Here is a 51116-nt window from a genome sequence, read left to right on the forward strand (position 1 = left end):
TCCGACGACGTCCCGTCCCGCGCTCACGTCCCGTCCAGGGCCTTCGCGTGTCCCGCCCCGCCCCGCCCTGTCCCGCGCCCGAGAGGACCCACGTTCCGTGACCGCCACTGTCATGGCCCCGGCCGCCACGCAGGCCCACCGTGACCCCAACGTGCTGCGCTGGCTCGGGGCGTACGCCTGTTCCATGCTCGGGGACAACGTCTACTACCTCGCGCTGTCGTGGGCCGCCGTGCAGGCCGGCACCCCCTCGCAGGCCGGTGCCGTGATGGCGGTCAGCGCCGTGCCGAGGGCCCTGCTGATGCTGGGGGGAGGGGTGATCGCCGACCGGCTGGGACCGCGCCGGGTCGTCATCGGCAGCGACGCCGCGCGCTGCGCGGCCGTCCTCGCGGTGGCCGCCCTGCTGGCCCTCACCCGCCCCGGACTGTGGCCGCTCGCCCTGCTGGCGCTGGTCTTCGGCACGGTCGACGCCGTGTTCATGCCCGCCGTGGGCGCGCTTCCGGCGCGCATCACCAGCCCGGACCAGCTGGCCCGGGTCCAGGGCATGCGCGGCCTCGCCATCCGCTTCGCGAGCGTCGTCGGCGCCCCGCTCGGCGGCCTCGTCGTCGCGGTCGGTGGCGCGGCCACCGCGTTCGGCGTCGCCGGACTGCTCATCGCCGCGTTCCTGCCGCTGCTCGTCGCGGTGCGCGTCCGCCCCCTGCCCGCCGACGACACCTCTGACGAAACCTCCGACGACACCTCGGGCGCCGAGGACGGCGAGGACGGTGCCGGCGCGGCCGGATCGCGTCGCGCCACCGCCTGGGGCGACCTCGCGGCCGGCCTGCGCTACCTCCGCGGCCACCGCGTCCTCGGCCCGCTGATGCTCGTCATCGCCCTCGGCGACTTCGGCTTCGTCGGCCCGCTCAACGTCGGCCTCACCCTGCTCGCCGACCACCGCGGCTGGGGCGCGTCCGGCATGGGCTGGGTGCTCGCCGGCTTCGGGACCGGCGCGGGCGCCGCCTCGCTGCTGCTGGCCGTCCGGGGGCGGCTCCCGTACGCGGCACTGGTCGCCGCCGGGGCGATCCTCGCCGGCTCCGTCGCGATCGGCGCCCTCGCCTACGTCCCGACCCTCGCCGGCGCCGTCGGCGTCGCCCTGGCGGTCGGGCTGCTCGCCGGGCTCAGCGGCGCGATGTGCGGGGCTCTGCTGCAGACCCAGGCCGACCCCGCCTACCACGGCCGCGTCACCGCCGTCTCCGGCCTGGTCAGTCTCGGTCTCGCGCCACTGAGCATGCCGTTCGCCGCCGCCGCGATCGGCGCCTGGGGCCTGCGCCCGGTGTTCGTGGTCAGCGCCGCCGTCTGCGGGCTCGGTGGCGTCGTCACCCTGTGCTTCCGGGACCTGCGCCGGGCCGAACTCCCCGCCTGAGCCGAACTTCCCGCCTCACCCAACCGGCCGGGCGGCACGCTCACCCCAGCGAGCACCCCAGCACTCACCCCAGCGGCTGCGTCAGCTGCACCAGATTGCCGACCGAGTCGTCGAACACCGCCGCCAGCACCGGCCCCTGCTCCTGCGGCGGATGCGTGAACCGCACACCGAGGCCGCGCAGGCGCTCGTACTCCGCCGGAAGGTCGTCCACCGAGAAGACGATGCACGGGATCCCGGCCGCGTACAGCGCCGTCCGGTACGGCTCCGCGACCGGCCCCTCACCGGGCTCAAGGAGCAGCTGGAGATCCCGCTGGGCCCCGTGCGGCGCGCCGACCGTGACGAACAGCGTGCCGTCGCCGAGATCCATGTCCGTCCGGGTCTCGAAGCCCAGGACCCGCGTGTAGAAGGCGCGCGCCTTCGCCACGTCGTCCACGTACACGCTGGTCATGGCGACCTTGATCATGCCGGGACCTCAGAGTCCCAGTTCCTTGGAGTCGTGCAGCTTTGTGATCGCGTCCGCGTCGCCCTCGAGTGCCACGTCGGCCGTGTCCTGTCGGCCGAACGCGAACATCAGCAGCTCCGCCGGCTCCCCGGTCGCCGTGACCACCGGAGTGCCCCGGTGCGCCACCGTCGTCTGGCCGTCGGGGCGGCGCAGCACCAGCCCGGTCGGCGCGCCCCGGCCCATCACCCGGGCCATCCGGTCCAGACGCGACCACAGGGCGTCCTGGAACACGGGGTCCAGCTCGCGCGGGCTCCAGTCCGGCTGGGCGCGGCGCACGTCCTCGGTGTGGACGTAGAACTCGACCGTGTTCGACGCCTCGTCCACCTGCTTCAGCGAGAACGGCGAGAACCGCGGCGGTCCCGTGCGGATCAGCTGGATCAGCTCCTCGTACGACTTCGCCGCGAACTCGGCCATCACCCGGTCGAGGCGCGGCGCGAGCTGTTTGACGAGGATGCCCCCGGCGGCGTCGGGGCGCCGCTCGCGCACCACGACATGGGCGGCCAGGTCCCGGGTCGTCCAGCCCTCGCACAGCGTCGGGGCTTCGGGACCCATGGTCTCCAAGAGGTCGGCGAGCAACAGCCGTTCACGCTTGGCGAAGGTCGACATGAGATCAGCCTACGACCATACAGGCCGTCCGCACCCCGGACACCCACCGTCACGCCCCCCGCCACGCGGCACAATGGCGTCCATGACCAGTACGCCCGGCAGCCCCCGCCCCACCAGCCTCGACCCCGGCATCGCCGCCCGCCTCAAGCGCAGCGCCGACGGGCTCGTTCCCGCCATCGCCCAGCAGTACGACACCGGCGAGGTACTGATGCTCGGCTGGATGGACGACGAGGCGCTGCACCGCACCCTGACCACCGGCCGCTGCACGTACTGGTCCCGCAGCCGGCAGGAGTACTGGGTCAAGGGGGACACCTCGGGCCACTACCAGTGGGTCAGGTCGGTCGCGCTGGACTGCGACGCCGACACCCTGCTGGTCAGGGTGGACCAGGTGGGTGCCGCCTGCCACACCGGCGCCCGCACCTGCTTCGAGGCCGACGTCCTGCTGAAGGACGAAGCCGTCGGCGCGCCGGCCCAGGGTCAGTAAGGTCTGCCGCCATGGACCTCGAGACATTCCGCAAGCTCGCCACCGACCGGCGCGTCATCCCGGTCACCCGAAAGCTCCTCGCCGACGGCGACACGCCGGTCGCGCTCTACCGCAAGCTCGCCGCCGAACGATCCGGCACCTTCCTGCTGGAATCCGCCGAGAACGGCCGCTCCTGGTCCCGCTACTCCTTCGTGGGTGTCCGGTCCGCCGGGACACTGACGGAGCGCGACGGACAGGCCCACTGGCTCGGCGTCCCGCCGGTCGGCGTGCCCACGGACGGTGACCCGCTCGCGGCCCTGCGCGCCACCCTGCAGACCCTGCACACCCCGCACCAGGAGGGGATGCCGCCCTTCACCGGCGGGATGGTCGGCTACCTGGGCTACGACATCGTGCGCCGGCTGGAGAAGATCGGCCCCGGTGAGCGCGACGACCTGAAGCTGCCCGAGCTGACCATGCTCCTGACCAGCGACCTCGCGGTCATGGACCACTGGGAGGGCTCGGTCCTGCTGATCGCCAACGCGATCAACCACAACGACCTGGAGACCGGCGTCGACGAGGCGTACACCGACGCCGTGGCCCGTCTGGACGCCATGGAGGCCGACCTGGCCCGGCCGGTCGCCCAGCCCCCGGCCGTCCTGCCGCCCTCCGAACTGCCCGAGTACACCGCGCTGTGGGGCGGCCCCGACTTCCGGGCGGCCGTCGAGGACGTCAAGGAGCGCATCCGCGCGGGCGAGGCCTTCCAGGTCGTGCCCTCCCAGCGCTTCGAGACCGAGTGCACCGCGAGCGCCCTCGACGTCTACCGGGTCCTGAGGGCCACCAACCCGTCCCCGTACATGTACCTGTTCCGCTTCGACGGGTTCGACGTCGTCGGCTCCTCGCCCGAGGCGCTCGTGAAGGTCGAGGACGGGCGCGCGATGGTCCACCCCATCGCCGGCACCCGGCACCGCGGCGCCACCCCGCAGGAGGACCAGGCCCTCGCCGAGGAGCTGCTCGCCGACCCCAAGGAGCGCGCCGAGCACCTCATGCTCGTCGACCTCGGCCGCAACGACCTCGGCCGGGTCTGCGAGCCCGGCACGGTGGAGGTCGTCGACTTCATGTCGGTCGAGCGCTACTCGCACGTCATGCACATCGTCTCCACGGTCACCGGCCGGGTGACCGACGGCCGTACGGCCTTCGACGTGCTCACCGCGTGCTTCCCGGCGGGCACCCTCTCCGGTGCCCCCAAGCCCCGGGCGATGCAGATCATCGACGAACTCGAACCGTCCCGGCGCGGCCTGTACGGCGGCTGTGTCGGCTATCTCGACTTCGCCGGCGACTCCGACACCGCCATCGCCATCCGTACGGCCCTGCTGCGCGACGGCACCGCCTACGTGCAGGCCGGCGCGGGCATCGTCGCCGACTCCGACCCGGTCGCCGAGGACCAGGAGTGCCGCAACAAGGCGGCGGCCGTGCTGCGTGCCGTGCACACCGCCAACCGGCTGGGGCGGCAGAGCCGGTAGGGCCGGTCGGTGAAGCGGTCCGTGGGGCGGTCGGCGGCGCGGTCGGAAAGTCGGTCGGCAGGGGCGCTTCTCACGCCTTTAATGGGAACCCCGGGTGACCGTTCGCCCGGGGTTCAGGCGATAGTGGACTACGTGACTGCCGTACCTCACCCCCGTTCCGAAGCCACCGCACCCGTCCGGTCCGGCCGGCGGAGCCTCGCCGTCGCCCTGCTGTTCGGTGCCCTCGGCGCGGCCGTGGCGCTGCTCTCGACCCGGCAGCGCTGGTCCGCGGGCACCGCGACGGTGGCCGGGGGCGCGTTCCCGCTGACCGCCAAGGGCAGCGACGTCACCGGTGTGCCCGCCGCCCTCGCCATAGTCGGCCTCGCCGCGCTGGTCGCCGTGTTCGCCGTCCGCCGGGCCGGCCGGCTGGCCGTGGCCGGGCTCCTCGCGCTCTCCGGCGCCGGCATCGCCGTCGCCGCCCTCACCGGCGCCTCGGACAGCTCCGCGCTGGACGACAAGGCCGCCCAGGTCACCGGCGACAGCTCCGCGACGGTCGCCGCCCTCACCCACACCGGCTGGCCGTACGTCGCGGCCGTCGGCGGCGCCCTGATCCTGCTCGCCGGACTCCTCGCCCTGCGCTACGGCCGTCTGTGGCCGGCCATGTCGGGCCGCTACGAGCGCGGTACCGCCCGCCCGCGCGGCAAGGCCCGCCCGGTCGACCCCGAGCGCCCCGAGGAGATCTGGAAGGCCCTGGACCGTGGCGAGGACCCCACCGGAGCCTGAGCCGCGGCCCCACCGCCCGCCCGTCGCCGGATGTGGCGAACCAGACGCCACCCCAGCGTCCGGCACGCGCGCGCGTACGGGACAATGGAGGACGAGCGTCCGGCTCGCGGAGTGACGGACGGGCCTCGAAACGTACGACGCGTACGACGACACGACCACAGCAACGAGGAGCAAGTCATGGCGGGCAACAACCACGGTCACACCCCGGCCGCCTGGACCGGCGTCACCATCGCCTTCATCGGTTTCTGCGTCGCGGGTGCCTTCATGGTGATGGCCCAGCCGCTCGGCTTCTGGGCCGGCATGGTGATCGTGGTCCTCGGCGGCGTCGTCGGTGTCGCCATGCGCGCCATGGGCCTCGGCCAGCCGAAGCAGGCGCACTCCGTCACGACCCAGGCCCCCGCGGCGACCCGCGAGCCGGTCGGCGCCGAGAGCTGACACCCCGCACGTCCCCGAGGGGCGGCCCCGCGCACCATAAAGTCGCGGGCCGCCCCTCGCGCGTTTCCCGCGAACGGGGCTTCCTCACGGAGCGCTCCGCGTGTGTAGTCCGGTCGACGGGTGCTGTTGTGTGTTGGTCGGGGGTGGGAGTTTCCGCGTGTGCGGCGGCCCGGGGGGACTCCTCGCGTGTGCGGTCTGGCCGGCGGACGTCGTGGCGTGTTCGTCGGAGGTGGCGGCTTCCACGTGTACGGCGCTCCCCGCGGGGCGCTTCGCGCGTGCGGGCCGGTCGGCGGGGTTCTTCGTGTGTGCGGCGGTGCTCGCGGGGTTCTTCGTGTGTGCGGTCTGGCCGGCGGGCGTCGGCATGTGTTGGTCGGGGGTGGGAGTTTCCACGTGTACGGCGGTCCTCGGGGGACCCCTCGTGTGTGCGGGCCGGTCGGCGGGAGTCGTCGCGGGGGTCCTCGCGCGTGTGGGCGTGGTGGCGGGCAGAATACGAGGGTGACTGCCGACAGCGGGATCACCCCGCGCGCCTTTCCGTCCGCCGGGCCGGTGGCGGCCCCGCCGCAGCCTCCTCCGGACTCCCTCTGGCGCCGGCTCGCCGTGCCGGGCGGCATCCTCGTGGCCGTGGCCGGGGCCTTCGCGTACGTCGGCGCCGTCGACCCGAACCAGCCCGGCCACTACCCGGTGTGCCCGCTGTACCGGTTCACCGGGCTGTACTGCCCCGGCTGCGGCGGGCTGCGCAGTGCCCACGCCTTCATCCACGGCGACCTGCTCGGCGCCCTGCGGGACAACGCCGCGGGCGTGGCCGCCTACCTGGCCTTCGCGGTCGTATGGACCGTCTGGGTGGTCCGCGCGGTCCGCGGCCGGCCGATGCGGATCGGGCTCGGACCGGTCCCGATGGCGGTCGTCGGCGCGTTGCTGCTGGTCTTCAGCGTTGTCCGGAACCTGCCGTTCGGTGGCTGGCTGCATCCTTGATCGAATGGGGAACGTCCAGGTAATGGGACCGGCGGCCACTGGATGCGAACCCTTGGCCCTCCTGCGGATACCATCGCAGTGACCATGGGTTTTCGAACCCGGCACGAACCACCGCCTGGAAGGGGGCCGCTCGCGTGAGTGTGCTCGACGAGATCATCGACGGAGTCCGGGCCGACCTCGCGGAGCGGCAGACACGCGTCAGCCTCGACGAGCTCAAGGAGCGCGCCGCCAAGGCTCCCGCCGCCAAGGACGGCGTCGCGGCCCTCAAGGGCGACGGCGTCAAGGTGATCTGCGAGGTCAAGCGCTCCAGCCCCTCCAAGGGCGCGCTGGCCGCGATCGCCGACCCGGCGGGACTCGCCGCGGACTACGAGGCGGGCGGTGCCGCCGTCATCTCCGTCCTCACCGAACAGCGCCGCTTCGGCGGCTCGCTCGCCGACCTCGAGGCCGTCCGCGCCCGCGTGGACATCCCGGTGCTGCGCAAGGACTTCATCGTCACGTCGTACCAGCTGTGGGAGGCCCGCGCGTACGGCGCCGACCTCGCGCTGCTGATCGTGGCCGCCCTGGAGCAGCCGGCCCTGGAGTCGCTGATCGAGCGTGCCGTCTCCATCGGTCTCACCCCGCTCGTCGAGGTCCACGACGAGGACGAGGTCGAGCGGGCCGTGGACGCCGGCGCCAGGATCATCGGTGTCAACGCGCGCAACCTGAAGACCCTGGAGGTCGACCGCGGCACCTTCGAGCGGGTCGCCCCGGAGATCCCCGACAACCTCGTGAAGGTCGCCGAGTCCGGTGTGCGCGGGCCGCACGACCTGATCGCCTACGCCAACGCGGGTGCCGACGCGGTCCTGGTCGGCGAGTCCCTCGTCACCGGACGCGACCCCAAGGCGGCCGTCGCCGACCTGGTCGCGGCGGGCGAGCACCCCGCACTGCGGCACGGCCGCGGCTGATCATTCGCTAAGCTGGACGGCGATGAACGCTCCGATCACCCTGGCGACGCGGGACCCCCATGCCCGCCTCGCCCGCGGCTGCCGTCCCCGTGGCTGCCGTGCCCCCGCGCGGCGGGTGCACGGGCGGCGGGTCCGCTATGTGATCGGTGACGAACCCGGCCAGGTGAACGGCATGCGATGGCACCATGGTGCGCGCGTGTCCCCCGCGGTGAGCTGAACCGCCTCTCCCTGCGAACTCCGGTTGCCCTGGTGGGCTTTTGGTGCACGATGGGGGCGCGGCCGGTCCGCCACCGCCGGACCTCGACGGCGCCGGTGTCCTGAGGTCTTCGCCCGTCCCCGCCGACCGTGCGGGCGGGCAGGTGGGACAGCACGCCCGAGCACACACGCCCGAGCACACACGCCCGAGCCCAGTACGCCCGAGCACAGCGCGCGCACGCTCAGCACGTACCCCAAGTCCAGCAACCCTGGGGCGCAGCCCCTGCGAGGTGTCCGCATGCCCAGCCAGTTCTTCATCCCCGACCCCGAGGGTCAAGTCCCCAGCGCCGAGGGCTACTTCGGCGCCTTCGGCGGCAAGTTCATCCCGGAGGCGCTCGTCGCCGCCGTGGACGAGGTCGCCGTCGAGTACGACAAGGCGAAGCACGACCCCGAGTTCGCCCGCGAACTCGACGACCTGCTCGTCAACTACACCGGCCGGCCCAGCGCCCTCACCGAGGTGCCGCGGTTCGCCGAACACGCCGGTGGCGCGCGGGTGTTCCTCAAGCGCGAGGACCTCAACCACACCGGATCCCACAAGATCAACAACGTGCTCGGGCAGGCCCTGCTCACCCGGCGCATGGGCAAGACCCGCGTCATCGCGGAGACCGGCGCCGGCCAGCACGGCGTCGCCACCGCCACCGCCTGTGCCCTGTTCGGCCTCGAATGCACCATCTACATGGGCGAGATCGACACCCAGCGCCAGGCCCTGAACGTGGCCCGCATGCGCATGCTCGGCGCCGAGGTCGTCGCGGTGAAGTCCGGCAGCCGCACGCTGAAGGACGCCATCAACGAGGCCTTCCGCGACTGGGTCGCCAACGTCGACCGCACCCACTACCTGTTCGGCACGGTCGCGGGACCCCACCCCTTCCCCGCGATGGTCCGCGACTTCCACCGCGTCATCGGCGTGGAGGCCCGGCGCCAGCTCCTGGAGCGCGCCGGCCGGCTCCCCGACGCCGCCGTCGCCTGCGTCGGCGGCGGCTCCAACGCCATCGGCCTCTTCCACGCCTTCATCCCGGACGCGGACGTCCGCCTGATCGGCTGCGAGCCGGCCGGGCACGGCGTGGAGACCGGCGAGCACGCGGCCACCCTGACCGCCGGCGAGCCCGGCATCCTGCACGGCTCCCGCTCCTACGTCCTGCAGGACGAGGAGGGCCAGATCACCGAGCCGTACTCGATCTCGGCCGGTCTGGACTACCCGGGCATCGGCCCGGAGCACTCCTACCTCAAGGACAGCGGCCGCGCCGAGTACCGCGCGGTCACCGACGACGCCGCCATGCGGGCCCTGCGCCTGCTGTCGCGCACCGAGGGCATCATCCCGGCCATCGAGAGCGCCCACGCCCTCGCCGGCGCCCTGGAGGTCGGCAAGGAGCTGGGCAAGGACGGCCTGATCGTCGTCAACCTCTCAGGCCGTGGCGACAAGGACATGGACACCGCCGCCCGCTACTTCGGCCTCTACGACACGTCCGCCGACGCCGAGGTGGCCGCCAACGAAGCAGACACCGCCGAGATCGAGGGGGACGCCAAGTGAGCGGGAACCTTCAGCTGCTGTCCGACACCCTCGCCGCCGCCAAGGCCGAGGGCCGGGCCGCGCTCATCGCCTACCTCCCGGCCGGGTTCCCGACCGTGGACGGCGGCATCGAGGCGATCAAGGCCGCCTTCGACGGCGGCGCCGACATCGTCGAGGTCGGCCTGCCGCACAGCGACCCCGTCCTCGACGGCCCGGTCATCCAGACCGCCGACGACATCGCCCTGCGCGGCGGCGTCAAGATCGCGGACGTCATGCGCACCGTGCGCGAGGCGCACGAGGCCACCGGCAAGCCGGTCCTCGTCATGACGTACTGGAACCCCATCGACCGCTACGGCGTGGAGCGCTTCACCGCCGAGCTGGCCGAGGCGGGCGGCGCGGGCTGCATCCTGCCCGACCTGCCGGTCCAGGAGTCGGCCCTGTGGCGTGAGCACGCCGAGAAGCACGGGCTCGGCACGGTCTTCGTCGTCGCCCCCAGCAGCAAGGACGAACGGCTCGCCCAGATCACCGCGGCCGGCAGCGGCTTCGTCTACGCCGCCTCGCTGATGGGTGTCACCGGCACCCGCGAGTCCGTCGGCGCGCAGGCCGAGGACCTGGTGGAGCGCACCCGCGCCACCGGCACCGACCTGCCCGTCTGCGTCGGCCTCGGCGTCTCCGACGCGACCCAGGCCGCCGAGGTCGCCGGCTTCGCCGACGGCGTCATCGTCGGCTCGGCGTTCGTGAAGCGGATGCTGGACGCCGCCGACCACGCGAGCGGGATCGAGGATGTCCGGGCCCTCGCCGGGGACCTGGCGAAGGGCGTCCGCCGGCAGGCGTGAACACTGCCGAGGTGACGTGACGTGACCGTCCGTTCACCGGCCGTCACTTTTCCCTGGCGGGACGGGGAGTCACTCGAACGGGTGGACCTACGGCCGGGGAGGCGCTCAGTGCCTCCCCGGTTCGTTCAGGGGGTGTGAGCGAGAAGAACCGTGACGGAAAGCGCACCGCCCGGGAGCGGCTGGCGGTGGAGCGCGAGAAGCAGAAGTCCGCGGACAGGCGACGACGCGCGCTGATCGTGGGGGCCGGCGTCGTCTGCGTCCTCGGGCTCGCGGCGGTGATCGGCGTGATCGCCGCGAACGCGGGCAAGGACAAGGGGAAGAACAACGCGGGCCCGGTCGTGGCGCCCTCGGGCGCGCAGGGCAAGGACGGCCTCGCGATCCCGGTCGGCAAGGACGACGCCAAGGCGACGCTCACGGTCTGGGAGGACTTCCGCTGCCCGGCCTGCCAGGCCTTCGAGACGCGGTACCGCCCCGTCCTCCATGAACTGGTCGACTCCGGCAAGCTCAGAATCGACTACCACCTGGTCCGCCTCATCGACGGCAATCTCGGCGGCACCGGCTCGCTGCGCGCGGCCAACGCGGCGGCCTGCGCCCAGAGCGCCGGAAAGTTCCGCGACTACCACGACGTGCTGTACGAGAACCAGCCCCCGGAGACCGACGACGCCTTCGGCAACGACACGAAGCTGATCGACCTGGCCAGCAAGGTGAACGGCCTGGACACCCCGGCGTTCCAGAAGTGCGTCAAGGACGGCATCCACAACAGCTGGGTGAACAAGTCGCACCAGGCCTTCGAGGCCGGTCACTTCGGCGGAACACCCACGGTCCTGTTCGGCGGCAAGAACATCTACCAGGACCAGACGCTGACGCCGGACAAGCTCAAGCAGATGGTGGAGGCCGCCCAGAGGTGAGCGGGGTTTCTCACCCGCCTGTTATGCACCCGTAGCCGGGCCGCGTGCCGTCCCCGGTGCCCGGCACGGTAGCGTCGACCTTGCCATGGAACTTGCCTACATTCCCAGCCCGTCGCACGGGGTCTGGCACCTCGGTCCCATTCCGCTGCGCGCCTACGCCTTCTGCATCATCGCCGGCGTCTTCATCGCCGTCTGGCTCGGCAACAAGCGCTGGATCGCCCGGGGCGGGCGGTCCGGCACGGTTGCCGACATCGCGGTGTGGGCGGTGCCCTTCGGCCTCGTCGGTGGCCGTCTCTACCACGTGATCACGGACTACGAGCTGTATTTCAGCGAGGGCCGTGACTGGGTGAACGCCTTCAAGGTCTGGGAAGGCGGCCTGGGCATCTGGGGCGCCATCGCCCTGGGTGCCGTGGGCGCGTGGATCGGCTGCCGGCGCCGGGGCATCCCGCTGCCCGCCTACGCCGACGCCATCGCCCCGGGCATCGCCATCGCGCAGGCCGTCGGCCGGTGGGGCAACTATTTCAACCAGGAGCTGTACGGGCGCGAGACGCATCTTCCGTGGGCGCTGCACATCACCTCCTCCGAGGGCGGCCGGGTGCCGGGCTACTACCACCCGACCTTCCTGTACGAGTCCCTGTGGTGCATCGGCGTCGCCCTCCTGGTCATCTGGGCCGACCGCCGCTTCACCCTCGGCCACGGGCGGGCCTTCGCCCTGTACGTCGCCGCGTACTGCGTGGGCCGCGGCTGGATCGAGTACATGCGCGTCGACGACGCCCACCACATCCTCGGCCTGCGGCTCAACGACTGGACCGCGCTGATCGTCTTCCTGCTGGCGGTCGCCTACATCGTGATCTCCGCGAAGAAGCGTCCGGGCCGTGAAGCGGTGGTGGAACCGGCGGCGCTCTCCGAGGGTGCCTCCGGCGGTGAGGCGGTGGAGACCGAGGCCGAGGGCGAGGGCAACGGCGAGACCAAGGCCGAGGTCAAGGGCAAGGACACGGCCGACGGCAAGGGCGTGGACATGGACAAGCCCAAGGCCGAGCCGGATCCCGAGCCCGAGTCCGGTCCCGACCCCGCATCGGACTCCGAAGCGGACTCTGTGGCGGAATCGAAGGACGAGACCGAGTCGGCGGCCAAGAAGAGCTGACGCTTGTTCGTACGACACAGAGGGCGCCCGGAATTCCTCCGGGCGCCCTCTGCTTGTACGCGCCGACGGCTGAGCCGAGTCCGGCACCGCCGATCACCACCACCGTGGTTGCGCGCCGTCGCGGCGGAGAAGGGCCGGCCTGACGAAACAGCGCCGACCCGCCTCTGCCCACCGCAGTGGTGTGCGGTCGTGGCCGCGGGCTCATCCCCTCCTGGTCAAGGAGAGGGTCGTTGAGCCATGGCCACCATGGCCGGGTCGATAGTGGTGTGGCGGTCGTGGCTGCGGGCTCACCGTCTCCTGGTCAGGGAGAGGGTTCGCTGGGCCATGGCCACCACGGCCGCGTCGATGAAGCGGCCGTCGGGAAGGGCCTGGGCGCCCTCGTTGGTGGCGGCGGCTTTGATGATGGTCTCCGCGTGCTCGATCTCGGACGGGGTGGGGAGGTAGGCCCGCTCGATCACCGGGAGCTGGCGGGGGTGGATGGCCGCGCGGCCGAGGAAGCCGAGGGTGCGACCGCGGGCGCAGGAGGCGGCCAGGCCGTCCAGGTCGCGGATGTCGGGGTGGACGGACTGGGTCGGTGGGGCGAGACCGGCCGCGCGGGCGGCGACGACCACGCGGGAGCGGGACCAGTCGAGCCCGGCGTCGGCCCGTACGCCCAGGTCGGCGCGGAGGTCGGCCTCGCCGAGGGAGACGCCCCGCAGGGAGGGGTGGGCGCAGGCGATGGCGTGGGCGCGTTCGATGCCGAGGGCCGACTCCAGCAGGGCGTAGAGGGGGAGAGGGGTGGCCGTGGCCACGTGCCGTACCTGGTCGGGGGAGGTCACTTTGGGCAGCCGCAGGCCGGACAGGCCGGGCAGCCGGGCGAGCCGGGCCAGGTCCGCGGCAGCCCATTCCGTGTCGAGGGAGTTCACCCGGACGTGGACCGGGACCGGCTGGGGGTCCTGGAGGAACTCGGCGGTGGCCTCGCGGGCGTACGCCTTGCGGTCGGGGGCGACCGCGTCCTCCAGGTCGACCACCACCACGTCCGCGCCCGCGACCAGCGCCTTGGCCACCACGTGCGGGCGGTCGCCGGGGACGTAGAGCCAGGTCAGCGGCAACGGCGTCACAGGGCGCCCTCCTGGCGCAGGGCGTCCAGCTCGGCCGGCGTGAGACCCAGCTCCGTGAGCACCGCCTGGGTGTCGGCGCCGTGCGGCCGGCCCGCCCAGCGGATCGCGCCGGGCGTCGAGGACAGACGGAAGAGGACGTTCTGCATCCGCAGGGGGCCCAGTTCGGGGTCGTCGACCGTGGTGACCGTGTCCAGGGCCTGGTACTGGGGATCCTCCAGCACGTCCCGCACGTCCTGGACCGGGGCGACCGCCGCCTCCGCCTTCTCGAAGGCCGCGAGGACCTCGTCCCGGGTGCGGGCCCGGACCCACGCGCCGACCGCCGCGTCCAGCACGTCGGCGTGCGCGGCGCGCTGCGCGCCCGTGGCGAACCACGGTTCCTCGATCAGCTCCGGCCGGCCCACCAGCCGCATCACCCGTTCGGCCACCGACTGCGCGGACGTGGAGACGGCGACCCACTGGCCGTCGGCGGTGCGGTAGGTGTTGCGCGGGGCGTTGTTCGCGGACCGGTTGCCGGTGCGCTCCTGGACGTAGCCGAGCTGGTCGTACCAGGTGGGCTGGGGGCCGATGACCGCGAGGATCGGCTCGATGATCGCCATGTCCACGACCTGGCCCTCGCCGGTGCGCTCCCGGGCGGCCAGGGCCGTCAGCACGGCGTACGCCGTCGCCAGCGCCGCGATCGAGTCCGCCAGCCCGAACGGCGGAAGCGTGGGAGGCGCGTCCGGTTCGCCGGTGAGCGCCGCGAAGCCGCTCATGGCCTCGGCGAGGGTGCCGAAGCCGGGCCGGTGCGCGTACGGGCCGAACTGGCCGAAGGCCGTGACCCGGGTGAGGATCAGCCGCGGGTTGGCGGCGGACAGCTCCGCCCAGCCCAGGTCCCACTTCTCCAGCGTGCCGGGCCGGAAGTTCTCGATCACCACGTCGGCACGGGCGGCGAGCCGCAGCAGCGTGGCACGGCCGCCGGGCTTGGACAGGTCGAGGGTGATGGTGCGCTTGTTGCGGCCGAGCACCTTCCACCACAGGCCGACCCCGTCCTTCGCCGGGCCGTGGCCCCGCGACGGGTCGGGACGGCCCGGATGCTCCACCTTGATCACCTCGGCGCCGAAGTCGCCGAGCATCGTGGCGGCCAGGGGACCGGCGAAGAGGGTGGCCAGGTCGAGGACCCGCAGACCGTCGAGGGACTGGGGACGGTCAACGGACTGGGGACGGCCAGGGGACCGGGGACCGCCGAGGGGCTGGGGACGGCCGGGGGAGGGGGGACCGTCGAGGGACTGGGCGCGAGGGGGGTTCGCAGGGGGATTCGCGGGCGTGTTCATGCGGTGTACTGCGCCTCGATCTCCGGGCGGTACGGCATCGACACCGACGCGCCCTCCCGCTGCACGGACAGCGCCGCCGCCGCGGCAGCCCAGGACAGTGCCTCCCGTACCGGCTTCTCCTCGGCGAGGGCGACCGCGAGCGCGCCCGCGAACGTGTCGCCGGCGCCCGTCGAGTCCACCGCCGTCACCTGCGGCGCGGGCACGAGCAGCGGCTCGGTGCCCCGGGACCGGTACAGGCAACCGGCCGCGCCCAGGGTGACGACGACCTCGGGCACCACGTCCAGCAGCGCGGCGGCGGCCTCGCGCACGTCGGTGCGGCCGGTGAGCGTGACCGACTCGAACTCGTTCGCCACCAACAGCTCGGTCGCCTCGAAGAGTTCGGGCGGCAACGGCTGGGCCGGGGACGGTGTGAGCACCGTACGGACACCGTGCCGGCGTGCGGCCTCGGCGCCCGCGACGACCGCGGCCATCGGGATCTCCAGCTGCAGCAGCAGGGCGTCGGCGGAGGCGATCACCCCCTCGTCGCCGGGGGAGAGGTGGTCGACGGTGCCGTTCGCGCCGGGGATGACGACGATCGCGTTGCCGCCCTCGTCGTCCACCACGATGTGCGCGGTGCCGGAGGGGCCCTCGACCGTGCGCAGGGAGTCGGTGTCCACACCGCAGTGTTCGAGGGTGTCGCGCAGCCGGACCCCGAACGCGTCGTTGCCGACCGCGCCGATCATCGACACCGTGGCGCCGGCGCGGGCGGCGGCGATCGCCTGGTTGGAGCCCTTGCCGCCGGGGATCGTACGGAACTCCCGCCCCGTCACGGTCTCGCCGCGCTGCGGAGCCTTGCTGACGTAGGTGACGAGATCCATGTTCGTGCTGCCGAGGACGGCGATATGGGTCATGGGCGGGTCGCCTCCAGGTGGGTGAGGTGGGCGAGGGTGTCGAAGCCGGTGCCGTCGAAGTCGGCGACCGTGGTGGCGAGCCGGTTCTTCAGCGGGGCCGGCCAGCGGTCGGGCAGTGCGTCGGGGGTGCCCGCGAGGAGACCGGCGACGCTGCCGGCGGTCGCCCCGTTGGAGTCGGTGTCCCAGCCGCCGGACACCGCACGGCAGACGGAGCCGCTGAAGTCGCCGTCGGCGTGGGCGAGGGCGGCGGTGATCAGAGCGGTGTTGGGGATGGCGTGCACCCAGTGGTGGGTGGGGCCGTGGAGGGTGTGCAGCGCGTCCACGACGTCGTCGAAGTCCGTGTGCTCCCCGGCCAGTCGCAGCGCGTGGTCGACGGCCCGCGCCAGCCGGGAGCGGGGCGGGACGACCGTGCGGCCGGTGCGCAGGCAGGCGTGGACGTCCTGGGTGCCGGTGGCCGCGGCGGCGATGACGGCGGCCGTGAACATCGCCGCGTAGACACCGTTGGCGGTGTGGGTGAGGGTCGCGTCGCGGTACGCCTGCTCGGCGGCGGTCGCCGGGTCGCCCGGGTTGGTCCAGCCGTGGACGTCGGCGCGGATCAGGGCGCCGATCCATTCGCGGAACGGGTTGCGGTGGCGGGCGGTGTGCGGGGGTTCGATGCCGCACAGGAGGTTGCGGTGGGCGACGCGCTCGGCCGTGAAGGTGCGGCCGGGTGGGAGTTCGTCGAGCCAGAGCCGCGCCACGTCGGCGGTGGTGAAGGTCCGGCCGTGCCGTTGGAGGAGGAGGAGATTGAGGAGGGGGTAGTTGAGGTCGTCGTCCTCGGGCATGCCGTCGATGTTCTCAGCCAGACAGGTGGCGGCCGAGCGGCGGTTCCAGGGGTAACGGGCGAGAAGGTCGTCGGGCACGCCCCGGGCCGTGAACCAGGTGGTGAGGGGCCAGTTGCCGGCGGCACGGGCGAGGGCGCGGATGCCGTCCAGGGGGAGCTTCTCGACCGGCTTGCCCAGCAGGCAGCCGACGGCCCGGCCGAGCCAGGCGGCCTCGAAGGCGAGCGGGGACGGCGGGGACGGCGGGGCGCAGGCGCGCGCGGCGGGCCAGTCGGGACAGGCGGCCTTGATCCGCGCGAGGTCCGTCGGCTCGTCCTCGGCCAACGCGCTGGGCAGATCGGCCAGTTCGTCCAGGAGGTCCTCGGCGAGGAGGCGCAGATAGCGCGAGGCCCGGTCCGGGGAGGCGCCCGCGCGTTCCGGGGCGTCCAGACCGCCGGCGGCCCGCCAGCGGGCCTCGATCCGCGAGGGTTCGCGGCCGTCCAGGCGGGCCTGGCGCAGTTCGTGGCCGAGCAGGTCCTCGGGCTGGACCCAGGTCAGTCGGAGCATGCGCTGCCTCCCAGGGCGGCGAAGGCGCTCTCGTGGGCGCGGCGCCGGCGCACGTCGAGCGCGAAGACCTCGCGGCTGACCGCGGTCAGGTCGCGGGCCGGCGCCCACAGGTCCAGCCGGCTCGCCTCGGCCACCGTCTTCGACCACTCCTCGGGGACCGGCGAGCCGAGGGCACCCGCGAGCGCGCCGGCCATGGTCGCGATCGAGTCGCAGTCGCGGCCGTAGTTGACCGAGCCCAGGACCGCGTGCCGGAAGTCGCCGCCGGAGACCAGCAACATGCCCAGGGCGACGGGGAGTTCCTCGATCGAGTGCAGCCGGGAGGGGCGGCGGGCACCGAGGGAGGGGGCGCGGTAGTCGGGGCCGACCGTGTCGTACGGGGCCACCGCCTCCCGCAGCGGGAGCAGTGCCGACTCGAAGTCGCCGTAGGACGTGGCCACTTCGCAGACCTTCTCGATCGCCTCGCGGGTGCCGTCCTTCGCCAGCGACAGGCACGCCGTCACCACCGAGTCCGGGGTCGCGCCCGGCGCGGTGGCGGCGGCGACGGCCGCGGCGAAGACCCCGGCGGCCTCACGGCCGTACGACGACTGGTGCGCGCCCGCGACGTCCAGCGCCTCGGCGTACGCGGCGGCCGGATGTGCCGCGTTGACCAGGCCGACGGGCGCCATGTACATCGCCGCACCGCAGTTGACGATGTTGCCGACGCCCGCTTCCCGGGGATCCACATGGCCGTAGGCGAGCCGCGCCACCAGCCACTTCTCGGCGAGGAAGATCCGCTGCAGCGGCAGCGCCTCGGCCTCCAGCTCGGGGATCCAGCGCGGGGTGGTCATCAGGTCCGGGACCAGGTGGTCCGCGACGGCGTACGCGTCGAGGTGGTCGCGGACCCGGGCGTAGACCCGGACCAGAGCGTGGGTCATCAAGGTGTCGTCGGTGACGTGGCCGTCGCCCTTGTGGTACGGGGCGACGGGGCGGGCGGTGCGCCATTCGTCGCCGTGCCAGGGGCCGACGACGCCGTGCACCCGGCCGCCGTGCCGCTCGACGATCTGGCCGGGCGAGTAGCCCTCGACGGGACCGCCGAGGGCGTCGCCGACGGCGGCTCCGACCAGGGCACCGGTGATCCGGTCGTCGAGACCGATCGGGCCGCCGGCTCCGCCGCTTTCTTCTCCTGTGGGCGTCATGCCCCGAATCATCCTCCTGGTCGGGCCCGTTGCGCGGCTTCCAGGAGTCCGGCGAGTTCCACGAGATCGGTACCGGTGAGGCGGGGCAGTGCGCAGCCGGAGAGGGTGCGGCAGGCGTCCCGCCAGGTGGCCGGTACGGACGCGCCGCCGCCCAGCGCGCCGGTGAGCGCGCCGGCGAGGGCGGGTGCGGAGTCGGCGACCCGGGACAGACAGGCGGCGGCGGGCACCGCCTCGGCGATACGGCCGCGGGCGGCGACGGTCAGGGCGAGGGCGACGGGGACGGTCTCGGCGGCGGCGATGCCGTAGCTGTAGACGTGGTCCACGATCTGGTGTTCGAGGAGGGGGACCAGCGCGAAGGCGGTGCCGGTGTCCAGGGCCAGGGCGAGCGCGTGGCGGGTGTTGCGGCCGATCTCCGTCTGCGCGGGGAGTTCGGCGAGGGCCGTCGCCACACAGTCGTCGGCGCCGGCGCCGGACAGGGCCAGCGCGAGGGCCGCCGCCATCGCGCGGGCGCCGTGCACACCGTCGCCGTCCTGCGTGTAGCGGGCGTCGAACTCGGCGAGGTCGGCGGCGCGGCGGGGGTCCCCGGGGTGGGCCACCGCGAGGACGCAGGCGCGGACGCAGGCCGCGTCGTCGAAGTAGTGCGGGTTGTCGTGGCCGGTGGCGGGCGGGCGCAGGCCGGCGGCGAGGTTGCCGAGGCCGGCGCGGACGGAGATGCGGGCGCGCAGCGGGAGGACGGCGGACTCGATCTCCGGGGCGCGGTCCGCCGCCGCGGCGACCTCGGAGGCCACGGCGGTCCAGGTGAGGTCGATGGCGGCGCGCATACGACGGTCCCGGCCGAGGTCGCCGAGCGCGTCCTCGTCACCGGCCCGCAGGACCGCCTCCGCGGCGAAGGCCGCCCACTCCGCGTCGTCGGACGGGCCGAGGCGCAGGGGCTCGGGGGGCTGGTTGAGCGCGATCGGCACGGGCAGGGTGGTGGTCGCGTTGTGCTCGGCGAAGGTGTCCAGCTCACGGGTGAGGCGGCGGGTCCACTCGGGCATCCGGGCCGCCCGGTGACGAGCCGCGGGCCACCCGGCGGCGTCGCCTGCGGCGAGGCCGAGCAGGAGTCCCTCGATACGGCGCATCATCGTCCCTCACTGTCCTGCTGCCCCGACTTCCCCGCCCCAACCAGCGGGCTCCGCCCCCTGGACCCCCGTTCCTCCGCCCACTCACCACTTGACTCGGTGGTGGAGAGGGGTGAGGTGGGGTGGGTGGGTTCCGGGGGTTCGGTCAGTTGGATGGTGGCCGGGAGGGGCGAGAGGGGATCGGTGGGTTCCGGGGGTTCGGTCGGCTGGGTGGTGGCCGGGTGGGGTGAGGTGGGGTGGGTGGGTTCCGGGGGTTCGGTCGGCTGGGTGGTGGCCGGGTGGGGTGAGGTGGGGTGGGTGGGTTCCGGGGGTTCGGTCGGCTGGGCGGTGGCCGGGTGGGGCGACGTGGGATGGGTGAGTTCCGGGAGCACGGTCGGCTGGATGGTGGCCGGGTGGGGTGGGAGTGGGTCGGTGAATTCTGTGGGATTCAGGTCGGCGGACAGGGGTGGGGCGGTGAGGCGTACGGGCTCGGCCAGTTGGACGGTGGCTGGATGGAGCGGGGATGGGCCGGCGGGTTGTACGGGGTCGGTCAGCTGGATGGTGGCCGTGGGTTCCAGAAGCTCGGTCGGCTGGATGGTGGCCGCGGGTTCGAGGGGCTCGGCCAGTTGGATGGTGGCCGTTGGTTCCAGGGGCTCGGTCAGTTGGATGGTCGCCGGGGGTTCCAGGGGCTCGGTCAGTTGGATGGTCGCCGGGGGTTCCAGGGGCTCGGTCGGCTCGTCGGTGAAGCCTCGCGCCGCGGTCGGCTCGTCGGTGAAGCTCCGCGCCGCGGTCGGCAGGAAGTCCGGCATCACCAGGCCCTCGCCCCACTTGCCGCCCTCCTCCGGTACCAGGAGTTCCGCCACGTCCAGGATGTGGTGGCCGGCCATGGAGGGGAGGCAGTGGCCGCGGGCCGGGCCGATGGCGGTGGCCCAGTGGGTGGGGATGGCGGAGATGCCCTGGCCGGCGCCGGCGAGGGCGCCCGCGACGGCGGCTGTGGTGTCGGCGTCGCGGCCCATGTTGACCGCGGTGAGGACGGCGTCGCGGAAGTCGCCGTCGGCCGCCGCGTACGCGCCGAAGGCGAGGGCGACGGCCTCGGGGGCCAGGTCGGTCCAGGGATAGCCGCCGATGACCACGGCGGAGCGGACCGCGCGTTCGCCCCGGTGGGCCACGGCGACCGCGCGGCGCAGCGAGCGGGCCGTCCAGGAGTCCTCGGGGACGGCGGCGAGGGCGGAGGCGATGACCACCGGAGGGGGTGCCCCTGTCATCGCCGCGGCGACGCCCGCCGCGACGGCCTGGCCGCCGTAGATGCCCTCGCCCTCGTGGCTGACCGAGCCGTCGACGGCCACCAGGCGCGCGGCTTCGGCGGGGCGCCCTGCGGCGAAGACGCCGAAGGGCGCCGCCCGCATCGCCAGGCCGTCGCTCCAGGCGTGCCGGTGCTGGGCCGAGATGGGGGCGGCGAGGCCCCGGCGGAGGTTCTCCAGCGTGCCGCGCTCGCTGAAGCCCGCGCCCCGGAAGGGGCCCTCCGCCCGGTCGGCGATCCACTCGTGCCAGGCCGCCTCGACGTGCGCCGGGGTGAGCGCCGACCCGTGCCGGGCCAGCAGCAGCCCGGAGAAGATCGCGTACTCGGTGTCGTCCGTGCCCGACGGGCGCTCGCTCACGTACCCGGTGATACGGCCCCAGCGGGCGCGGATCTCGGAGGGCCGGAGGTTCTCCGCGGGCGCTCCGAGCGCGTCGCCGACGGCCAGGCCGAGCAGGGCGCCGCGCGCCCGCTCCCGCAGTCCGGCCGAGTCCCCGGGTGCCGGTAGCGGCGCCGGGGGGGTGCACGCGAGCGATGCCATGGACGCCTCTCCTTCAGCGAGGGCCGCGAGGCCCTGTGCGCCCGAGGCCCTTTGCGGATGTCTGCCACGCGAGGGCCGCACACCCTCCTCCGGGCGTGCAGCGTCACCCGCTCGGCATCTGAGCAGCCATTGGCACGGATGAGCAAAGAAGGTAAAGCCGCAGGTTAGCCCAGCCTTTCCTTGCTGGCGCGGGTGACAGTGAGGGCGTACATTCGGTGGAGTCGAAAAGTAGAACGCGTCCAAAGTTAGCTTTGGCTAAGCTTCCTGGGGGAACCCGCATGGCCATCATCGAGACCGAGGCGCCGCTGCACGCGGCGCACCGTGACAACCACACCCACCGCGACGTCAACGGCGGCTGGCTGCGCCCCGCCGTCTTCGGCGCCATGGACGGTCTCGTCTCCAACCTCGCCCTGATGACCGGTGTCGCCGGCGGTTCCCTCGGTCAGCAGACCATCGTCATCACCGGCCTCGCGGGCCTCGCCGCCGGCGCCTTCTCCATGGCGGCCGGCGAGTACACTTCTGTCGCCTCGCAGCGCGAACTCGTCGAGGCCGAGCTGGACGTGGAGCGCCGCGAACTGCGCAGGCACCCCCAGGACGAGGAGGACGAGCTGGCCGCCCTCTACGCGGCCCGCGGGGTCGAGCCCGCACTGGCCCGCGAGGTCGCCCGGCAGCTGTCCCGCGATCCCGAGCAGGCGCTGGAGATCCACGCCCGCGAGGAACTGGGCATCGACCCCGGTGACCTGCCGTCACCGCTGGTCGCGGCCGTGTCGTCGTTCGGGTCCTTCGCGCTGGGCGCCCTGCTGCCCGTGCTGCCGTACCTGCTGGGCGCGACCGCTCTGTGGCCCGCCGTGCTCCTCGCGCTCGCCGGGCTCTTCGGCTGCGGTGCGGTGGTGGCCAAGGTGACCGCCCGTACCTGGTGGTACAGCGGGCTCAGGCAGCTCGCGCTCGGCGGTGCGGCGGCCGGTGTGACCTTCGCTCTGGGCGGCCTGTTCGGAACCGCCGTAGGATGACGCGAGCGGATCTTATACGCCGGACCGCATGAGCCGCTGTTACTTGCTGGTTTCGGACACGTCACCACGGGGCATGAGCCGTAAGCGCTGTGGGCAATGACGCCTGTGGTGCACTCAAGGGATGGGCGAAGGTGCTCCTCCCGCCTTTTTCGGGCCGACCGCCGCAGATTTGATCGATCTTGTCCCGTTCGGTCCCCCGGATTTCCGGCCGCCGAACGCGGCACCCTGTCGTGACCCCCACGGCATCCGCCGCCATCCTTGCGGCGTCCGCATGTTGGAACGGAGTATCCGGTTCCCGAGAAACGATCCATCATGTAATCTGCGTGAAATTTTGTAGCTCCGCAGAGGGCCAACGTCGTCCCTCGGCATCTGAACTTGCCACTTGACGACGACGGGAGAGCCGATGCGTTCGACGCGCCAGCCGTCCCAGCATTCCACGAATGGCCGAAACTGGTCCTTCATGGATGCTCGCCCTGCCCCGCAGGGAATGTACGACCCCCGCAACGAGCGCGACGCCTGTGGCGTCGGCTTCGTGGCCACCCTCACCGGTGAGGCGAGCCATGCGCTGGTCGAGCAGGCGCTGACTGTCCTGCGTAACCTTGAGCACCGCGGCGCCACCGGCTCCGAGCCGGACTCCGGCGACGGTGCGGGAATCCTCTCCCAGGTGCCCGACGCCTTCCTGCGGGAGGTGGCCGGATTCGACCTTCCCAAGGCGGGCTCGTATGCCGTAGGCATCGCCTTCCTGCCGGAGGAGGAGACGCAGGACTCCGCCTCGCGGATCGAGACGATCGCCGCCGAGGAGGGCCTCACGGTCCTCGGCTGGCGCGAGGTCCCGGTCGCCCCCGAACTGCTCGGCGCCACCGCCCGCTCCACCATGCCGGCCTTCCGGCAGATCTTCGTGAGCGACGGTGTCAGCGAGGGCATCGCGCTGGACCGCAAGGCGTTCGTGCTGCGCAAGCGCGCCGAACGCGAGGCCGGGGTCTACTTCCCGTCCCTGTCGGCCCGCACGATCGTCTACAAGGGCATGCTGACCACCGGCCAGCTGGAGCCCTTCTTCCCGGACCTGTCCGACCGCCGCTTCTCCTCCGCGATCGCGCTCGTCCACTCGCGCTTCTCCACGAACACCTTCCCGTCGTGGCCGCTCGCGCACCCCTACCGCTTCGTCGCCCACAACGGTGAGATCAACACCGTCAAGGGCAACCGCAACTGGATGCGCGCCCGCGAGTCCCAGCTGGTGTCCGACCTGTTCGGCGACCGCGACATCGAGCGGATCTTCCCGGTCTGCACCCCCGACGCCTCCGACTCCGCGTCCTTCGACGAGGTCCTGGAGCTGCTGCACCTCGGCGGCCGTTCCCTGCCGCACTCCGTGCTGATGATGATCCCGGAGGCGTGGGAGAACCACGACGCCATGGACCCGGCCCGGCGTGCCTTCTACCAGTTCCACTCCACGATGATGGAGCCCTGGGACGGCCCCGCCTGCGTCACCTTCACCGACGGCACCCAGGTCGGCGCCGTCCTCGACCGCAACGGCCTGCGCCCCGGCCGCTACTGGGTCACCGACGACGGCCTCGTCGTCCTCGGCTCCGAGGTCGGCGTCCTGGACATCGACCCGGCCAAGGTCGTCCGCAAGGGCCGCCTGCAGCCCGGCCGCATGTTCCTCGTCGACACCGCCGAGCACCGCATCATCGAGGACGACGAGATCAAGGCGTCCCTCGCCGCCGAGCAGCCGTACGCCGACTGGCTGGAGGCCGGCGAGATCGAGCTGGGCGACCTGCCCGAGCGCGAGCACATCGTCCACACCCACGCCTCGGTCACCCGCCGCCAGCAGACCTTCGGCTACACCGAGGAGGAGCTGCGCGTCCTGCTCGCGCCGATGGCCAAGGCCGGCGCCGAGCCGATCGGCTCCATGGGCACCGACTCGCCGATCGCCGCGCTGTCCGAGCGCCCCCGGCTACTCTTCGACTACTTCACGCAGCTGTTCGCGCAGGTCACCAACCCGCCGCTGGACGCGATCCGCGAAGAGCTGGTCACCTCCCTGCGCAGCTCGCTCGGCCCCCAGGGCAACCTGCTCGACCCGACCGCCGCCTCCTGCCGGTCCGTGTCGCTGCCCTTCCCGGTCATCGACAACGACGAGCTGGCCAAGCTCATCCACATCAACGCCGACGGCGACATGCCCGGCTTCAAGGCCGCGACCCTCTCCGGCCTCTACCGGGTCGGCGGCGGCGGCGACGCCCTCGCCGCCCGGATCGAGGAGATCTGCGCCGAGGCCGACGCGGCCATCGAGAACGGCGCCCGCCTGATCGTCCTCTCGGACCGCCACTCGGACGCCGAGCACGCGCCGATCCCGTCGCTGCTGCTCACCGCGGCCGTCCACCACCACCTCATCCGCACCAAGCAGCGCACCCACGTGGGCCTGCTGGTCGAGGCCGGCGACGTCCGCGAGGTCCACCACGTCGCCCTGCTGATCGGCTTCGGCGCCGCCGCCGTGAACCCGTACCTGGCGATGGAGTCCGTCGAGGACCTGGTCCGCGCGGGCACCTTCCTGTCGGACATAGAGCCCGAGCAGGCCATCCGCAACCTGATCCACGCCCTCGGCAAGGGCGTCCTGAAGGTCATGTCCAAGATGGGCATCTCGACCGTCGCCTCCTACCGCGGCGCGCAGGTCTTCGAGGCCGTCGGCCTGGACGACGCCTTCGTCGAGGAGTACTTCAACGGCACCGCCACCAAGATCGGCGGCGTCGGCATCGACGTCATCGCGGCGGAGGTCGCCGCCCACCACGCCAAGGCCTACCCCGCCTCCGGCATCGCTCCCGCGCACCGCGCGCTGGAGATCGGCGGCGAGTACCAGTGGCGCCGCGAGGGCGAGCCGCACCTGTTCGACCCGGACACGGTCTTCCGCCTCCAGCACTCCACCCGCTCGGGCCGCTACGACATCTTCAAGAAGTACACCGAGCGCGTGAACGAGCAGTCCGAGCGCCTGATGACGCTGCGCGGCCTGTTCGGCTTCGCCTCCGGGCGCGAGCCGATCTCCATCGACGAGGTCGAGCCGGTCAGCGAGATCGTCAAGCGCTTCTCCACCGGCGCCATGTCGTACGGCTCCATCTCCAAGGAGGCGCACGAGACCCTCGCCATCGCCATGAACCAGCTGGGCGCCAAGTCCAACACCGGTGAGGGCGGCGAGGACCCGGACCGTCTGTACGACCCCGCGCGGCGCAGCGCCATCAAGCAGGTCGCCTCCGGCCGCTTCGGCGTCACCTCCGAGTACCTGGTCAACGCGGACGACATCCAGATCAAGATGGCCCAGGGCGCCAAGCCCGGCGAGGGCGGCCAGCTGCCCGGCCACAAGGTCTACCCGTGGGTCGCCAAGACGCGTCACTCGACGCCGGGCGTGGGCCTGATCTCCCCGCCGCCGCACCACGACATCTACTCCATCGAGGACCTGGCCCAGCTGATCCACGACCTCAAGAACGCCAACCCGGCCGCCCGCATCCATGTGAAGCTGGTCTCCGAGGTCGGCGTCGGCACGGTCGCGGCCGGTGTGTCCAAGGCGCACGCGGACGTCGTCCTCATCTCCGGTCACGACGGCGGCACCGGTGCCTCCCCGCTGACCTCCCTGAAGCACGCGGGCGGCCCCTGGGAGCTGGGCCTGGCCGAGACCCAGCAGACCCTGCTGCTCAACGGCCTGCGCGACCGCATCGTCGTCCAGACGGACGGCCAGCTCAAGACCGGCCGTGACGTGGTCATCGCCGCGCTGCTCGGCGCCGAGGAGTTCGGTTTCGCGACCGCTCCGCTCGTCGTCTCCGGCTGCGTGATGATGCGCGTCTGCCACCTGGACACCTGTCCGGTCGGCATCGCCACCCAGAACCCGACCCTGCGCGACCGCTTCACCGGCAAGGCCGAGTACATCGTCAACTTCTTCAGGTTCATCGCCGAAGAGGTCCGCGAACTGCTGGCCGAGCTGGGCTTCCGCTCCATCGAGGAGGCCGTCGGTCACGCCGAGGTCCTCGACGTCCACCGCGCCGTCGACCACTGGAAGGCGCAGGGCCTGGACCTGGAGCCGCTGTTCCACGTGCCGTCGCTGCCCGAGGGCGCCGTGCGCCACCAGGTCGTCGCCCAGGACCACGGCCTGGAGAAGGCCCTGGACAACCAGCTGGTCAAGCTGGCCGCGGACGCGCTCGCCGCCTCCGACGCCACCGAGGCCCAGCCGGTGCGCGCCCAGCTCGCCATCCGCAACATCAACCGCACGGTCGGCACCATGCTCGGCCACGAGGTGACGAAGAAGTTCGGCGGCGCGGGCCTGCCCGCCGACACCATCGACATCACCTTCACCGGTTCCGCCGGCCAGTCCTTCGGCGCGTTCCTGCCGCGCGGCGTCACGCTGCGCCTGGAGGGCGACGCCAACGACTACGTCGGCAAGGGCCTGTCCGGCGGCCGGATCGTCGTCCGCCCGGACCGCGCGGCCGACCACCTCGCCGAGTACTCCACCATCGCGGGCAACACCATCGGCTACGGCGCCACCGGCGGCGAGCTGTTCCTGCGCGGCCGTACCGGTGAGCGGTTCTGCGTGCGCAACTCCGGCGCGCTGGTCGTCTCCGAGGGCGTGGGCGACCACGGCTGCGAGTACATGACCGGCGGACACGCGGTGGTGCTCGGGCCGACCGGCCGCAACTTCGCGGCGGGCATGTCCGGTGGCATCGCCTACGTCATCGACCTCGACCGCGACAACGTCAACGTCGCCGCCGCCGGGTCCGTCGAGGCCCTGGACGAGACGGACAAGCAGTGGCTGCACGACGTGGTGCGCCGCCACGCCGAGGAGACCGGCTCCACGGTCGCCGAGAAGCTGCTCGCCGACTGGGACACGGCCGCCCAGCGGTTCAGCAAGATCATCCCCAGCACCTACAAGGCAGTGCTCGCCGCCAAGGACGCCGCCGAGCGAGCCGGTCTCTCCGAGACCGAGATCACCGAGAAGATGATGGAGGCGGCGACCCATGGCTGACCCGAAGGGCTTCCTGAACCACGGCCGTGAGGTCGCCACGTCCCGTCCCGTCGCCGAGCGCGTGCGGGACTGGAACGAGGTCTACGTCCCCGGCTCCCTGCTGCCCATCATCAGCAAGCAGGCCAGCCGCTGCATGGACTGCGGCATCCCGTTCTGCCACAACGGCTGCCCGCTCGGGAACCTGATCCCCGAGTGGAACGACTACGCCTACCGCGAGGACTGGGCGGCCGCCCAGGAGCGCCTGCACGCGACCAACAACTTCCCGGAGTTCACCGGTCGCCTCTGCCCGGCCCCCTGCGAGTCGGCGTGCGTGCTCGGCATCAACCAGCAGCCGGTCACCATCAAGAACGTCGAGGTCTCGATCATCGACAAGGCGTGGGAGACCGGGGACGTCGCCCCGCAGATCCCCGAGCGCCTCTCGGGCAAGACGGTCGCGGTCATCGGCTCGGGCCCGGCGGGTCTCGCCGCCGCCCAGCAGCTGACCCGGGCCGGCCACACCGTCGCCGTCTACGAGCGCGCGGACCGCGTCGGCGGCCTCCTGCGCTACGGCATCCCCGAGTTCAAGATGGAGAAGCGGCACATCAACCGCCGCATCGAGCAGATGCGCGCGGAGGGCACCCGCTTCCGCACCGGCGTCGAGGTCGGCCGCGACATCAAGGCCACGGACCTGAAGAAGCGCTACGACGCCGTCGTCCTCGCCGTCGGCGCCACCACCGCCCGCGATCTGCCCGTCCCCGGGCGGGAGCTGAACGGCATCCACCAGGCGATGGAGTACCTGCCGCTGGCCAACAAGGTCCAGGAGGGCGACTACGTCACCACGCCGCTGTCGGCCGAGGGCAGGCACGTCGTCGTCATCGGCGGCGGTGACACCGGCGCGGACTGCGTGGGCACCGCCCACCGCCAGGGCGCTGCCTCCGTCACCCAGCTGGAGATCATGCCCCGCCCGAACGACGAGCGGCACTCGGCCAGCCAGCCCTGGCCGACCTTCCCGATCCTCTACAAGGTCACCTCGGCCCACGAGGAGGGCGGCGAGCGGATCTACTCCGCCTCCACCACCCACTTCGAGGGCGACGAGGACGGCAACGTGCAGTGGCTGCACCTCGCCGAGGTCGAGTTCGTCGACGGCAGGCTGACCTCCAAGCCGGGCACGGAGCGCAGGATCCCCGCCCAGCTGGTCACCCTCGCCATGGGCTTCACCGGCACCGACCGCGAGAACGGCATGGTCGAGCAGTTCGGCCTGGACCTGGACGAGCGCGGCAACATCGCCCGCGACGCCGACTTCCAGACCAACGTGCCCGGCGTGTTCGTCGCCGGTGACGCCGGCCGCGGCCAGTCCCTCATCGTGTGGGCGATCGCGGAGGGCCGCTCGGCCGCCCGCGGCGTCGACCGCCACCTGACCGGAGCCAGCGACCTGCCGGCCCCGATCCGCCCGACCGACCGCGCCCTCGCGGTCTGACGGCCCCCGAGACCTGACAAGGTCTCACCGAACGTCCCGTACAACGAGGTACGGAACACCCTGGCGCCTGCCCGACCTGTCCCCGACCTGGACACCGGGCAGGCGCCGTCCTGCGTCCGGCCTTTGCCGCCGTGGGCCTCAAGGGACCAGCGGGCCCGTCATGTACGGGTAGCGAACCCGAATGGCGCGAGCGAGCGCGGGTCCGCGATCACGTAGGCTCGCCGTGCCACACGCCGAGGGGGGACCATGGCCGCGATCAGTCTGCGCAAGGTGGAGGAGAGCGCGCCCGCTCTCGTGGGCGCCTACCAGGCGGCCGGGGTGTCGCTCACCAAACACGGCCTGGACGACCTGCGGGCCGCCGTCTACCTGGTCGTCGATCACTCCGGCTCGATGAAGCCGTACTACAAGGACGGCAGCGTGCAGGCGCTCGCCGACCGGGTGCTCGGCCTGTCCGCACACCTGGACGACGACGGCCGGGTACCGGTCGTGTTCTTCTCCACGGACATCGACGCGGTCACCGACATCGCCCTCACCGGCCACGAGGGCCGCATCGAGCGGATCGCCGCCGGGCTCGGGCACATGGGCAGGACCAGCTACCACCTGGCCATGGACGCCGTCATCGACCACTACCTCGACAGCGGCGCCACCGCCCCCGCCCTCGTCGTCTTCCAGACCGACGGCGGCCCGATCAACAAGCTCGCCGCCGAACGCTATCTGTGCAAGGCGTCCCGGCTCCCGCTGTTCTGGCAGTTCGTCGGCTTCGGCGACCCGGGCAGCCGGCAGTTCGAGTTCCTGCGGAAACTGGACGAACTCCCGGTCCCCGGCAAGCGGCTCGTGGACAACGCCGGTTTCTTCCACGCCGGACAGGACCCGCGGCGCGTCTCGGACGCGGAGCTGTACGACCGTCTCGTCGGCGAGTTCCCCCACTGGCTCGCGGCCGCACGCGCCGCCGGCGTCGTACGGCCGGCGTGAGCGTGCCCGCGGGGGCCGCCGCTGCCGGCGCGTCCGCCCCGCGGGGACACAATGGGTCCGTGCCGACCAAGAAGAAGCCCCAGGTGACCGGAGCAACCGAACGCCGCCGCGAACTCCTCGGTACCGCCGCCGAGGTGTTCGCCGAGCAGGGCTACAACGCCACCACCGTCCGCAAGATCGCGGACCACGCCGGGATGCTCGCGGGCAGCCTCTACTACCACTTCGACTCCAAGGAGTCGATGCTGGAGGAGATCCTGCGCACCTTCCTCGACGAGCTGTGGCAGGGCTACGACACCGTCCTGGCCGCCGGCCTCGGGCCCCGCGAGACGCTGGAGGCCCTCGTCACCGAGTCCTTCCGGGAGATCGACCGGCACCGCGCCGCCGTCGCCATCTACCAGAAGGAGAGCAGGCAACTCGTCGCACAGGACCGGTTCGCGTTCCTCGCCGAGTCCCAGCGCCGGTTCGAGAAGGCGTGGCTGTCCACGCTGGAACGCGGCGTCGCCGACGGGGCGTTCCGCGCCGACCTCGACCTCCGGCTCGCCTACCGCTTCGTCCGCGACACCGTGTGGGTCGCCGCCTCCTGGTACCGGCCCGGCGGACAGCACAGCCCGGAGGAGATTGCCCGCCAGTACCTGTCGATGGTGCTGGACGGGCTCGCCGTCCACGCATGACGTGACGCGGGCACGGCTACGTGTCGCACTCCAGGACGGTGCGGCACAGCCCGCAGCGGGCCCGGACCCGGCCCCGGACCGGGACACGGATGCGCTGGTGGCAGGTGGGGCAGGGGAAGCTCACGCGCAGCCGGCCGCCCGTGTCGGAGGTGAAGGAGTAGGGCGCGGCCGGGGCGATGCCGGGCGCGTGGCGCCGGTCGTGGGCGTAGCGGCGCCGGCCCGCCCAGCCGGCGGCCGTGAGCGGGGGCTGCCGCTCGTCCCGGCGGGCGCGCTCCATGCCCTTCGTGTACGCCGTCCAGGCCTGGGCGCTGGTGAACCACACGGAGGGATCCTCGTGGAACAGCAGCGACCGCTTGGCCAGGACGTACCCGAACTCCTCCGGGGTCAGATACCCGAGCTTCTGCGAGGAGACACCGTCCTCACGGTAGGCGTCCAGCAGCAGCCAGCCCGCGCCGAGATACGTCGTCACCGTGTCCGTGAGGATCTCGTTCTCCGCCGTCGTGGGGAAGGCGAGACCGAGGCGGTGCAGATACACGTGGGTCACCTCGTGCGCCAGCGCCGCGCCGATGTCCCTGCGATGGGTGCGGAAACGGTCGTTCAGCTCGACGAAGTACTCGGGGCCCGCCGTCAGTTCGACGTTCGCCGCGTGTGTCATCTCCCGGAACCCGACGATCAGCCGGGCGTCCGGCAGCCGGAAGTGCCGCACGATCTCGCGGGCCACGCGCTGCGCCCCCAGATGGAGGTCGTCCGTGTCGCAGAAGGCCACGTCCACCGGGGCCACACTGGTCGAGAAGGTCTGGACGGTGTCGTACGACAGCCGCCGGTACAGCGCGGTGACGGCGGCCCGCACCGTGTCCAGGTGCGGAAAGCCGTGCTCGACCGGTCCGCCGTTCGCCACGCCCGTACCCCCGAAGACGCAGGGAAATGCCTTTCCCTTCACTGTATGACTGCCCCGGCGTGCCCGGGAAAGGCGCCAGCGGTGGGGCAGGCGCCGCCCACGGGGGAGACGCCGGCTGCGGGGGAGCGCCGCCTACGTGGGAAGCGCCACGCGTGGGATCACGGCGGGCCGAGCAGGCGTGGCGCGGGCGCCCTGGGGGCGGTCTCCTGCAGTTCCAGCACCCACACCTCGTTCTCGCCCTCCCGCAGCACGGGACCCGGCACGTACAGGGACTCCTGCGGCCCCACGGACCAGTAGCGGCCCAGACCGAAGCCGTTGATCCACACGAAGCCCCGGGTCCGCCCCGGCAGTTCGAGCCGCGCGTCCCCGGCCCGGCGCACCGTGACGGTGCCCCGGTACAGCCCCGGCGCGCCGCCCGGGGGGAGAGCCCCGAAGGGCACCGGACCCACACCGTCGCCGAACGCGTCCAGGTCGAGGCCGCGCGCGCGTACCCCGTGCAGATACTGCCGCTCGTGCAGGACACCCCCCGTGATGCCCTTCGCCTCGCCGGTCCGCGGCCCGTAGTTGACCCGCCCCAGGGACTCCACCCACAGCTCCACCCGCGCGGGCCCCGCCACCGGCTCCCCGAGGCCCGGCTCCTCCTCCGTGAGCACCCCGGCCCGCTCCCCGTCGACGTACACCACGGCGAGATCCCGCAGCCCGCGCACGCTCAGCGGATACGGCCGGCGCGGCCCCGGCACCCCCACCTCGTAGCGGACGACGCCCCGGGCGACGCCCAGGTCCTCGAAGGCGGGCGGCGTCGCCGTGACGGTCTCCGGGCCGCCGAGCGCCTCCAGCACATCGTCCAGCGGCGCCCATCCGGTCAGGGCCACGTCGGCCGGGGAGTCCAACGCGGCGGGCGCGGGCGGCGGTTCGGGCAGCGGATCCGGGTGGTACGCGGCGAGCACCTCACGAAAGCTCCAGAACTTCCGGGTCGGGCGGCCGTACTCGTCCACCGGCGCGTCGTAGTCGTAGGAGGTCACATCCGGCTCCAGCGGACCCTCGTGCAGCTCACCACCCCGGTTCGCGCCCGCCCAGCCCCCGAAACTCGTGCCCCCGTGCGCCATGTACAGGTTCACCGACGCCCCGCACTCCAGGATCTCCCGCAGCACCCGCGCCGCCTCCCCGGGATCCCGTACGGCGTGCTTTCCGCCCCAATGGTCGAACCAGCCGCACCAGAACTCCATGCACATCAGCGGACCCGCGGGGCGATGACGGCGCAGCGACTCGAAGGCCTCGCGCGCGTGGGAGCCGAAGTTCACCGTGGCGAGCACCCCGGGCAGCGAACCACCGGTGAGCATGTGGTCCTCGGGACCGTCCGAGGTGAACAGCGGGACCGTGACACCCGTGGCACGCAGCAGCCGGGCCAGCCGCTCCAGGTAGTCCGCGTCCGAGCCGTGACTGCCGTACTCGTTCTCGACCTGCACCATGATCACCGGACCGCCCCGGTCGGCCTGCCGGGAGACGATCTCGGGCATCAGACGGTGGAACCACGCGCGCACGGGGGCGAGGAAGCGCTCGTCGCCGGTACGCACGCGCGTACCCGCCCCGGCGGTCACCCAGTGCGGCAGACCGCCGTTCTCCCACTCCGCGCAGATGTACGGCCCCGGCCGCACGATCGCCCACATCCCGGCCGCACGGACCGCGTCCAGGAAGCGGCCGACCGCCTCCACGTCCCGCACCACCCCCGCGCGCGGCTCGTGCAGGTTCCACGGGACGTACGTCTCCACGCAGTTGAGGCCCATCGCCCGCAGCATCGCCAGCCGATGACCCCACTGCGCCTCGTGCACCCGGAAGTAGTGGAAGGCCCCGGACAGCAGCCGCACCGGCCGCCCGTCCAGCAGGAAGTCGGATTCCCCCACCGTGAACTCGCTCATGACCGCAAGCCTCGCCCCCTGGCGACGACCGGCGCCATGGACGAAGATCGGCGCTGCTTGGACAAAAACGCGGCTCTCACGAGAAGGTGCGGCTCGCACGAGAAGATGCCGTTCTCACGAGCGTTCTCACGAGAAGCCGCAGCTCGCACAGGCCTCAGCCGCCGCCGACCCCGGGAGGAGCACCGATGTACCACACCTGGATGCGGTTCTTCAGCCCCGGCCCCGCCCACCACCGCCTCGGCCTGGTCTGCCTCGGCGTCGGCCTCCAGTACGGCGCCCTGCCCACGGTCGGCCCGCGCACCCTCGACCACCACGTGGCCGTCGTGATCAGCACCGGGAGCGGCTGGTACCGGGGCGCCGACGGCCGCCGCACCACCGTCACCGCCCCCGCCCTGCTGTGGCTCACCCCCGGCGTCCCGCACCACTACGGGCCCGACCCGGACACCGGCTGGGACGAGGGCTTCGTCGACTTCACGGGCCCCGCCGCCGCGACCTACACCGAACTCGGCTACATCGAGCCCGACCGGCCCGTCGTCCCGCTCTCCGACGCCTCCGCACCCCGCGCCGTCGTCGCCCGCGTCGTGCGCGCCGCCCGCCGCGGCAACCCCCTGCTCGACGTCGAGACCGGCGCCGCCGTCCACGAACTCCTCGTCTCGCTGCGCCGCGCCCGCGCCGACGTCGCCCCCGACGGCGACCAGGTCCTGGAGGCCCTCGCCCGGGACGCCTGCAAGCCCATGAGCGTCGCCGACCACGCGCGCGTGCACGGCATGACCCCCGCCGCACTGCGCGGCGCCGTCCGCCGCGCCGCCGGATGCAGCCCCAAGGACTACCTCCTCGGCATCCGCCTCGGCCGCGCCAAGGAACTCCTCGCCGCCACCGAACTGCCCGTCGCGTCCGTCGCCCGCCGCGTCGGCTACGACGACCCCGCCTACTTCTCCCGCCTGTTCACCCGCCGTGTCGGCCTCGCCCCGGTCCGCTTCCGCGCCCAGCAGGGCCGCACCGTGCCCGGCGGCTGGAGCGACCGGATCCCGGACCCCGACGACCCGCCCACGATCGACGGCTGACCACATGGCGAACAGCCCGTGAGAGGAAGCGCCGTGCCCCTTAGGGTGGACGGCCATGACCATCAGCAACACCGGTACCGGTGACGTCGACCCCGCGGTCCGCCAGGAGTTGGAGCGGCTGCGCGAGAGCATCGATAACATCGACGCGGCCGTCGTCCACATGCTGGCCGAGCGGTTCAAGGCCACCCAGCAGGTCGGCCGGCTCAAGGCGGTGCACCGGCTCCCGCCCGCCGACCCGGCCCGCGAGGCCCGCCAGATCGCCCGCCTGCGCAGCCTCGCCGAGAACGCCCGGCTCGACCCCGCCTTCGCCGAGAAGTTCCTGAACTTCATCGTCGCCGAGGTGATCCGGCACCACGAGCGCATCGCCGAGGACACCGCCAACGGACGGCCCGCACCGACCGACTGACCCGTACCGACAGCAGGCGGTAGCCCGGCGGGCAGAGGCGGCAGCCAGGGACGGCGGGCAGGGACGGCAGGCAGAGACGGCAGCCAAGGACGGCGGGCAGTGGGCGGGCCGGGGTGGATATAAACCGCATTCCGCCCCGCCCCTGTGCGCTGTCCGTGCCATCGGGCAGCATGGCCTGCATGTCCGTACTGACGCGCGACGAAGCGCAGCTCCGAGCACAGTTCCTCGACGTCCACCGCTACACCGTCGAACTCGACCTCACCACCGGGGACGAGACCTTCGGCTCCCGCACCGTGATCCGCTTCACGGCACGGTCCGACGGGGACACGTTCGTCGAACTGAAGCCCGCCGAGCTGCGCGCCGTCACGCTCGACGGACAGCCCCTCGACCCCGAGACCCTGCACGAGAGCCGGCTGCCGCTGAAGAACCTCACCGCCGGCGAGCACGAACTCCACGTCGACGCGACCATGACCTACTCGCGCACCGGCGAGGGCATGCACCGCTTCACCGACCCCTCCGACGGCGAGACCTACGTCTACACGCAGATGTTCATGGACGACGTCCAGCGCGTCTTCGCCGCCTTCGACCAGCCCGACCTCAAGGCCGTCTTCGACCTCACCGTCACCGCCCCCGAAGGCTGGACCGTCCTCGCCAACGGCGTCACCGAACACCTCGGCCAGGGCCGCTGGCGGGCCGCCACGACCCCGCTGATCTCCACCTACCTCGTCGCCGTCGCCGCCGGCCCCTTCCACTCCGTGCGCACCGAGCACCGCGGCCTGCCCTTCGGCATCCACTGCCGCCGCTCCCTCGCCCCCCACCTCGACGCCGACGCCGAGGAGATCCTCGACGTCACGCGCGCGTGCTTCGACCGCTACCACGAGAAGTTCGAGGAGCCCTACCCCTTCGACTCCTACGACCAGGCGTTCGTCCCCGAGTTCAACGCCGGCGCCATGGAGAACCCGGGCCTGGTCACCTTCCGTGACGACTTCGTCTTCCGCTCCGCCGTCACCGACACCGAGCGGCAGACCCGTGCCATGGTCATCGCCCACGAGATGGCCCACATGTGGTTCGGCGACCTCGTCACCCTCACGTGGTGGGACGACATCTGGCTCAACGAGTCCTTCGCCGAGTACATGGGCTACCAGACCACCCTCGAAGCCACCCGCTTCACCGAACCCTGGGTCGAGTTCGGCGTCACCCGCAAGGCCTGGGGCTACGACGCCGACCAGCGCCCCTCCACCCACCCCGTCGCCCCCGAAGCCGTCGACGACACCGCCTCCGCCCTGCTCAACTTCGACGGCATCTCCTACGCCAAGGGCGCCTCCGCCCTGCGCCAACTCGTCGCCTGGCTCGGCGAGAAGGACTTCCTCGCCGGCATCAACATCCACTTCAAGCGGCACCGCTTCGCCAACGCCGCCCTCGCCGACTTCATCGACTCCCTCGCCGCCGCCACCGCACGCGACGTGCCCGGCTGGGCCGACGCCTGGCTGCGCACCACCGGCGTCGACACCCTCACCCCGGTGATCGGCTCCGCCGACGGCGAGCGCACCCTCACCGTCGAGCGCGCGGGCAGCCGCCCGCACCGCGTCACCGTCGGCCTCTACGACCGTGACCTGGCCGACGAGGGCCGGCTCACCCTGCGTGAACGCGTCGACCTCGACGTCCCGCAGGACGCCCCCCAGCCCCTCGGCAAGCGCCCCGCACTCGTCCTGCTCAACGACGGCGACCTGACCTACGCCAAGATCCGCTTCGACACCGAGTCCTTCGACGCGATCCGCGCCGGCCTGTCCGGACTCCCCGACCCGCTCACCCGCGCGGTCGTCTGGAACGCCCTCAGGGACGCCGTCCGCGACGGCGAACTGGCGCCCGCCGCCTACCTGGAGACGGCCCGCGCCCACCTCCCCCTGGAGACCGACCTGGCCCTCGTCCAGGGCGTCCTCGCCTTCGCCTCCGCCCACGTGGCCGACCGCTACACCAGGCCCGAGGACCGCCCCGCCGCCCTCGCCACCCTCGGCTCCCTCTGCCGCGACCTGCTGCGCCGCACCGAGGACGGCGACAACCCCGGCCTGCGCCTGGTCGCCGTACGGCACTTCATCGACGTCGCCGCCCACCCCGACACCATCGCCGCCTGGCTCGCCGACGGCACGGTGCCCGGCGGCCCGGAACTCGACCCCGAGCTGCGCTGGCGCGTCCTCGGCAGGCTCGCCGTGCTCGGCGCCACCGACGAGGCCGCGATCGCCGCCGAGCTGGAGCGCGACCCGTCCGCCACCGGACAGGAGGGCGCCGCCCGCTGCCGCGCCGCCCTGCCGGACCCCGAGGCCAAGCGTGCGGCCTGGGAGGCGATGTTCGCCGGCGACGACCTCTCGAACTACCTCTTCACGGCCACCGCCCAGGGCTTCTGGCAGCCCGAACAGGCCGACCTGGTCCGGGAGTACGTGCCGCGCTTCTACCAGGACGTCGTCGCCGTCGCCGCCCGCCGCGGCCCCGCCATCGCCGTCGCCGCCGGCAAGTGGGCCTTCCCGCACCACGCCGTCGACGCCGAGAACCTCGCCCTCGGCGAGGCCTGCCTGCGCGACGCCGAGCCGGTCGTCGCCCTCCGCCGCAAACTGGTCGACGAACTCGACGACCTGGCCCGCGCGTTGCGCGTCCGCGGCGAGTAACCCCGGCCCACCGGCCCACGGCCGGTCTCCTGCACCCCCGGGTGCCGGAGGCCGGCCGTTCGCATGCCCGAGGGGGACCGCGTTCCAACGTGTTTTCCCCGTACGGCAGTACCCACTTTCGGGTTCCGATCGTTGGGCTTTCCGGACACAGGGCCCTCTTCCCGTACAAGCTGGAAGACAGCAGTCAGAATCCCCGGCAAAAGCCCCGCGAGGAGTAGCCCATGCGCACGCCGCCACCCCTCGCCTCCGGCCCCGACGGCACCGACGCCCTGCGCCCTCTGCTGGCCACCGTCCTCGACGCGCTGGACAGCGGCGCGCGAGCCCGCGGCGGACCCCTGCCGGCCGGCGGCCCGCAGGCCGTCGCCGCGCGTGTGGCGGCCGCCCTCGGGGACGCCCTGCCCGACGAGGGCGACCCCGACGCCCTGCGCACCCTCGTGCACACCCTCGCCGCGGGCGCCGCCGACCCCGCCACCCCCCTGTGCGCGGCCCACCTGCACTGCCCGCCGCTCGCCGTCGCCACCGCCGCCGACCTCGCCGTCAGCGCCCTCAACCCCTCTCTGGACTCCTGGGACCAGGCCCCCGCCGCCTCCGCCCTGGAAGCCGAGGTCACCCGCGCCCTCGCCCGGCTCACCGGCCTGGCCGACGCCCTGGTCACCACCGGCGGCACCGAGTCCAACCAACTCGCCCTGCTCCTCGCCCGCGAAGCCCTCGGCGCCCGCGAAGCGCATGCAGCCGACGAAGCCCACGCAGCCGACGGAGCCGAGGAAGCCGGCGGAGCCGACGAAGCCCGCGGAGCACGCGGAAACGACGTCCGGCTCGTCTGCGGAGCGAACGCCCACCACTCCCTGCCCCGTGCCGCCTGGCTCCTCGGCCTGCCCGACCCCGTCGTCGTCCCCGCCCCGAACGGCACCCTCGACCCCGCCGCCCTCGACCGGACGCTGGCCGCACTCCCCGGCCCGGTGCTGGTCGCCGCGACCGCGGGCACCACCGACGCCGGGCTCATCGACCCGCTCCCCGAGATCGCCGACCTGTGCACAGCCCACGGCGCCCGCCTGCACATCGACGCCGCCTACGGGGGAGGTCTCCTCTTCAGCGACCGGCACCGCGCCCAGCTCGCCGGCCTCGACGCCGCCCACACCGTCACCCTCGACCTGCACAAACTCGGCTGGCAACCGGTCGCCGCCGGCCTCCTCGCCGTCGCCCGCCCCCACGAGCTCGCCGCCCTCCACCAGCGCGCCGACTATCTGAACGCCGACGACGACACCGAAGCGGGCTTCCCCGACCTGCTCGACCGCTCCCCGCGCACCACCCGCCGGCCCGACATCCTCAAGATCGCCGTCACCCTCAAGACCCTCGGCCGCACCGGCCTCGGCGACCTGGTCGACCAGGTCTGCGCCCGCGCACACGAGTTCGCCGCCCTCGTCCAGGGCAGTGACGCCTTCGAGCTCCACGACCGGCCCACCATCAGCACCGTCCTGTTCCGGCCCACCGGTGCGACCGACGACGCCGTGGACGCCGTACGCCGCCGGCTCCTGCACGAGGGACGAGCCGTCCTCGGCCGGGCCCGCCTCGACGGCAGGCTCTGGCTCAAGGTCACCGTCCTCAACCCCCACACCCGGCCGTCCGACCTGGCCCACCTCCTGAAACTCGTCGAAGGAAACACCCCCGGATGAACCTCCCCCCACGCCACGAGCCCGACTCCCCGCGCGACCTCGTCGGCATCGGCATCGGCCCCTGCAACCTCTCCCTGGCCGCCCTTGCCCACCCCCTCGCCGAACTCGACGCCGTCTTCTACGAACAACGCCCCGGCTTCGACTGGCACCCCGGCCTGCTCATCGACGGCGCCACCCTCCAAGTCCCCTTCCTCGCCGACCTGGTGACCCTCGCCGACCCCACCAGCCCCTGGAGCTTCCTCAACTACCTCCGCACCCGCGAACGGCTCTTCCCCTTCTACTTCGCCGAGCGCTTCCACATCCAGCGCGCGGAGTACGACGCCTACTGCCGCTGGGTCTCCCAGCAGCTTCCCGGACTGCACTTCCGGCACCAGGTCGACGCCGTCCGCTGGAACCCCGAACGCGACGTGTTCGAGGTCGACTTCACCCAGCTCGACACCGACGGCGAGGCCGAGGCGCTGGGCCGCACCTACACCCGCGACATCGTCCTCGGCGTCGGCACCGCCCCCCACGTCCCCGAGCCCCTCAAACCCCTCGCCGACGCCCCCGGCGTACCTGTCCTGCACGCCGCCGACTACCTCGACCACCGCGACACCGTCCTCGCCGCCGGACACGTCACCGTCGTCGGCTCGGGACAGTCCGGCGCCGAGGTCTTCCTCGACCTGCTGCGCCACCGACCGCCCGGCCGTGAACAGCTCCACTGGATCGGCCGCACCGAGGCGTTCGCGCCGATGGAGTACTCCAAACTCGGCCTCGAACACTTCACCCCCGACTACACCCGCTACTTCCACGCCCTGGACGAACCCGTACGCGACCGCCTCGTCGCCGCCCAGTGGCAGCTCCACAAGGGCATCGACGCCGGCACCCTCGCCGCCATCCACGACGAGCTGTACCGGCGCACCCTCGACGGCGGCTGGCCCGACACCGTCCTCACCCCCGGCGTCCGTGTCCGCACCGCCGGCCGCATCGCCAACACGAAGATCGAACTCCACCTGGAACACCTCCAGCAGGGCGACCGCTCCCGCCTCACCACCGACGCCGTCGTCCTGGCCACCGGCTACCGCGAACGCCCCCTGGACCGCATCCTCGCCGGACTCGACCCCCACCTGCGCCGCGACCGCAGCGAACGCCCGCGCATCGACGAGGAGTTCCGCCTCGACCTCGACGCGTCCGTCACCGGCTCGGTCTACGTCCAGAACGCCGAACTCCACACCCACGGCGTCGGCGCCCCCGACCTCGGCCTCGCCGCCTGGCGCAGCGCCACCATCCTCAACTCCGTCACCGGCAAGGAGCCCTACCCGCCCGCCACCCGAACGGCCTTCACCACCTTCGGACTTCAGGAGGCCGCCGCCCGGGTGCCACGGACACGGCAGATCAACCGGATCGGTCAGACCTGTCAGACCCATTAGGCGAGGCAGACCCGGCAGCCGTTCTAGAACACCGCCGCACCGGCGACCGCCACCCCCGCCCCGGGAAATGCGCGTACGCAGAACGGATGCCCGAAAAACATCGCTCATAGGAGCGAGCCGTCGCACAATTCAACACTTGTCAACAACCCTTTACTCAACGGTTGTTGAGTAGTCACGTAGCCCCAATTCTCTACCCACCGGTAAGCCCTAGGCTCGAACCATGCGCCGAGCAAAGATCGTCTGTACTCTGGGCCCCGCCACCGACTCGTACGACCAGATCAAGGCACTGGTCGATGCCGGAATGGACGTCGCCCGACTCAACCTCAGTCACGGCATCCACGCCGAACACGAGGAGCGTTACCAGCGCGTGCGCAAGGCGGCCGACGAAACCGGCCGCAGCGTAGGGATCCTCGCCGATCTTCAGGGCCCGAAGATCCGTCTCGGCCGCTTCACCGAAGGCCCCGTACTCCTTGAACGCGGTGACACCTTCACCATCACTGTCGAAGAAGGTGCCGAAGGCGACCGCCACGCCTGCGGCACCACCTACGCGGGCCTTGCCGCCGACGTCACCCCCGGGGAGCGCATCCTCGTCGACGACGGCAAGGTCTGCCTCGAAGTCACCGGCGTCGACGGCCCCCGGGTCCGCACCCGTGTCGTCGAAGGCGGCATCATCTCCGACCACAAGGGCCTCAACCTCCCCGGCGTCGCCGTCTCCGTACCCGCCCTCTCCGAGAAGGACGAGGACGACCTGCGCTGGGCGCTGCGCACCGGCTGCGACGTGATCGCCCTCTCCTTCGTCCGCTCCGGCAAGGACGTCGAGGACGTCCACCGCATCATGGACGAGGAGGGCCGCCGCCTCCCCGTGATCGCCAAGGTGGAGAAGCCACAGGCCGTCGACGCGATCGACGACATCGTCGCCAACTTCGACGGCATCATGGTCGCCCGCGGCGACCTCGGTGTGGAGATGCCGCTGGAGCAGGTCCCGATCGTCCAGAAGCGGGCCATCAAGCTCGCCAAGCGCAACGCCAAGCCGGTCATCGTCGCCACCCAGATGCTCGACTCCATGATCGACAACTCCCGCCCGACCCGCGCCGAGGCCTCGGACGTCGCCAACGCCGTCATCGACGGCACGGACGCGGTGATGCTCTCCGGTGAGACCAGCGTCGGCAAGTACCCCATCGAGACCGTGCGGACGATGGCGAAGATCGTCGAAGCGGCCGAGGAGGACATCCTCGCCAAGGGCCTGCCGCCCCTGACCGACCGCAACAAGCCCCGCACCCAGGGCGGCGCGGTCGCCCGCGCGGCGGCCGAGATGGGCGACTTCCTCGGCGCCCGGTTCCTCGTCGCCTTCACCCAGTCCGGCGACACCGCCCGCCGCCTCTCCCGCTACCGCTCCCCGATCCCCCTCCTCGCCTTCACCCCCGAACAGGCCACCCGCTCCCAGCTCAGCCTCACCTGGGGCGTGGAGACCTTCCTCGGCCCGCACGTCGACTCCACCGACGCGATGGTCGACCAGGTGGACGAACTGCTCCTCAAGTACGGCCGCTGCCGCGAGGGCGACGTCGTCGTCATCACCGCGGGCTCGCCTCCCGGCGTGTCCGGCTCGACGAACATGGTCCGCGTCCACCACATCGGCGAGGACGACAGCCCGAAGCGGTAGGGGCCGAAGCGGTAGGGGCCGGCGGGGTCAGCGCTCGCGGCCCCTCTGTGTCACTGACCGTGAGGGCGGGCAGCAAAAAAGCGGAGAATCACGCGCACGTGATTCTCCGCTTTTCGCTGCCTGCTGTGCCCGGTGTGGGATTCGAACCCACATGCCCTAAGGCACGGTGGTTTGAGCACCGCGAGTCTGACCAGTTCCTCCAACCGGGCAGGTTGTAGGCCTGCCCGAAAGTGTACCGGGTCACCGCAGGTCCCCGCCGCTAGGTAGGCTTCATAGGCAGCATCATCTGCCCGGCCCGTACCAAGGAGCCCCCGTGACCGCGCCCGAGTCGCCCCAGCCCGTAGACGCGCCCGACGACGACAAGTCTCACGTGCCTCCGCTGACGACCCGTGTCGTCATCGCCGAGGACGAGGCCCTGATCCGGCTGGATCTCAAGGAGATGCTGGAGGAGGAGGGGTACACCGTCGTCGGTGAGGCCGGAGACGGTGAGCGCGCGGTCGAGCTGGCCCGGGAGCACCGGCCGGACCTGGTGATCCTCGATGTGAAGATGCCGAAGATGGACGGTATTTCCGCGGCCGAGAAGATCGCCGAGGAGTCCATCGCGCCGGTCCTGATGCTGACCGCGTTCTCGCAGCGCGACCTTGTCGAGCGGGCCCGCGACGCGGGCGCGATGGCGTATCTGGTGAAGCCGTTCAGCAAGACCGACGTGGTGCCGGCGATCGAGATGGCGGTCTCCCGGTTCACGGAGCTGAGGCAGCTGGAGCAGGAGGTCGCCGACCTGACCCTGCGGCTGGAGACGCGGAAGCTGGTCGACCGGGCGAAGTCGGTCCTGCAGACGGAGTACGGCCTGACGGAGCCGGCCGCGTTCCGGTGGATCCAGAAGACGTCGATGGACCGCCGGATGTCGATGCAGCAGGTCGCGGAGGCGGTCATCGCGGACAGCGAGGAGAAGAAGGCCAAGAAGGCCTGACGCACACACGGCGAGGCCCGCGTCCCGACTTCCGGGACGCGGGCCTCGCTGCGTGTGGCGCGGTCAGTCCTCGCCGAGGTAGGCCTTGCGGACCGACTCGTCGGTGAGCAGGTTCCGGCCGGTGCCGGACAGGACGATCTTGCCGATCTCCATGACGTGGCCGTGGTCCGCGAGCGAGAGCGCGGCCTGGGCGTTCTGCTCGACCAGCAGGATGGTCGTGCCCTGGGACTTCAGCTCGGCGATGGTCGCCATGATCTTCTGCATCATGATCGGGGAGAGACCCATGGAGGGCTCGTCGAGCATGAGCAGCCGGGGCTGGGACATGAGGGCCCTGCCCATGGCGAGCATCTGCTGTTCGCCGCCGGAGAGGGTGCCCGCGGCCTGCTTCCTGCGTTCCCCGAGGATGGGGAAGAGGTCGTAGGCGCGCTGGATGTCCTTCTCGATGGCCGGCTTGTCGTTGCGCAGGAACGCGCCGAGGCGCAGGTTGTCCTCGATGGTCATGCGGGGGAAGATGTGCCGCCCCTCGGGCGAGTGGGCGAGGCCCAGCTGCACCACCTGGTGGGCGGGGATCTTCTTCAGCGACTTGCCGTTGAACTTGATCTGGCCGCCGACGGGCTTGAGGAGGCCGGAAAGGGTGCGCAGGGTCGTCGTCTTGCCGGCGCCGTTGGTGCCGATGAGGGTGACGACTTCACCGGCCTCGACCTTGAAGGAGATGCCCTTGACGGCTTCGATCTTGCCGTAGGCGACCCGCAGGTCCTCGACTTCGAGCAGTGCGGTCATCGGTCGTTCTCCTTGCCGGCGTTGTCCTGGCCGGGCGTGGTGTCCGCCGTGGCCGCGGCCTGGGCCTCGGCGGCCTCGACCTCGGCGACCTCCTCGTCGCCGGGGGCGTCCTCGAACGGTTCGCCGAGGTAGGCGGCGATGACGCGTTCGTCGCCCTGGACGGTGGTGCTGTCGCCCTCGATGAGCTTCTCGCCCTGCACGAGGACGGCCACGCGGTCGCAGAGGTTGAAGATGAACCGCATGTCGTGCTCGATGACGAGGACGGCGATGCCCTTGTCACGGATGGCGAAGACGAGTTCCTCGGTGGTCCGCGTCTCCTGCGGGTTCATGCCGGCGGTGGGCTCGTCGAGGAGGAGCAGGCCGGGCTCGCTGGCGAGGGCGCGCGCGATCTCCAGCTTGCGCTGCTCGCCGTACGGGAGGTTGCGGGCGAGGTGCTCGGCCTTGGCGTCCAGGCCGACGAACTCCAGGAGTTCCATGGCGCGTTCGCGGGAGGCCTTTTCGGCGCGGTGGAAGCCGGGGCCGCGCAGGACGGCGGACCAGAAGCCTTCCTTGGTGCGGGAGTGCCGGCCGACGAGCACGTTCTCCAGGACCGTCATGTTGGCGAACAGACGGATGTTCTGGAACGTGCGGGCGATGCCGGCCGCGGTGACCTTGAAGGACTTCGGCGGCAGGACGGTGCCCTTGTAACGGACTTCGCCCTCGGTGGGGACGTAGAGACCGGTCAGGCAGTTGAAGAAGGTCGTCTTGCCGGCGCCGTTGGGGCCGATGAGGCCGACGATCTCGCCGCTGTTGACGGTGAGGTTGACGTCACGGACGGCGGTGAGGCCGCCGAAGCGCATCGTGACCCCGCGTGCGTCGAGGACGGTTTCGCCGCGTGTGGTGGTGTCGGTGGTCATGGTGGTCAGGCCCCTGTCTTGCCGAGGACTGCGGGCGCTACGGCATCTTCGTGGAACTCCAGCTTGTTGCGCCGGTTGGCGACGAGGCCCTCGGGCCTGAAGCGCATGAGCAGGATGAGCGCGACGCCGAAGGCGAAGAGCTGGTAGTTGCCCAGGAACTGGAGCTTGTTGGGAATCAGGAAGAGCAGCGAGGCGCCGATGAGCGGGCCGCCGATGGTGCCCATGCCGCCGAGGACGACCGCCGCGAGCAGGAAGGCGGAGTTGGGCGGGATGGGGCCGGCGAACAGGTACTGCTCGGGCGTGACGGTGTAGGTCACGTGGGCCTGGACCGTGCCGGCGAGGCCGGCGAGGGTGGCGCCGACGGCGAAGGCGATGAGCTTGACGCGGAAGCCGTTGATGCCCATGGCGAGTGCCGCGGTCTCGTCCTCGCGGATGGCGACCCAGGCGCGGCCGATGCGGGAGTCGCCGGCGCGCCGGAAGACCAGCACCACGATGGCCGTGATGATCAGCATCAGGAAGAAGTAGTTCGCGAACCGGCCGATGGTGAAGCCGGCGATGTCGTGCTGGGCGCCGAGGTCGAAGCCGAGGATGTCGAGGTTCGGGATCGAGGAGATGCCGTTGGAGCCGTTGGTGAGGTCGGGTCCGGAGGTGCCGTCCAGGTTGTTGGCGGTGATCCGGAAGATCTCTCCGAAGCCGAGCGTGACGATCGCGAGGTAGTCGCCGCGCAGACGCAGGGTCGGGGCACCGATGAGGACGCCGAACACGAGCGAGGCGGCGGCGCCGACGAGGGCCGCGGCCCAGAAGGGGAAGTGGACGCCGAACGGGGAGCTGGGGGAGCCGGAGACGAGGGCCGCCGCGTAGGCGCCGACGCCGAGGAAGGCGACGTATCCGAGGTCCAGCAGTCCGGCGAGGCCGACGACGATGTTCAGGCCGAGGGCGACGGTGGCGAAGATGAGGATGTAGACGCCGAGGGTCGCGTACTGGTCGTCGGTCTGGGTGAAGGGGAAGAGGGCCGCCGTCACGAAGGCGCCGCAGATCGCGATGTTCTGGTGGCGCTGGGAGATCTGGGTGGCGTGGGCGACGAGGCCGGACTTGGTGAGTGCGGCGAAGCCGAAGCCGGCGGTGAGGAGGAAGCCGATGAACAGCTCGTCGTACTCCGTGCCGATGCCGTAGGTGAAGACGGTGAGGGCGACGGCGAAGACGGCGATCAGGATGAGGATCTCGGCGTAGGCGGGGAGCTTGCCCAGGGGACGCGGGGCCGGGGCCGAGAAGGCCGCCTTGACGGTCTCCCAGTTGTGGGAGGCGCTGTGCTTGAACTGCTCCCAGGAGGTGTCGTCCGGGTCGATGGGATCGGGTTCCGGACGTTCGAAGGGCAGGGCGAGCGCGCCGGCGAAGGCGACCAGGGTGGTCACGGCGACGACGTAGCCGCCGGGCTCCAGGTTGACGAGTCCGCCGAGCTCGTAGGCGATCGCGATGACCGTGTACCAGGCCGTGGCGAAGGTGGCGAGAGTGGCGAACTTGAGGGCGGCGTCGGCGCCCGCGGGGGCGAGCCAGCGCAGGGGCTTGACGCCGTAGGAGGCGAGCCCGAGGAGGGTGGTGAGGACGCCGCCGACGAGGACGAGGACCTGGAGGCCGCCGGGGTAGCCGTAGACGGTGAGGTCTCCGGGGAATTCGGAGGTCCACGTCCAGGCGAGGAAGGTGGAGACGACGGTGAGGATGCCGCCCCCGGTGGCGAGGGCGCGGCCGATGTGCGGCGGGATGCCGATGAGGCCCGCCGGGCTGCCCGCAGTGGTGCTGGGGGTTTCGGTGGTCTGTGTGGTCATCGGTGTCACGCCCTGTCCGCGACGCGCTCGCCGAGCAGACCCTGGGGCCTGAACAGCAGAACGAGGATGAGGAGTACGAAGGCCCAGACGTCGGCCCACGACTGGGTGCCGAACTTCTCCATGCCGGGGAGGTCGGCGATGTAGGCGGTCGCGAGGGTCTCGGCGACGCCGAGCGCGACTCCGCCGATCATGGCGCCGTAGATGTTGCCGATGCCGCCGAGGACGGCCGCGGTGAAGGCCTTGAGGCCGAGCAGGAAGCCCATCTTGAAGTCGATCTGGCCGTACTTGAGGCCGTTGGCGACACCGCCGACGGCGGCGAACGCGGCACCGAGGGCGAAGGCGACCACGATGATGCGGTCGGTGTTGATGCCCATGAGCTTGGCGGTGTCCGGGTCCTGCGCGGTGGCCTGCATGCCCCGTCCGGTGCGCGTCTTCATGACGAAGTACGCGAGGACGGCCATGCTGAGCGGGGCGGCGATGATCAGGAAGATGTCACCGGTCTGGATGGTGACGTTGCCGATGTTGAAGGGGCCGCCGGCGATCTGCGGGAAGGTGATCGCGGACTTCGCGTCGGGGTACCAGGCCCAGACGGCCTGCTGCAGGGCGAGGGAGAGGCCGATCGCCGTGATGAGCGGGGCGAGGCGGGGTGCGCTGCGCAGGGGGCGGTAGGCGAATCGTTCCGCTGCCACGGCGACGGAAACGGCGACGATGATGCCGCCGATGAGCATGAGGGGGAGCGCGATCCACATGGACGTGCCGTTGGGCAGGACGTACAGGTAGACCGTGAGGGCGCCGAAGGCGCCGGTCATGAAGATCTCGCCGTGGGCGAAGTTGATGAGCTGGACGATGCCATAGACCATCGTGTAGCCGATGGCGACCAGCCCGTACATGGATCCCAGGAGCAGGCCGTTGACCAGCTGCTGCGGCAGTTCGTTCACCGCAAAGTCCTCCGAGACTTTCGGATGTTCGACGGATGTGCCGGATGTCGGGTGTGCCGGTTGTCCGGATGCGAGTCCGCGCGGGGCGCCAGTGGAACAGCGCCCCGCGCGGCTCAGTGGTGGTGCGGGTGTGGGTCAGCCACCGTTGTAGGTACCGGACGTGACGGTCGTCCAGACACCCTTCTTGACGGCGTACACGGTGAGCTGCTTGTTCGTGGTGTCACCGAACTCGTCGAAGGAGACCTTGCCCGTCACCCCGTCGAAGGAGACGTTCTGCATGGCCTCGGTGACCTTGGCGCGGGCGTCCGAGGGGAGCTTGCCCTTGTTGTCGTCCACGACCTTCTTGACGGCCTGGATGATCGCCATGGCGGAGTCGTAGGCGTAACCGCCGTACGCGCCGTAGGCCTCGCTGTAGCCGCCGGCCTTGTAGTTGGCGAGGAACTCCTTCGCCGACGGCAGGGTGTCGAGCGGGGCACCGACGGAGGTGGTCAGGTCGCCCTCGCTGCCGGCACCGGCGAGCTTGATGTAGGTCGGGTCGTAGACGGCGTCGCCACCGACCAGCGGGATCTTCGAACCGGCGGCCTTGATCTGCTTGGCGAGCGGGCCGGCCTGCGGGTACTCACCGCCGTAGTAGACGATGTCGGCGCCGGAGTTCTTCACCTTGGTGGCGACGGCCGAGTAGTCCTTGGCGTCCGGGTTGATGTGCTCGGTGCCCGCGATCTTGCCGCCGAGCTTCTTGAACTCGTCGGAGAAGGTGGCGGCGAGGCCGGCGCCGTAGGTCTTCTTGTCGTCGATGACGAAGGCCTTCGTCTTCTTCGCCGTGTTGTAGACGTACTGCGCGGCGAACGGGCCCTGGATGGCGTCCGTCGTGGAGGTGCGGAAGTACGACTTGTACGTGCGGGCCTTGCTCTTCTGCCAGTCGGTGCCCTGGGTCAGCGCCGGGTTGGTGTTGGCGGGGGAGACCTCGACCAGCTTGGCGTCGTCGAAGACCTTCTGCATGGACTCGGCGACGGAGGAGTTCAGCGGGCCGACGACGCCGAGGATGTCCTTCGTGGACACGAACTTGGTGGCGTTCTGCTGGCCGGCCGACGGCTGGGCCTGGTCGTCGAGGGCGGTCGAGGTGAAGGTGACACCGTCGACGAGCTTCTGCTTGTTGGCCTGCTTGACGGCGAGGTCGACCGAGTTCTTGATGCCGAGGCCGATCGCGGACAGGTCGCCCGTGAGGGGCGCGTCGACGCCGATGGTGACGGTGGTGCCGCCACCGCTGGAGTCCGAACCCTTGCCGCCGTCGCGCGAGCCGCAGGCGGTGAGGGTGAGTGCTCCCGCCGCCAGCGCGGCGGTGATGGCGATGAGCGAACGTTGACGCACGATCAGTCCTTTCCTGCTGGACAGCCGCTTCCCCATGGAGACGACCGAGCCGTGCGCCTGGCCGGGGTGACAATCCGACGGCGCGGTGACTGGCCGTGACTCTAAGCGTGTGCGGGGAACGTGGAGGAGAGTCTGACCAATGCTGTGACGCTCTTGTTATGACACGAGGTAATGCAGAGCGGTACGCGGTGGGGGGAACGCCGGAATTCACGGCGATTCGCCCCGTCCGCATGATGAGAACCCGCAGGACCGACCTTGATCTGTTCAGGCGTCTCAAGGGTTTTGGTGATTACTTGAGCATTGCTTGAGCCTTTTGCCGCAGGTTACTGGTGGGTCAGGAGAGAACTGTGGTGTGCGGGGCGTAGAGCACTGAACGGCGCCGAACAACGCCGAACAACGCCGAAACCGCGATTCCTTATTGCGTGTGTATTACGCAGGGTCACTCTCGGGAAACGAGCCTCGGCATTCCGCCGCGCTTTTCCCCGAGTCGTCACCTGCCCGCACACCCGCCACGGCTGTTCCGGCACGCAGGGCCTCTTCGAGACCGGCCGCGACGGCCGCGAGGTGCTCCCGGAGGAACCAGTGGCCGCCGGGGAAGAGGCGCGGCCGGCCGGTGCTGGTGCCGGAATCCGTGGTGCTGGTGCTGGTGCCGGTGCCAGTTCCGGTGCCGGTACCAGTGCCGGTGCTGGTGCCGTGCCGCAGCCATCCGGCCAACTCCCCCTCCGCCGCGAGCGGATCGTCCCGCCCGCCGAACGCGACCACGGGCAGGGGCAGCGGCGGCCGCTCCTCGTGCCGGTGCCCGGCGCCGAGCAGGACGTCGCCGCGCAGCCGCTCCCGGACCAGGTCGACGAACTCCGGGTCCCGGGCGGCCTCGGCGAGCGCGCCGCCGCAGGAGCGGAGGTGCTCCGCGGTGCCCGCCGGGTCCTCCGGATCGACCGCCGGCCTGAAGCCGTACTGCGGCGCCACCCGCCCGGACACGACGAGGGCCGCCGGCGCCGGGCAGTCGAGCCGGGGCAGCGCCACCGCCGTCTCGTAGGCCACGAGCGCGCCCATGCTGTGCCCGAACAGGCCGTACCGCGTCACCGGCCGGCGTTCGAGGTCGCCGGCGATCCGGTGCGCCAGGGCGTCGGCCGGGGCGCGCACCCCGCCCGCGCCGAGGTACCGGTCCGGCTGCCAGGAGAGCGGCACCACGGCGGGCGACTCCTCCGGGCGGGCCGCCCAGTGGTCGCTCAGCGGACGGTAGGCGGCGGGGCCGCCGCCGGCGTAGGGGAACGTGTAGTAGCGGCCCGCCGGCTCAGCCACGGCCCGGCCCGCTCTCCGGCACCGCCTGGCGTTCCTCCGCCGGTCCCGCCGCCTCCCGCGCGGCCAGGCCGGGAAACAACCTGCCGAGCAGGGCGCGCAGTTGGGGGCCGGCGAGGATGACCGCGTTGGCCGCGAGGACGACCAGCACGCCGAGCACCGAGAGCGCGCTCCACCGGTAGTCCTCGAAGACCGTGGACAGGGAGAGCGAGACGACCGGGAAGGCCACGGTGGCGAACGCGGCCCGGTCGGGGCCGATGCGTGACAGCAGCGTCAGATAGGTCACGAAGGCGATCGCCGAGCCGCACACCGACAGGTACACCAGCCCCGCCACATAGCGGAACGACGGCTCCACGGTGAACGAGTTGCCCGCGATCAGGCACCCGATCGTGGTGAACAGCCCGCCGTACAGCATGCTCCACGCGGTGGACTGCACGACCGGCAGGCCACCGCTGCTCTGGTTCCACGACGAGGCGATGTTCCCGAACGAGAACAGCAGGGTCGCTCCGAGACCGAGCAGAACACCCGTCACCAGGCCCGAGGACGCCTTGGTGTGGGCGATGTCGTTGGCGAACACGAGGGCGAGCCCAAGGACTCCGGCGAGCGCGCCGAGCACCACCGTGCGGGAGACGGGCCGCTTCAGGAAGATCCGCCCGTTGAGGATGTCGAACCCGACCGACAGGCAGAAGATGATCGACACCAGCCCGGAGACCAGGTGTTCGGAGCAGTAGGAGAAGAGCACGTAGTTGACCGAGTACATGAGTAACCCGACCAGGGGCCATGCGCAGATGGCTGCGCGGCGGGAACCGCATCGGCAGCCTGCGCACGCCGGTCCACACGAACATGCAGACGGCGGCCGGCAGGAAGCGGTACGCGACCGACACGGCCGGGTCCACACTGCCGAGCTGTAACTTGATGCCGATCCAGGTGGTGCCCCAGAACAGCACGATCACCGCGTACAGCACGATGTTCACGAGAGCTCTTTCCTTCTGTGCTCGCTGTGCTCGCTTGTGACGGTGCGGGCCCCGTGCGGGCCCGGATGCCGTTGGTTAATTCCGGGGCCCTACGTCTTCTTCGCCCCGTCGATCGTCTGGTCGGCGGGGCGAAGTGCTGCGAAGTGGCTGGTGCGGGTGCGGGCTCGGGGTGTGCCGGTGAGGTGGGCGTCGATGCGGGCGAGGTTGAGGGCGGCGCCGGTGAGCTGGTGCTGGAGGCTGGTCT

At 71.9% G+C, this 51116-nt stretch carries 41 protein-coding genes, 1 tRNA gene and 1 pseudogene; 24 read left to right on the forward strand and 19 right to left on the reverse strand.

Going from position 1 to position 51116, the window contains the following annotated elements:
- Positions 1-97 precede the first annotated feature (97 nt).
- Positions 98-1399, forward strand: a complete 1302-nt coding sequence (locus ACGFYV_RS28265) for an MFS transporter (RefSeq protein ID WP_393881312.1) — start codon at positions 98-100, stop codon at positions 1397-1399.
- A 64-nt stretch (positions 1400-1463) separates the two neighbouring features.
- On the opposite strand, the gene ACGFYV_RS28270 is transcribed toward ACGFYV_RS28265, so the two are convergent.
- Positions 1464-1862: a VOC family protein gene (locus tag ACGFYV_RS28270; protein WP_393881313.1), complete on the reverse strand. Its 399-nt coding sequence runs from the start codon at positions 1860-1862 to the stop codon at positions 1464-1466.
- 9 nt (positions 1863-1871) lie between these two features.
- Positions 1872-2507 carry a TIGR03085 family metal-binding protein gene (locus ACGFYV_RS28275; protein WP_393881314.1) on the reverse strand — a complete coding sequence of 212 codons (636 nt, stop codon included), beginning with the start codon at positions 2505-2507 and terminating at the stop codon, positions 1872-1874.
- An 82-nt stretch (positions 2508-2589) separates the two neighbouring features.
- Between ACGFYV_RS28275 and hisI the strand changes: the two genes are divergently transcribed.
- The 11 genes from hisI to lgt all read left to right on the forward strand — a co-directional run bounded on the left by hisI (position 2590) and on the right by lgt (position 12253).
- Positions 2590-2991: a phosphoribosyl-AMP cyclohydrolase gene (hisI, locus tag ACGFYV_RS28280; RefSeq protein ID WP_393881315.1), complete on the forward strand. Its 402-nt coding sequence runs from the start codon at positions 2590-2592 to the stop codon at positions 2989-2991.
- A gap of 11 nt (positions 2992-3002) precedes the next feature.
- Positions 3003-4490, forward strand: a complete 1488-nt coding sequence (locus ACGFYV_RS28285) for an anthranilate synthase component I (RefSeq protein WP_393881316.1) — start codon at positions 3003-3005, stop codon at positions 4488-4490.
- A gap of 123 nt (positions 4491-4613) precedes the next feature.
- On the forward strand, positions 4614-5252 hold the full coding sequence (locus tag ACGFYV_RS28290) for a TIGR02234 family membrane protein (RefSeq protein WP_393881317.1): 639 nt from the start codon (positions 4614-4616) through the stop codon (positions 5250-5252).
- A 177-nt stretch (positions 5253-5429) separates the two neighbouring features.
- Positions 5430-5687: an HGxxPAAW family protein gene (locus ACGFYV_RS28295; protein ID WP_393881318.1), complete on the forward strand. Its 258-nt coding sequence runs from the start codon at positions 5430-5432 to the stop codon at positions 5685-5687.
- A 546-nt stretch (positions 5688-6233) separates the two neighbouring features.
- Positions 6234-6659: a DUF2752 domain-containing protein gene (locus tag ACGFYV_RS28300; protein ID WP_393881352.1), complete on the forward strand. Its 426-nt coding sequence runs from the start codon at positions 6234-6236 to the stop codon at positions 6657-6659.
- Between the two features lie 134 nt (positions 6660-6793).
- On the forward strand, positions 6794-7603 hold the full coding sequence (gene trpC / locus ACGFYV_RS28305) for an indole-3-glycerol phosphate synthase TrpC (protein WP_393881319.1): 810 nt from the start codon (positions 6794-6796) through the stop codon (positions 7601-7603).
- A 22-nt stretch (positions 7604-7625) separates the two neighbouring features.
- Complete coding sequence (gene trpM / locus ACGFYV_RS28310; protein WP_393881320.1) at positions 7626-7820, forward strand: tryptophan biosynthesis modulator TrpM; 195 nt, start codon at positions 7626-7628, stop codon at positions 7818-7820.
- 276 nt (positions 7821-8096) lie between these two features.
- The gene (gene trpB / locus ACGFYV_RS28315; protein WP_393881321.1) at positions 8097-9386 is read left to right on the forward strand and encodes a tryptophan synthase subunit beta; all 1290 of its coding nucleotides are present in this window, start codon (positions 8097-8099) and stop codon (positions 9384-9386) included.
- Entirely contained in the window at positions 9383-10201 is an 819-nt protein-coding gene (gene trpA / locus ACGFYV_RS28320; protein WP_393881322.1) for a tryptophan synthase subunit alpha, read from the forward strand. The genes trpB and trpA overlap by 4 nt, the downstream gene beginning before the upstream one ends.
- A gap of 134 nt (positions 10202-10335) precedes the next feature.
- On the forward strand, positions 10336-11109 hold the full coding sequence (locus ACGFYV_RS28325) for a DsbA family protein (RefSeq protein WP_393881323.1): 774 nt from the start codon (positions 10336-10338) through the stop codon (positions 11107-11109).
- An 85-nt stretch (positions 11110-11194) separates the two neighbouring features.
- Positions 11195-12253: a prolipoprotein diacylglyceryl transferase gene (gene lgt / locus ACGFYV_RS28330; protein ID WP_393881324.1), complete on the forward strand. Its 1059-nt coding sequence runs from the start codon at positions 11195-11197 to the stop codon at positions 12251-12253.
- 287 nt (positions 12254-12540) lie between these two features.
- On the opposite strand, the gene ACGFYV_RS28335 is transcribed toward lgt, so the two are convergent.
- From ACGFYV_RS28335 to ACGFYV_RS28365, 7 genes and pseudogenes are all read right to left on the reverse strand, one after another.
- Entirely contained in the window at positions 12541-13353 is an 813-nt protein-coding gene (locus tag ACGFYV_RS28335) for an HpcH/HpaI aldolase/citrate lyase family protein (protein WP_393881325.1), read from the reverse strand.
- Positions 13350-14663 carry a CoA transferase gene (locus ACGFYV_RS28340; RefSeq protein ID WP_393881326.1) on the reverse strand — a complete coding sequence of 438 codons (1314 nt, stop codon included), beginning with the start codon at positions 14661-14663 and terminating at the stop codon, positions 13350-13352. The genes ACGFYV_RS28335 and ACGFYV_RS28340 overlap by 4 nt, the downstream gene beginning before the upstream one ends.
- The gene (rbsK, locus tag ACGFYV_RS28345) at positions 14660-15553 is read right to left on the reverse strand and encodes a ribokinase (RefSeq protein WP_393881327.1); all 894 of its coding nucleotides are present in this window, start codon (positions 15551-15553) and stop codon (positions 14660-14662) included. Before rbsK ends, ACGFYV_RS28340 begins: the two co-directional genes overlap by 4 nt.
- Entirely contained in the window at positions 15550-16920 is a 1371-nt protein-coding gene (locus ACGFYV_RS28350; protein WP_393881328.1) for an ADP-ribosylglycohydrolase family protein, read from the reverse strand. The genes rbsK and ACGFYV_RS28350 overlap by 4 nt, the downstream gene beginning before the upstream one ends.
- Positions 16908-18095, reverse strand: coding sequence for an ADP-ribosylglycohydrolase family protein (locus tag ACGFYV_RS28355; protein WP_393881329.1), 1188 nt, complete (start codon positions 18093-18095; stop codon positions 16908-16910). The genes ACGFYV_RS28350 and ACGFYV_RS28355 overlap by 13 nt, the downstream gene beginning before the upstream one ends.
- An 8-nt stretch (positions 18096-18103) precedes the next feature.
- Positions 18104-19219: an ADP-ribosylglycohydrolase family protein gene (locus ACGFYV_RS28360; protein WP_393881330.1), complete on the reverse strand. Its 1116-nt coding sequence runs from the start codon at positions 19217-19219 to the stop codon at positions 18104-18106.
- A 779-nt stretch (positions 19220-19998) separates the two neighbouring features.
- Positions 19999-21033 (reverse strand): annotated as a pseudogene (locus tag ACGFYV_RS28365) (ADP-ribosylglycohydrolase family protein); the annotation flags it as partial.
- A gap of 278 nt (positions 21034-21311) precedes the next feature.
- Here ACGFYV_RS28365 and ACGFYV_RS28370 point away from each other — a divergent pair.
- From ACGFYV_RS28370 to ACGFYV_RS28390, 5 genes are all read left to right on the forward strand, one after another.
- The gene (locus ACGFYV_RS28370) at positions 21312-22043 is read left to right on the forward strand and encodes a VIT1/CCC1 transporter family protein (protein ID WP_393881331.1); all 732 of its coding nucleotides are present in this window, start codon (positions 21312-21314) and stop codon (positions 22041-22043) included.
- A 403-nt stretch (positions 22044-22446) separates the two neighbouring features.
- Positions 22447-27039: a glutamate synthase large subunit gene (gene gltB / locus ACGFYV_RS28375; RefSeq protein WP_393881332.1), complete on the forward strand. Its 4593-nt coding sequence runs from the start codon at positions 22447-22449 to the stop codon at positions 27037-27039.
- Positions 27032-28495 (forward strand): glutamate synthase subunit beta, encoded by a 1464-nt coding sequence (locus tag ACGFYV_RS28380; protein WP_393881333.1) that lies wholly within the window; start codon positions 27032-27034, stop codon positions 28493-28495. The genes gltB and ACGFYV_RS28380 overlap by 8 nt, the downstream gene beginning before the upstream one ends.
- A 246-nt stretch (positions 28496-28741) precedes the next feature.
- Positions 28742-29467, forward strand: a complete 726-nt coding sequence (locus ACGFYV_RS28385; RefSeq protein WP_393881334.1) for a VWA domain-containing protein — start codon at positions 28742-28744, stop codon at positions 29465-29467.
- Positions 29468-29526: 59 nt separating this feature from the next.
- On the forward strand, positions 29527-30138 hold the full coding sequence (locus tag ACGFYV_RS28390) for a TetR/AcrR family transcriptional regulator (protein ID WP_393881335.1): 612 nt from the start codon (positions 29527-29529) through the stop codon (positions 30136-30138).
- 16 nt (positions 30139-30154) lie between these two features.
- Here ACGFYV_RS28390 and ACGFYV_RS28395 read toward each other — a convergent pair whose 3' ends face one another.
- Entirely contained in the window at positions 30155-31036 is an 882-nt protein-coding gene (locus tag ACGFYV_RS28395; RefSeq protein WP_393881336.1) for a hypothetical protein, read from the reverse strand.
- A 158-nt stretch (positions 31037-31194) separates the two neighbouring features.
- Positions 31195-32952 carry a beta-galactosidase family protein gene (locus ACGFYV_RS28400; RefSeq protein WP_393881337.1) on the reverse strand — a complete coding sequence of 586 codons (1758 nt, stop codon included), beginning with the start codon at positions 32950-32952 and terminating at the stop codon, positions 31195-31197.
- A 185-nt stretch (positions 32953-33137) separates the two neighbouring features.
- On the opposite strand from ACGFYV_RS28400, the gene ACGFYV_RS28405 reads away from it, so the two are divergent.
- The 6 genes from ACGFYV_RS28405 (at position 33138) to pyk (ending at position 41824) form a co-directional block, all read left to right on the forward strand.
- The gene (locus tag ACGFYV_RS28405) at positions 33138-34016 is read left to right on the forward strand and encodes a helix-turn-helix domain-containing protein (protein ID WP_393881338.1); all 879 of its coding nucleotides are present in this window, start codon (positions 33138-33140) and stop codon (positions 34014-34016) included.
- Positions 34017-34071: 55 nt separating this feature from the next.
- Positions 34072-34422, forward strand: a complete 351-nt coding sequence (locus tag ACGFYV_RS28410; RefSeq protein ID WP_393881339.1) for a chorismate mutase — start codon at positions 34072-34074, stop codon at positions 34420-34422.
- Positions 34423-34601: 179 nt separating this feature from the next.
- The gene (gene pepN, locus ACGFYV_RS28415; RefSeq protein ID WP_393881340.1) at positions 34602-37082 is read left to right on the forward strand and encodes an aminopeptidase N; all 2481 of its coding nucleotides are present in this window, start codon (positions 34602-34604) and stop codon (positions 37080-37082) included.
- A gap of 221 nt (positions 37083-37303) precedes the next feature.
- Positions 37304-38755: a pyridoxal phosphate-dependent decarboxylase family protein gene (locus ACGFYV_RS28420; RefSeq protein WP_393881341.1), complete on the forward strand. Its 1452-nt coding sequence runs from the start codon at positions 37304-37306 to the stop codon at positions 38753-38755.
- Positions 38752-40164 (forward strand): lysine N(6)-hydroxylase/L-ornithine N(5)-oxygenase family protein, encoded by a 1413-nt coding sequence (locus ACGFYV_RS28425; RefSeq protein WP_393881342.1) that lies wholly within the window; start codon positions 38752-38754, stop codon positions 40162-40164. Before ACGFYV_RS28420 ends, ACGFYV_RS28425 begins: the two co-directional genes overlap by 4 nt.
- Positions 40165-40384: 220 nt before the next feature.
- On the forward strand, positions 40385-41824 hold the full coding sequence (gene pyk / locus ACGFYV_RS28430) for a pyruvate kinase (RefSeq protein ID WP_393881343.1): 1440 nt from the start codon (positions 40385-40387) through the stop codon (positions 41822-41824).
- A 126-nt stretch (positions 41825-41950) separates the two neighbouring features.
- On the opposite strand, the gene ACGFYV_RS28435 is transcribed toward pyk, so the two are convergent.
- Positions 41951-42033, reverse strand: a tRNA-Leu gene (locus ACGFYV_RS28435).
- Positions 42034-42137: 104 nt separating this feature from the next.
- On the opposite strand from ACGFYV_RS28435, the gene ACGFYV_RS28440 reads away from it, so the two are divergent.
- Entirely contained in the window at positions 42138-42794 is a 657-nt protein-coding gene (locus ACGFYV_RS28440; protein ID WP_393881344.1) for an ANTAR domain-containing response regulator, read from the forward strand.
- A gap of 63 nt (positions 42795-42857) precedes the next feature.
- On the opposite strand, the gene ACGFYV_RS28445 is transcribed toward ACGFYV_RS28440, so the two are convergent.
- The 7 genes from ACGFYV_RS28445 to ACGFYV_RS28475 form a co-directional block, all read right to left on the reverse strand.
- Complete coding sequence (locus ACGFYV_RS28445) at positions 42858-43574, reverse strand: ABC transporter ATP-binding protein (RefSeq protein ID WP_393881345.1); 717 nt, start codon at positions 43572-43574, stop codon at positions 42858-42860.
- The gene (locus ACGFYV_RS28450; RefSeq protein WP_393881346.1) at positions 43571-44470 is read right to left on the reverse strand and encodes an ABC transporter ATP-binding protein; all 900 of its coding nucleotides are present in this window, start codon (positions 44468-44470) and stop codon (positions 43571-43573) included. The genes ACGFYV_RS28445 and ACGFYV_RS28450 overlap by 4 nt, the downstream gene beginning before the upstream one ends.
- 5 nt (positions 44471-44475) lie before the next feature.
- The gene (locus ACGFYV_RS28455; RefSeq protein WP_393881347.1) at positions 44476-46293 is read right to left on the reverse strand and encodes a branched-chain amino acid ABC transporter permease; all 1818 of its coding nucleotides are present in this window, start codon (positions 46291-46293) and stop codon (positions 44476-44478) included.
- Positions 46294-46298: 5 nt separating this feature from the next.
- Entirely contained in the window at positions 46299-47231 is a 933-nt protein-coding gene (locus ACGFYV_RS28460; RefSeq protein WP_393881348.1) for a branched-chain amino acid ABC transporter permease, read from the reverse strand.
- A gap of 135 nt (positions 47232-47366) precedes the next feature.
- A complete protein-coding gene (locus ACGFYV_RS28465; protein ID WP_393881349.1) occupies positions 47367-48599 on the reverse strand; it encodes a branched-chain amino acid ABC transporter substrate-binding protein in 1233 nt (410 codons plus the stop codon).
- A 429-nt stretch (positions 48600-49028) separates the two neighbouring features.
- On the reverse strand, positions 49029-49901 hold the full coding sequence (locus ACGFYV_RS28470) for a thioesterase II family protein (protein WP_393881350.1): 873 nt from the start codon (positions 49899-49901) through the stop codon (positions 49029-49031).
- Positions 49894-50658: a DMT family transporter gene (locus tag ACGFYV_RS28475; protein ID WP_393881351.1), complete on the reverse strand. Its 765-nt coding sequence runs from the start codon at positions 50656-50658 to the stop codon at positions 49894-49896. The genes ACGFYV_RS28470 and ACGFYV_RS28475 overlap by 8 nt, the downstream gene beginning before the upstream one ends.
- Positions 50659-51116 lie beyond the last annotated feature (458 nt).

Origin of the sequence: Streptomyces sp. NPDC048297, assembly GCF_043201585.1 — a bacterium.
Taxonomy (GTDB): Bacteria; Actinomycetota; Actinomycetes; order Streptomycetales; family Streptomycetaceae; genus Streptomyces.

Coding starts and splice junctions, on each gene's coding strand:
- ACGFYV_RS28420 (WP_393881341.1), top strand. CDS start 37,304: ATGCGCACGCCGCCACCCCTCGCCTCCGGCCCCGACGGCACCGACGCC.
- ACGFYV_RS28380 (WP_393881333.1), top strand. CDS start 27,032: ATGGCTGACCCGAAGGGCTTCCTGAACCACGGCCGTGAGGTCGCCACG.
- ACGFYV_RS28340 (WP_393881326.1), bottom strand. CDS start 14,663: ATGAACACGCCCGCGAATCCCCCTGCGAACCCCCCTCGCGCCCAGTCC.
- ACGFYV_RS28275 (WP_393881314.1), bottom strand. CDS start 2,507: ATGTCGACCTTCGCCAAGCGTGAACGGCTGTTGCTCGCCGACCTCTTG.
- pyk (WP_393881343.1), top strand. CDS start 40,385: ATGCGCCGAGCAAAGATCGTCTGTACTCTGGGCCCCGCCACCGACTCG.
- ACGFYV_RS28455 (WP_393881347.1), bottom strand. CDS start 46,293: ATGACCACACAGACCACCGAAACCCCCAGCACCACTGCGGGCAGCCCG.
- trpM (WP_393881320.1), top strand. CDS start 7,626: ATGAACGCTCCGATCACCCTGGCGACGCGGGACCCCCATGCCCGCCTC.
- lgt (WP_393881324.1), top strand. CDS start 11,195: ATGGAACTTGCCTACATTCCCAGCCCGTCGCACGGGGTCTGGCACCTC.
- trpB (WP_393881321.1), top strand. CDS start 8,097: ATGCCCAGCCAGTTCTTCATCCCCGACCCCGAGGGTCAAGTCCCCAGC.
- ACGFYV_RS28350 (WP_393881328.1), bottom strand. CDS start 16,920: ATGCTCCGACTGACCTGGGTCCAGCCCGAGGACCTGCTCGGCCACGAA.
- ACGFYV_RS28270 (WP_393881313.1), bottom strand. CDS start 1,862: ATGATCAAGGTCGCCATGACCAGCGTGTACGTGGACGACGTGGCGAAG.
- ACGFYV_RS28370 (WP_393881331.1), top strand. CDS start 21,312: ATGGCCATCATCGAGACCGAGGCGCCGCTGCACGCGGCGCACCGTGAC.
- pepN (WP_393881340.1), top strand. CDS start 34,602: ATGTCCGTACTGACGCGCGACGAAGCGCAGCTCCGAGCACAGTTCCTC.
- ACGFYV_RS28445 (WP_393881345.1), bottom strand. CDS start 43,574: ATGACCGCACTGCTCGAAGTCGAGGACCTGCGGGTCGCCTACGGCAAG.
- ACGFYV_RS28425 (WP_393881342.1), top strand. CDS start 38,752: ATGAACCTCCCCCCACGCCACGAGCCCGACTCCCCGCGCGACCTCGTC.
- rbsK (WP_393881327.1), bottom strand. CDS start 15,553: ATGACCCATATCGCCGTCCTCGGCAGCACGAACATGGATCTCGTCACC.
- ACGFYV_RS28355 (WP_393881329.1), bottom strand. CDS start 18,095: ATGACGCCCACAGGAGAAGAAAGCGGCGGAGCCGGCGGCCCGATCGGT.
- ACGFYV_RS28475 (WP_393881351.1), bottom strand. CDS start 50,658: ATGTACTCGGTCAACTACGTGCTCTTCTCCTACTGCTCCGAACACCTG.
- hisI (WP_393881315.1), top strand. CDS start 2,590: ATGACCAGTACGCCCGGCAGCCCCCGCCCCACCAGCCTCGACCCCGGC.
- ACGFYV_RS28295 (WP_393881318.1), top strand. CDS start 5,430: ATGGCGGGCAACAACCACGGTCACACCCCGGCCGCCTGGACCGGCGTC.
- ACGFYV_RS28360 (WP_393881330.1), bottom strand. CDS start 19,219: ATGATGCGCCGTATCGAGGGACTCCTGCTCGGCCTCGCCGCAGGCGAC.
- ACGFYV_RS28400 (WP_393881337.1), bottom strand. CDS start 32,952: ATGAGCGAGTTCACGGTGGGGGAATCCGACTTCCTGCTGGACGGGCGG.
- ACGFYV_RS28405 (WP_393881338.1), top strand. CDS start 33,138: ATGTACCACACCTGGATGCGGTTCTTCAGCCCCGGCCCCGCCCACCAC.
- ACGFYV_RS28385 (WP_393881334.1), top strand. CDS start 28,742: ATGGCCGCGATCAGTCTGCGCAAGGTGGAGGAGAGCGCGCCCGCTCTC.
- gltB (WP_393881332.1), top strand. CDS start 22,447: ATGCGTTCGACGCGCCAGCCGTCCCAGCATTCCACGAATGGCCGAAAC.
- ACGFYV_RS28450 (WP_393881346.1), bottom strand. CDS start 44,470: ATGACCACCGACACCACCACACGCGGCGAAACCGTCCTCGACGCACGC.
- ACGFYV_RS28410 (WP_393881339.1), top strand. CDS start 34,072: ATGACCATCAGCAACACCGGTACCGGTGACGTCGACCCCGCGGTCCGC.
- ACGFYV_RS28285 (WP_393881316.1), top strand. CDS start 3,003: ATGGACCTCGAGACATTCCGCAAGCTCGCCACCGACCGGCGCGTCATC.